The sequence below is a fragment of the Streptococcus oralis genome, assembly GCF_964238205.1.
In the GTDB taxonomy this organism is placed as follows: domain Bacteria; phylum Bacillota; class Bacilli; order Lactobacillales; family Streptococcaceae; genus Streptococcus; species Streptococcus oralis_CZ.
Window position 1 is genome coordinate 57,672 of the sequence record NZ_CAXSLF010000005.1, and the last position, 57,671, is coordinate 115,342.

Genomic DNA, 57,671 nt, shown 5'->3' on the forward strand with positions numbered 1-57,671 from the left:
CTGTTGCATCTGGTCGTGGGCTTTTGTCACTTGAAAAGCATTTTGCGGGTGTCAAAGATGAAATTATTTTTATTGCTGAAAATGGTAGTTTGGTTCGTTTTCATGGAGAGGACCTTTATGAAGCAACCATGCCTCGTGATTTTTACCTATCAACATTTGAAAAGCTAAAGACTTCACCTTATTTTGATGAGAAGAAGATGCTCTTGACTGGTAAAGAGGCTTGCTATGTCTTAGATACAGTAGATGAAATCTATCTTATGTTTAGCCATCATTATAATGAGAATATCCAAAAGGTGGCCAGACTGGAAGATATTACCGATGAGATTTTCAAATTCACAACTAACTTCACTGAAGAAACGGTTGACGCTGGAGAAGCTTGGGTCAATGAACATGTTCCTGGGGTCAAGGCTATGACGACAGGATTTGAATCCATTGACATCGTTTTAGACCATGTTGACAAGGGAGTTGCTATTGTCGAATTGGCTAAGAAATTGAATCTAGATATGGACCAGGTGATGGCCTTTGGTGATAATCTTAATGACCTGCACATGATGCAAGTTGTAGGGCACCCAGTCGCACCTGAAAATGCTCGTCCAGAGATTTTAGAACTAGCTGAAACAGTTATCGGACATCACAAAGACCAAACAGTTATTGCTTATATGGAGGGATTGTAATGGCAGATATTAAATTAATTGCCCTAGACTTAGATGGGACTTTGCTGACGACAGACAAGAAATTGACTGATCGTACTAAGGCGACTTTAAAGGCTGCGCGTGATCAGGGAGTCAAAGTGGTACTGACAACGGGACGTCCTCTCAAGGCTATGGATTTCTTCCTTAAAGAGCTTGGAACAGACGGCCATGATGACGAGTATACTATCACTTTTAATGGTGGATTGGTTCAGAAAAATACGGGTGAAATCCTTGATAAGACAGTATTCTCTATTGATGATGTGACACGTATTTACGAGGAAACTGAAAAACTAGGCATTCCCTTAGACGCCATTTCAGAAGGTACAGTTTACCAAATCCAATCAGATCAAGAGAGTCTGTATGCTAAATTTAATCCTGCTCTGACTTTTGTTCCAATTGACTTTGAAGATTTGTCTAGTCAAATGACTTATAATAAATGTGTGACAGCCTTTGCCCAAGAACCGCTGGATGCAGCAATTGCTAATATTTCACCAGACTTGATTAACAACTACGAAATTTTTAAATCTCGCGACATGCTTTTGGAATGGTCGCCAAAGAACGTTCATAAGGCTACTGGATTAGCTAAATTGATTGACCACCTAGGAATTGACCAAAGTCAGGTGATGGCATGTGGAGATGAGGCCAATGACCTTTCTATGATTGAGTGGGCAGGACTCGGTGTTGCTATGCAAAATGCTGTGCCTGAGGTCAAGGAAGTTGCCAATGTAGTCACCCCTATGACCAATGACGAGGAAGCTGTTGCTTGGGCCATTGAAAAATATGTACTGAAGGAGAACTAAAGCATGGGATTATTTGACCGTTTATTTGGTAGAAAAGAAGAACCAAAAATCGAAGAAGTCGTTAAAGAAGCTTTGGAGAACTTGGATCTGACAGAACCTGGCGAGGAAGTTGAAGCACTTGGAACTGAAGAAGTTGAAGTGGAAAATACTGAAGAAATCGACCAAAGTTCAGAATTTGAGGAGACTTATTCTAAAGAAGCTAGTGAGTCGGAAGAACCAGTAGCAGAAACTACTACAGAAACAGTTGAACCAATAGCAACTCCTCAGGAAGAAATTCAGCTTGAAGAAGAAACTGAATGCCATTGTTGTCAGGAAGAGTCAACAAAAGTTGAAGAAACTGAAGAAAGAGTTCAAGAGGTAGCAGAGTTTGTTGCAGAAGAACCTGAGTCACCAGTTGAAGAAGTACCTTCAAGTGATAGCGACGATGAAGAAGCTGATCAAGTTCAACCAGACGAGATGGAGTCAGATACTTCTGAAGAAGTGGATGAAGATCCAATAATCGAAGAAACTTCTCAAGTCCAAGAGACTGTACAGGAAAAATATGACCGTAGTCTCAAGAAAACTCGTACGGGATTTGGTGCTCGTTTGAATGCCTTCTTTGCTAACTTCCGCTCTGTTGATGAAGAATTCTTCGAAGAACTAGAAGAACTCTTAATCATGAGTGACGTTGGTGTTCAGGTTGCATCTAACTTGACTGAAGAATTGCGTTACGAAGTCAAGCTTGAAAATGCTAAGAAACCTGATGCCCTCCGTCGTGTTATCATCGAAAAATTAGTGGAGCTTTACGAAAAAGATGGACAATACAATGAAAGCATTAACTACCAAGATGGTTTGACAGTTATGCTCTTTGTAGGTGTGAATGGTGTCGGAAAAACAACATCTATTGGTAAGCTTGCTCACCGTTACAAACAAGCTGGCAAGAAAGTCATGCTGGTTGCTGCGGATACCTTCCGTGCTGGTGCGGTTGCCCAGCTAGCTGAATGGGGTCGCCGTGTAGATGTTCCTGTGGTTACTGGGCCTGAAAAAGCTGATCCTGCCAGTGTGGTCTTTGATGGGATGGAACGAGCAGTAGCAGAAGGTGTTGACATTCTCATGATTGATACCGCTGGCCGTTTACAAAACAAGGAAAACTTGATGGCGGAGTTGGAAAAAATTGGTCGTATCATTAAACGTGTCGTGCCAGAAGCTCCGCATGAAACCTTCCTAGCTCTGGATGCCTCAACAGGACAAAACGCTCTTGTACAAGCCAAAGAGTTTTCAAAAATTACGCCTGTTACAGGAATTGTTTTAACCAAAATTGATGGAACTGCCCGAGGTGGTGTCGTTCTTGCTATCCGTGAAGAACTCAATATCCCTGTTAAGTTGATTGGATTTGGTGAAAAAATCGATGATATTGGTGAGTTTAACTCTGAGAACTTTATGAAGGGCCTTCTAGAAGGTTTGATATAAAAGAAAATCCTGCAAGAATTCTTGCAGGATATTTTTTCTATTCTAAGCGACCATCTTTACGATAGGCGATATCTGGTTGCCAAGTCCACTCAGCACCGTATTTTTCAAGGAGTTCAAAGCTAGCTTGAGGCCCCATAGTACCAGCCTTGTAGTCATGGAGTGGAGCACCGTTTTCAGCCCAAAGATTTTCAATACGGTCAATCAATTTCCATGAGGCACTCACTTCGTCCCAGTGGCTAAAGTTGGTTGAATTATTGTTCAAAACATCATAGATGAGTTTTTCATATGGGTCTGGCGAAGCACCTGTAGCAGTCGCATCTGTTCGATAGTCAAGAGAATTTGGCGCAAGGCTAAACTCTTCCCCGACCTTTTTACCGTTAAGACTGAGAGAGAATCCTTCAGTTGGTTGGATATAGATGGTAAGCACGTTTGGTGCTAGAGGCTCTCCGAAAATGGAATCCATTTGCTTGAAGACAATGTTCACGTGTGTTCCTTTTTCAGTGAGGCGTTTCCCTGTACGGAAGAAGAAAGGTACATCACGGAAGCGATCAGTATTTACAAAGAAGGCACCTGAAGCAAAGGTTTCTGTCATAGATTCAGGGTTAACATTTGGTTCACTACGGTAAGAGATGTATTTCATGCCATCAACTTTACCAGAACGATATTGACCACGGATGAATTGCTCTTTAAGTTCCTCATCTGTAGGGTGGTAAAGGTTCTTGAAGACCTTGATTTTCTCTGCGCGAATGTCATCCTTTGTAAAGCTTGCTGGCTTGTCCATAGCAAGGAGTGACAGAAGTTGGAGAGTGTGGTTTTGAACCATGTCTCGAAGGGCACCAGATTCATCATAGTAGCCACCACGCTCTTCAACACCTAGGCGCTCTGCAAAGGTAATTTGTACGTTATCGATGTGCTCACGATTCCAAACATTTTCAAAAATCATATTGGCAAAGCGAATAGCAAAAATACTTTGAATCATTTCTTTACCGAGATAGTGGTCGATACGATAGATTTGCTCTTCGTTAAAAGTAGCTAGGAGTTCTTCGTTTAGTTTGCTTGCAGTCTCATAGTCTGTTCCAAAAGGTTTCTCAACGATCAAACGTTCAAAGCCTTTACCATCAACAATCTGCTCAGATTTGAGGTGTTTAGCAATGGTACCAAAGAATTGAGGTGCCATAGAGAGGAAAAAGAGCTTGTTGTGTTCAGTTTGATACTTTTCATTTAACTCAGCCTGAAGTTTGCGTAATTCGATGTAGTGCTCAGTGTCATTAACATCGTGACTTTGATAGTAAAAATGACTCGCAAATGCTTGAGCTTCTTCCACACTGTCTGCCAAGTCTAAAATAGATTCGACAACGACAGATTCAAAATACTCCTTACTCCAAGGTCTACGAGCAGTTCCAATAACAGCAAAATGATCAGAAAGATTACCTGATTTATAAAGTCTAAAAAGTGAAGGGTAGAGCTTACGTTTGGCCAAATCCCCACTTGCACCGAAAATTGTAACAATAACTTTTGATGACATCTAGCTACCTAATTTCTATTTTGTTTCCTAGTTAAACTAGGCATGAGGAATCCCCATTTTCATATTTTTTATTTTATCATAATTTTCTAAAAAATCCAAAAATCCAATACGTCTATATTAAGAGTCTGGGCATAAACTTAATTTCATACTCTTCGAAAATCTCTTCAAACCACGTCAGCGTCGCCTTACCGTATGTATGTTACTGACTTCGTCAGTTCTATTTACAACCTCAAAACAGTGTTTTGAGCTGACTTCATCAGTTCCATCTACAACCTCAAAACAGTGTTTTGAGCTGACTTCATCAGTTCTATCTACAACCTCAAAGCAGTGCTTTGAGCAACCTGCGGCTAGCTTCCTAGTTTGCTCTTTGATTTTCATTGAGTATTAGGAGCAACCGAAGTAAATCTTCGCACAATAAAACGCATAATATCAAGTTTTTTATACCTGATACAATGCGTTTTTTTGATTATAAAGACTTTTTGCCTAACTTCTTCTAGGCGTTTAGAACCTTGTCTAAAAATTCTTTAAGACGCGGATGTTGTGGGTTATCAAAGATTTGGTCAGGTGTACCGTCCTCAAGGAATTCACCATCTGCAGTAAAGATAACTCGATTGGCAACCTTGCGGGCGAATCCCATTTCGTGGGTTACGATGATCATAGTCATACCTTGTTCAGCCAATTCCTTCATAACGTTAAGAACATCACCGACCATCTCAGGGTCAAGGGCAGAAGTTGGTTCGTCAAAGAGCATAATATCAGGGTTCATGGCTAGACCGCGAGCGATAGCCACACGCTGTTTTTGACCACCTGATAGGCTTTCAGGATTTGCATTAGCTTTATCAGCCAATCCAACTTTTTCAAGGAGTTCCATTCCCAATTTTTCAGCTTCGGCCTTAGTCATCAACTTATGTTCTACTGGAGCGAAAGTGATATTTTCCAATACCGTCATGTGTGGGAAAAGATTGAAGTGCTGGAAAACCATTCCGACATTTTCACGAACGTGGTCCACGTTGGTTGCTTTATCCGTCAAATCATAACCATTAACTGTGATATGACCTTTTGTACCTTCCTCAAGGAGATTCAAGCTACGCAAGAAAGTTGATTTACCTGAACCAGAAGGTCCAATGATACAAACAACATCTCCTTCATAGAATTTTGCTGAGATTCCTTTAAGGACTTTGTTTTTACCATATTGTTTATGTAAATTATCGACATCGATTTTTAATTTAGCCATTATTGAATCCTCTTTTCTAAGCGTTTTGCAAGTCTAGTAAGAAGAGTGATAATCACAAGATAGAAGACTGCGAGAATTGCATACATTTTGAAACTTTGGTAGTTACGAGCAATGATAATCTTACCAGTCTGGAAGAGTTCGACCAAACCGATTGCAGATACGATAGTTGTATCTTTAAGTGCGATAACAAATTGGTTGACGAAGTTTGGAAGCATAAGTTTGGTTGCTTGTGGCAAGACAATCTTACGCATGGTTTTACTGTATGAGATACCAAGGCTTCGACTAGCTTCCATTTGTCCGATAGGAACAGCCTTAATACCACCACGTACAATTTCAGCGATATAAGCCGCTGAGTTTAGGGAGAGGGCGATTGTACCAGCGACAAAGTCATTGATTGGACTCTGTTGGCCTGTAAGAGATTCGATAAAGTTAGGAACTCCCCAGAAGATAAAGGCAGCAAGAATCATCAATGGAATACCACGAATCACATCGACAAAGATTTCTGAAATAAGACGAAGTGATTTATAAGGACTAACGCTAAACATACCAAAGATAATTCCGATAACAATCGCAATTGCAAAGGAAATCAAAGCTAGAGAAAGGGTAATTCCAAGTCCACTTAGGAGTTGTTTGTAGTTGTTTTTCAACAAGCCCAAGATAGTAGTTTCGTCAACAGTTGATGATTCACTTGTTGAATCAGTTGCAAGGTATTTATCAAGAATCTTTTGGAATTCACCACTTGCTTTAAGATTTGCAAGACCATTGTTGAACATTTCAATCAATTCAGGATTGCTTCCCTTTTTAACTGCAAAAGCAGTTTCACCGATTGGAGTACCTTCGATTGGTGTTTTTAATTTTTGTCCTTGGCTGATAGAGTATTTAAGAACTGGTTCGTCATCCATTACGGCGTCAATTGAACCAGTGTTCAAGCTATCATACATAGATGAACCGTCTGCAAAGGTTTTAATTTTATAACCATATTTACTTTGATTTTCAGTTAGGAAGGTTTGAGAAGCAGTACCGTTTTTAACACCAACGGTTTTGCCCTTCAAATCTTCATAAGAAGAAATGGTACTTGATTCCTTAACTCCAAGAATAGTATTAGCTGTATAGTAAGAATCAGAGAAATCAAAGGTTTCTTTACGAGCATCTGTAACAGACATACCAGCAATCATACCATCAGCTTGACCAGATTGGACCGCGTTAATAGCAGCGTCAAAACCTGGGTTGGTGATTTCAATCTCGAAACCTTGGTCTTCGGCAATAGCCTTGATCAAGTCCATATCAATACCAGTGTACTGGTTGCTTGAGTTTTGGAAAACAAATGGTGCAAATGAAGAATCACTTGCGATAACGTATTTTGATTTGACTGGAGTAGCTTTTTGCCCTGCGCTTGTAGTAGAAGTGAGAGAAGTTACTTGTGAACTAGTTTTAGAAGAACTTGTCCATTTATTGATAATTTTGTCCAAGCTACCATCTTTTTTCATCTGAGCTAAAGCTTCGTTAAATTCTGTAACTAGGTATTCGTACTTGCTACCTTTTTTAACTCCAAAAGCAAAGCTTCCAACGGCTTCTCCGTCCATGTTGATACTGAGATCTTGCCCTTGGTTAATAGCGTACTCGATAACTGGTTTGTCATCCATGATGGCATTTACAGCACCTGTACTGAGACTGTTATTCATCAAATCACCAGTATCAAAGGTTTTGATAGTGAAACCATATTTATCTTTGATGCTTTCTAGGAAACGTTGTGCGGCAGTACCGTTTTTAACACCAACAGTTTTACCACTGAGTTCTTCATACTTAGTGATTTTGTTAGACTTAGTCGTTGCGATGACAACTTTTGTATCATAGTATGTATCAGACATGGTAAAGACGTTTTCACGTTCTTTGGTTTTTGTCATACCAGCCATGATCGCATCTGCTTGCCCTGCTTGGACCGCATTGACAGCAGCATCAAAGCCTGGATAAGACATTTGGATATTCCATCCTTTTATCTCAGCTACTTTATTGATGATGTCGACATCAATTCCTTTATAAGTCTGGTCTGTATCTTTAAACTCAAAGGGTGCATAAGCTGTATCACTAACAATCTTGATAGTGTCCGCATTAACATAGCCTAAAGAGAATAAGGGAAATAAAAATAATAAAAATGCAAGGATTTTTTTCTTCATGATTAGTCTCCTTTTTAGAATATTTACCCATTATAGCAGAAAATAAAAAAGTTGGCAAATATTTAGTGTTTTGATGTAAGAAAATATGACATGAAGTGCCAAGTGGCAAGAAGTTGAGAATCAGTAAGTCGATCCTTTTTATGGTAAAATAGAAGGATAGAAAATGTGTATGAGGCAATTATGATCAATAGAATTACAGACAACAAATTTAAACTTGTATCCAAATACCAACCATCTGGGGATCAACCGCAGGCTATTGAGCAGTTGGTAGATAACATCGAGGGTGGTGAAAAAGCTCAAATCTTGATGGGGGCGACTGGTACAGGGAAAACCTATACCATGAGTCAGGTGATTTCCAAAGTTAATAAACCAACTCTAGTCATCGCCCACAATAAGACCCTAGCAGGCCAGCTCTATGGGGAGTTCAAAGAATTTTTCCCAGAGAATGCGGTCGAGTACTTCGTATCCTACTATGATTACTATCAACCTGAAGCTTATGTTCCCTCTAGTGATACTTATATCGAAAAAGATAGTTCAGTCAACGATGAGATTGATAAACTTCGTCACTCCGCTACATCAGCGCTCTTGGAGCGTAACGATGTCATCGTTGTAGCATCTGTATCTTGTATTTATGGCTTGGGTTCTCCTAAGGAATATGCTGATAGTGTAGTAAGTTTGCGCCCAGGACTTGAAATTTCTCGTGATAAACTGCTTAATGAATTGGTCGATATTCAATTTGAGCGTAATGACATTGATTTCCAGCGTGGAAGATTTCGTGTTCGTGGGGATGTGGTGGAGATTTTCCCAGCATCTCGTGATGAGCATGCCTTCCGTGTTGAGTTCTTCGGAGATGAGATTGATCGCATCCGGGAGGTTGAAGCTCTAACTGGTCAAGTCCTCGGTGAAGTGGACCATTTGGCGATTTTCCCAGCCACTCACTTTGTGACCAATGATGACCACATGGAAGTAGCTATTGCTAAGATTCAGGCTGAATTGGAGGAGCAGTTAGCTATCTTTGAAAAAGAAGGCAAACTCCTTGAAGCGCAACGCTTGAAACAACGGACAGAGTACGATATCGAGATGTTACGTGAGATGGGGTATACCAATGGTGTCGAGAACTACTCACGTCACATGGATGGGCGGAGTGAAGGAGAGCCTCCTTATACGCTTCTTGATTTCTTCCCTGATGATTTTTTGATTATGATTGATGAAAGTCACATGACCATGGGACAGATTAAGGGGATGTATAATGGAGACCGTTCACGTAAGGAAATGTTGGTTAATTATGGTTTCCGTTTGCCGTCTGCTTTGGATAACCGTCCTCTTCGTCGTGAAGAATTTGAAAGTCATGTTCATCAGATTGTCTACGTTTCAGCGACGCCAGGTGATTATGAGATGAAACAAACCGATACTGTCATTGAGCAGATTATCCGTCCGACTGGTCTTTTGGATCCAGAGGTGGAAGTGCGTCCAACTATGGGACAGATTGATGACCTCCTAGGTGAAATCAATGCCCGTGTTGAGAAAAATGAACGTACCTTTATCACAACCTTGACCAAGAAAATGGCAGAGGACTTGACCGACTACTTCAAGGAAATGGGTATCAAGGTCAAATACATGCACTCGGATATCAAGACTTTAGAGCGAACAGAGATTATCCGTGACCTGCGCTTGGGTGTCTTTGATGTCTTGGTCGGAATCAACCTCCTTCGTGAAGGAATTGACGTACCTGAAGTGAGTCTCGTAGCCATTCTTGATGCTGACAAGGAAGGCTTCCTCCGAAATGAGCGTGGTCTTATTCAGACCATTGGACGTGCAGCTCGTAATAGTGAAGGTCATGTCATCATGTATGCTGATACTATGACTCAATCTATGCAAAAAGCCATCGATGAAACGGCCCGCCGTCGTCAGATTCAGATAGCTTATAATGAAGAACACGGTATCGTGCCACAAACTATTAAGAAGGAAATCCGTGATCTTATTTCTGTTACCAAAACTGTGGCTAAAGAAGAGGACAAGGAAGTCGATATCAATAGCCTTAACAAACAAGAACGCAAGGAATTGGTTAAGAAACTGGAAAAACAAATGCAAGAAGCCGTCGAAGTGCTTGACTTTGAACTCGCAGCTCAGATTCGTGATATGATGCTGGAAGTCAAGGCTTTGGATTGAGGGATAAATATGCTCGATTTAAGAAAACTAATAGAAGAAGATTTGGTGCCTTTGTGGGAAATTGCTTATTCACAATCTAATCCAATTTGGAAGCAGTATGACGCTCCCTATTATGACGATTATCAGTATTTTCCTAATTTTCAAGAATTTAAACTACAAAAATTAGCATCCACTCTAAACAACTCAAATCGCCTTGGTATTTTTGTTGATGATAAACTAGTTGGGACTGTTTCGCGCTACTGGGTATGTAAAGAAACAAGATGGATGGAATTGGGAATTTGTATTTATGATAACAAATTTTGGAACTCTGGAATTGGAAAAGCTGCTATGCTACAGTGGATAGATCGGACATTTCAGGATTACTTGGAGTTGGAGCATCTTGGTTTGACAACTTGGTCAGGAAATTTTGGTATGATGAAATTGGCTGAAAAACTAAGAATGAAAAAAGAAGCTCATATTCCAAAAGTTCGTTATTATCAAGGTGTTTATTATGATAGTATTAAATACGGCATTTTGAGAGAAGAATGGGAGGAAGCAAATGGTCATCACTATCAAACAGATGGAAACTCCTGAAGAGATAGAAGGGAAATCCCTCGTTCATTGGCAAACGTGGAGAGAGGCTTATGACGATCTTTTACCCGCGGAATTTCAGGAGACGATGACATTAGATAGATGTCGTTTCTTTAGTCAAAAGTATCCAGAAAATACCTTGATTGCTATGGATGGAAAGCAGGTCGTTGGATTTATCAGCTATGGAAATTTTCGTGATGAGGCCATTCAAGCTGGTGAAATCATAGCCTTATATGTTTTAAAAGATTACTATGGAAAAGGTGTGAGTGAACAGCTAATGCATGCTGCATTTGTTGCTCTCGATCATTTCTCTGAAATTTATTTATGGGTATTGAAAGATAATAAGCGAGCCATTGCTTTCTATCAAAAAATAGGTTTTACTTTTGATGGCCAAGAAAAAATACTTAAACTTGGAAAACCTGTTAAGGAATTGCGGATGATGTGTTCTTCAAATAAAAATTCCTAAAGGAAGTATCTATCAATCTTTGAACCATTATCAATTAATCAAGTATAAAAAGTGAAATAGATAGAATGAAACAAAGAGATGAAGGAGAAGATGAATGAAAATTCTGGTCATCAATGGACACCCTGATAAGGAAAGTTACTGTCAAGCAATTTTTCAAACCATTGTAGAAAATATTGATTCAAAGCACCATGAAGTTGAAGTCATCAACCTTAATGAAGAGAACTTTAATCCTGTTCTTCGCTACGGCTATCGAAAACGTATGGAAGAAGATTCTTTTATCCTTCGTTCTCAGGAATTAATCCAATGGGCAGATCATTTCATTTTTATTTATCCTATCTGGTGGAGTAGTATGCCTAGTCTCATGAAAGGCTGGATTGACCGGGTCTTTACACCGGGGATTGCTTACTCTGCTAATGATCAGGGGAGTTTTATCTGGAATTACCTTAGAGGCAAGCAGTTTAAAAAGTTATTAAAAGGGACAACAGCCAGTATTTACGCAACCTCCATGGCGCCCACTTGGTGGTACAAAATCTTTTCGGGTCCTATCAACATTCCAGATAGCTATGGCATCTCTGTTTTGAAAAATGCGGTCTTGAATCACTGTGGGATTAAAACCAAGCGCGTGTGCGTACTAGGTGAAGTTGGACGGGATGTGAATACAGCAAGTATGCGTGAAAAGCATCTCCAAAAGGTAGCGGCAGAAGTGAAGAAACTATCATGAAACAAAAAAGTAAGAGACAGAAAACATTAAAAAAACACCAGAAATCAAAGCGAAAGATTGGTCTACTGGACCGCATGAATCTGTGGTTTGTGCAACATTCAACAATTGCCTGGATCCTTGATGCAAGCATTCTTTTGTTTTCAGCTCTAGGAATATTATTTCTATTGTACGGAACAACCCTTATTCCAAGTCCCTATCGGGAACTGCATTATAGTTTTCCACTTTATTTAAATATCGTTCTTTTGGTGAATGCATCTTATCATTCTTTCCTTCGTACCTTTAGAAAAGACTGGATTTCCTTGCAAAATTTTGCAGAAATGTTTTTATATCTTAACGGAATTGCTTGTGTATTACAGTTAACGATTGGGATGACCTCTAAAAGAGGAAGAAGATTACTTCCGATATGGGCATTAGACTATCGATATATCTGGTTTCCCCTCGTTACTTATTTTATTTTCTTTCTATTGCCTATTGTGACAATTATAATTTCCAAGCATATTGAAAAGAAAAAGGAGGAAGAAAATAATGGGGAAAATACATTCAAATAAAAGTAATTCAAATACAAAAAAGAATTACCCAAGGAAAGAAAGTTTTCGGCTTTGGATGGATTCTCATAAATTATTAGGATTTTTCCTGGTCCTTGGTCTTATCCTAGCAATAGGACTAGGTCTGAATCTAATTTTTGAAAGTCTTCCTATTCCGTCGCCATACAGAGATATCAGCTATAGTTTTCCAATATATATAAATCTTTTTTGTTTGGTGTATCGATTATTTGACTATTGGTTCCTAGACTTGTCTAAGACAAGGATGACAATAAAAAGATATGCAGATTTATTTATCTATCTTAACAGTATCGGTCTAGTGGTTCATCTCTTTATTGGTATTGGCGGGAAAAATAGTAAAGGAATTTTACCTTCTCTCTTATCCCTAGATCACCGCTACATCTGGTTTCCTATTGCAACTTATCTGATCTTTTTCAGTTTGGCATCTATTTTAACTCTAGTAATGAAATATATTGAAAAGAAAAGGAGTCAATCATGATGAAACATCTAACTGTATTTAGGTTTATTTATCTTTTGTGCCTAGTATTTGTACTGATTCATTTTATCTTAGGCCTCTTTGGTTTAGCTTTTACACCAGTCTTGTGGAATCTCTGGTTCTTTGGTCTTTGCTTGACCTTATTTATCCAACCATGGACCATTTTTTATAAAACGAGAATTTTTCAGTGGCATCATCTAATTTTTCAGACTCTCAGCGGTTTCATTGCTCTCTTGATCTGGTTCATGACATTTTTCTTCTTTTCCATGGTTCCAGATTCATCTATGCCTATCAATATAGACTATCAGGTGAATAGTAAAGATAAGGAAATTAGAATTATCAGAGGGGACATGCTCCATGAAATTCATGAATATCATGACTTGATTAATCCTTTGATTATGAAGTCTAAAGTTAAGTATGTAGAAAATTAAACATTAGAAAGTGAGTCTATGTATGTCTCGTGCACAATTAACCATTCTAACTAATATTTGTCTAATAGAAGACCTTGAAAAGCAGCGCGTGGTTATGCAGTATCGATCGCCTGAAACCAATCGCTGGTCTGGCTATGCCTTTCCAGGAGGTCATGTTGAAAATGGAGAAGCTTTTGCAGAATCTGTTATTCGTGAAATTTACGAGGAAACAGGTCTGACTATTAAAAATCCTCAACTGGTCGGTATAAAAAATTGGCCTTTAGATTCGGGTGAACGCTATATTGTTTTTTGTTATAAAGCGACTGAGTTCACCGGTACTCTCCAATCATCTGAAGAAGGAGAAGTGTCCTGGGTACAAAAAGACCAGATTCCCAACTTGGATCTGGCCTATGATATGTTACCTTTGATGGAGATGATGGAAGCTCCTGATAAGTCAGAATTTTTCTATCGTCACCGTACAGAAGATGGATGGGAAAAGAAAACCTTCTAATCCTTTACTAAATAACCTAATTTATCCAAGGCCTTCTCGATATAGAGAAGGTCTTGTTCGTTTTCAGCTTCGACTAGGTGATAATGGACGCCATCTGTTAATTCAGAAAGTGGTCTAAAGTCAGACCTTTCGACTTGCTCTAAAAAATGCTGAACGTCCCGGCGACAAGAGAGTTTGAGCAAGGTTTCAATTTCTCCGTAGACAGGATGATCAATCAAGGTATTCTGAACACGTCCCCCATTATCGACGATAGCTAGAAGTTCTTGACCAATTTCTTCCATCTCGTGCTTAACTTTAAACAGTTTGTGAACATAAGGATTGGTTTTATTCTCTTTATAGATATAGCCACGATTGGTTGATAAGATCGGAGCACCGTCTGCACGAAGAACTGCAATGTCCTGAACGATAATCTGGCGAGTGACATGAAAATGTTCTGCTAAGCTTTTTCCGTTTAGAGGTTTTTGAGCTTTTTCTAAGAGTTGTAGAAGGGCTTCTTTTCGATTTTTTGTCATATTCTTCTCTCTTAACGCTTAACGGCGTTTTCTCAATGCTTTATAAACAGCCAAGGCTAAGTAATAGTCTACCATACTATGGATAATAGTACCAAATCCAACTAATACAAACAAGACATAGAACATATTTTTTAAGTCAGTTCCAGTACTAGCATAAAAGATCATACAAGCCAAAACTTCAGCAATAGCATGAACCAAACCAAGTACAAAGTTAAAAATCAATGAAGATTTCTTATTGTCCAAGGTTTGAGGATGTTTTTGAAGATAGAAAGCACCCAGACTTCCAAAGAATATGTGGGAAAAGGCGCGAAGTACAATGACAATCGGATACCCAGCCATGAGAAATCCTAAACTAGAAGCTATAATAACAAAGATAGCCATCCATGGTGAGAGAAACATGGCGATAAAAATAGCAACGTGACTTCCTAAAGTGTAGGAAGCGGGAGGAATGACAATTTTAAAGGGCATCACCAAAGGAATCAAAATAGCGATAGCTGTTAGCAATGCGGTCAAGGTCATGAATTGTGTTTTCTTTTGTGTATTCATAATAACTCCTTTTAACTGTATATACAGTTGTATAGTACAATAAAAAATCAAACAAGTCAAGAACTAAAATTTATTTTTGATGAGATTATCTGGAAATAAGGTTAAAAAATAAATAAAATTTTTAAAAAATAAGCAAAAAACTCTTGCACTAAACAAAGTAGTATGGTATACTTATATACGGTTTGAAAAAACTGCCTAAGACAGTAGGGGAGCTCGACTCATAAATATCCTACCGAGGACAAAACGTATCATGTAAAAAGAAGCGTATTGTACTTTCGTGTCTAGGTTTGGGCGCGTTTTTCTTTTGGAAAAATTCCCCAAGCAAAATAATTACGGAGGTGAACACACTAATGAGTGAAGCAATTATTGCTAAAAAAGCGGAACTAGTTGACGTAGTAGCTGAAAAAATGAAAGCTGCTGCATCAATCGTCGTTGTAGACGCTCGTGGTTTGACAGTTGAACAAGATACAGTTCTTCGTCGTGAGCTTCGTGGAAGCGAAGTTGAGTATAAAGTTATTAAAAACTCAATCTTACGTCGTGCAGCTGAAAAAGCTGGACTTGCAGAACTTGCATCTGTATTTGTTGGACCATCTGCTGTAGCATTTTCTAACGAAGATGTTATCGCTCCAGCGAAAATCTTGAACGACTTTGCTAAAAACGCTGACGCACTTGAAATCAAAGGTGGTGCAATCGAAGGCGCTGTCGCATCAAAAGAAGAAATCGTTGCTCTTGCAACTCTTCCAAACCGCGAAGGACTTCTTTCTATGCTCCTTTCTGTACTTCAAGCGCCAGTGCGCAACGTTGCTCTTGCAGTCAAAGCGGTTGCAGACAACAAAGAAGACGCAGCTTAATATTAAGCTACGCAGCGTAGCCTAGCTACAAAAATATAAACATAAAATATAAACTTATTTGGAGGAAATAACAATGGCATTGAACATTGAAAACATTATTGCTGAAATTAAAGAAGCTTCAATCCTTGAATTGAACGACCTTGTAAAAGCTATCGAAGAAGAATTTGGTGTAACTGCAGCTGCTCCTGTAGCTGTAGCTGCTGCTGGTGGTGCTGAAGAAGCTGCTAAAGATTCATTTGACGTTGAATTGACAGCTGCAGGCGACAAGAAAGTCGGCGTTATCAAAGTTGTACGTGAAATCACAGGTCTTGGTCTTAAAGAAGCTAAAGAACTTGTTGATGGTGCACCAGGTGTCATCAAAGAAGGCGTTGCAGCTGCAGAAGCTGAAGAAATCAAAGCTAAATTGGAAGAAGCTGGAGCTTCAGTTACTCTTAAATAATAGAGCAACTACATTCGTAGCTTAAAAACATGATTAAACCGCTAGTCTTAGGATTAGTGGTTTTTCTTTTTGTTCAAAAAGGGACATAAAAGGGGCAGTTAAATTAATTTGGCTAAGAAATATATAGGACTAGTGATAAAATAATTTTACTTTTTCATTCCTTTTTGTTATAATAGACGACAAGAAAGAATATCTTATCAGTAAATCCGAAGCGAGCCTGTGGTAGTGGAAGTCAGGTGGTTGAGAGATAAGTGTGGCGCTTTTGGTATATTTTTTATAAATAATGAAGTAATAAATTAGGGTGGAACCGCGTTTCTGACGCCCCTAGGTCACTTGACTTAGGAGCAAAGACACGGTTCTTTTTGTATTCTAGGTCGCAAGAAATTAGATAAAAAAGGAGTTAATAATGTCTAAAAAACTAACCTTCCAAGAGATTATCTTGACTTTGCAACAATACTGGAATGACCAGGGTTGTATGCTTATGCAGGCTTATGATAATGAAAAAGGTGCGGGAACCATGAGTCCTTACACTTTCCTTCGTGCCATTGGTCCTGAACCATGGAACGCAGCTTATGTTGAGCCTTCTCGTCGTCCAGCGGACGGTCGTTACGGGGAAAATCCAAACCGTCTCTATCAACACCACCAATTCCAAGTGGTTATGAAACCATCTCCATCAAATATCCAGGAACTTTACCTTGAGTCTTTGGAAAAATTGGGAATCAATCCTTTGGAACACGATATTCGTTTCGTTGAAGATAACTGGGAAAACCCATCAACTGGTTCAGCTGGTCTTGGATGGGAAGTGTGGCTTGATGGTATGGAAATCACTCAGTTCACTTACTTCCAACAAGTCGGTGGATTGGCAACTGGGCCTGTGACTGCGGAAGTTACTTATGGTTTGGAACGTTTAGCTTCTTACATTCAAGAGGTAGACTCAGTTTACGATATCGAGTGGGCTCCTGGTGTTAAATACGGAGAAATTTTCCTTCAACCTGAATACGAGCATTCAAAATACAGCTTTGAAGTTTCAGATCAAGACATGCTTCTTGAAAACTTCGAAAAATTTGAAAAAGAAGCTGGACGTGCATTAGAACTAGGTCTTGTGCATCCAGCCTACGACTACGTTTTGAAATGTTCACATACCTTCAACTTGCTTGATGCTCGTGGAGCAGTTTCAGTTACAGAACGTGCTGGTTATATCGCTCGTATCCGTAACTTAGCCCGTGTCGTAGCTAAAACATTCGTAGCAGAACGCAAAAAACTTGGATACCCACTTCTTGACGAAGCTACGCGCGCAAAACTTCTAGCAGAAGAGGAAGAATAAAAACAGTTATAAGAATAGAAATAGGGCGAACAAAGTGAGCCCGTATGGCACCCAGAGGCAAGTCGAAGACTTGCTAAAGGGATAGGCACCGCCGTACTGATATCTGGGGATTTTTGAAACGTTGGGTTCAAAAATCAGTTGCCTAAATCCACTTTGATGAGACTGTTGAAAATCTTTGTCAAGAAGACAGAAGATTTCCCCACAGACTTACAAAGTTAGTTAGCAACGTCCCTAGTACCTAAGGTGCCTATCAAAAAGAAGAAATTTTGTAAAGGAAAAAACATGGCAAAAAATTTATTAGTAGAACTAGGACTCGAAGAGTTACCAGCCTACGTTGTCACACCAAGTGAAAAACAACTAGGTGAAAAAATGGCAGCCTTTTTGGATAATAACCGTCTTTCATACGAAGGAATTCAAACTTTTTCAACTCCACGTCGTTTGGCTGTTCGCGTACTTGGTTTAGCAGACCAACAAACGGATTTGACTGAAGATTTTAAAGGACCTTCTAAAAAAATTGCTTTGGATGCAGAAGGAAATTTCTCTAAAGCAGCGCAAGGGTTTGTCCGCGGTAAAGGCTTGACTGTAGATGATATCGAATTCCGTGAAATTAAGGGTGAAGAATATGTCTACGTAACTAAGCATGAAGCTGGAAAACCAGCTGAGGAAGTTTTGGCTGGAATTCCAGAAGTATTGGCTAGCTTAAGCTTCCCAGTAAGTATGCACTGGGCAAACAATACCTTTGAATATATCCGTCCAGTCCATACGTTGACAGTTCTTTTGGATGATGTGGCGCTCGATATGGATTTCTTAGATATTCATTCAGGAAGAGTTAGCCGTGGACATCGTTTCCTTGGTCACGAAGTAGAAATTCAGCATGCTGACAGCTATGAAGAAGACCTGCGCAAAGTTTATGTTATTGCAGATAGCATTGAACGCGAAAATATGATTCGTGAGCAAATTAAGGCTATCGAAGCTGCAGAAGGTGTTCAGGTTCAAATTGATGAAGGACTCTTGAATGAAGTTCTGAATTTGGTTGAATACCCAACTGCCTTTATGGGGAATTTTGATCCTAAGTACCTAGAGGTTCCAGAAGAAGTCTTGGTCACTTCAATGGAAACTCACCAACGCTACTTTGTAGTACGTGACCTTGACGGAAATCTAAAACCAAACTTTATTTCTGTTCGTAACGGAAATGCAGAGTATCTGGATAATGTCATCCGAGGAAATGAGAAAGTCTTGGTGGCACGTCTGGAAGATGGTGAATTCTTCTGGCGTGAAGACCAAAAACTCAAGATTGAAGATCTTGTAGCTAAATTATCACACGTAACCTTCCATGAAAAGATTGGTTCACTTCGTGAGCACATGATTCGTACTGGGCAAATTGCTATCCTTTTGGCAGAAAAAGCAGGTTTATCAGTTGATGAAACTGTTGACCTTGCTCGTGCTGCAGCCATTTATAAGTTTGACCTCTTGACTGGTATGGTTGGTGAATTTGATGAGCTTCAAGGGATCATGGGTGAGAAATATGCTCTTCTCGCTGGTGAGAATGCAGCAGTAGCACAAGCTATTCGTGAACACTACCTTCCAGATTCTGCAGATGGTGCTCTTCCTGAGTCTAAAGTCGGAGCTATCCTTGCACTAGCTGATAAATTGGATACTCTCTTATCTTTCTTCTCTGTTGGCTTGATTCCATCTGGTTCAAATGACCCTTATGCTCTTCGTCGTGCAACACAAGGGATTGTCCGTATCTTGGAAGACTTCGGCTGGAATATTCCAATGGACGAATTGATTGCTAGCCTTTATGCTTTATCATTTGATAGCCTAACTTACGATAATCAAGAAGAAGTGCTTAACTTCATCAAAGCTCGTGTTGATAAGATGATGGGGTCTACTGCAAAAGATATTAAGGAAGCTGTTCTTGCAAGTTCAAACTTTGTTATTGCAGATATGATTGAAGCAGCAGAAGCACTGAAAGAAGCATCTCTAAATAGTGACTACAAACCAGCTGTTGAATCCTTATCTCGTGCCTTTAACCTAGCGGAAAAAGCAGAAGGTTCAGTCAAAGTTGATACTAGTCTCTTTGAAAATGAACAGGAAAAAGAACTAGCTCAAGCAGTAGAAAATCTAGAATTGAAAGGTTCAGCTAGTGATAAATTAACGCAGTTATTTGCTCTTAGTCCTGTTATTGATGCATTCTTTGACAATACAATGGTTATGGCAGAGGATGTTGATGTTAAGAATAATCGTCTAGCTATTCTAACTGAACTTGTGAATAAAGCAAAAACTGTCGCTGCTTTTAATCTTCTTAATACAAAATAGAAATTAAAAAGTAGATTGGAGGTTCAAATATGACACCAGAAAAAATCGCTCGTATTAATGAGCTTGCGAAAAAGAAAAAAACTGAAGGCTTGACTGCAGAAGAAAAAGTAGAACAAGCTAAACTTCGTGAGGAATATATCGAAGGCTATCGTCGTTCTGTTCGTCATCACATTGAAGGAATCAAAATCGTAGATGAAGATGGAAATGATGTGACTCCTGAAAAACTTCGTCAGGTACAACGGGAAAAAGGCTTACATGGTCGAAGTCTTGACGATTCAAATTCATAATTTTGAGATATAGAAAACTCGGTTAGGGAAATCTAACCGAGTTTTTGTTTTAAAAAAAGGAACCTAGAGAGGTTCCTTTAGTATTAAATTTTATACTCTTCGAAAATCTCTTCAAACCACGTCAGCTTCACCATGCCGTACTCAAGTACAGCCTGCGGCTAGCTTCCTAGTTTGCTCTTTGATTTTCATTGAGTATTAGTTACTTGCCCCAGATGTAGCATCCGCGTCACCGTGACCTCCATCACCGTGACCTCCGGCATCAGATGCGCCTGAAGTAGCATCTGCGTCACCGTGGCCTCCAGCAGGAGCAAATGGTCCGCTGCCTCCTACCAAGCGTTGACCTGTTTCTTTCAAGTACCAGTCAAGCCATGGTTGGAAGTTAAAGACAATTTCATTGATACCAGCATATGAACCGTCAGGATAGTACATAGCTTGGTAGTTGTGAGTGTTGATAACACCAGCAGGTGAACCAGGAACGATTGTACGTACGTATTCTTGGTTACCATTGCGAAGTGTTCCAATAACCCACTCAACATTTTTCATACGTGCTGGTGGGAGAGAACCGTGAACGGTTGACATACGGCTACCAGATTGAGATGGTACACGTTTTGCAAACATTGTATCAGGATCTTGGTGAGCATTGTTGTAGTAGAGGAATTGGTTGTTATCGTCAGCGTATGTCAATTCAAAAGGCATAGCTTTCAAGAACATATCGATTTGGTTAACAGTCAAGATACCATGGTCAAGTTTAACATATGTATCACCTGAAACAGCACCTGTGATTTCTGCAACTTTTTCTACCCAGTTTGGATCGTCAGGATCAACTTCTGTAATAGTTGTAGCGATTGGTTTTCCACAATCCAAGTCTTCTGGTTCAATTGGTTTTGGTTTTTTCAATTTAGAAACGACTCCTACGTATTTGACAAAGTTATCTAAACAAGTTTCAAGGAATTTAACAGTTCCTTCGTTGATAATATTTCCGTTAGCATCAAAAGCTTCTTTAGCTTTTCCAAGAAGGAATTCATTCCCTGGAAGAGTATAGGCATTTACACCTGGAGCGTCAAGAATCTTACGAAGGTGAACTTGCGCACGAGAAGTTCCTTGGTCGTAGTAAGAAGCACCCACGATCATCACTGGTTTGTTTTCGAATGGATGTACTTCATATGAAAGCCATTCAAGAACTGACTTGAGTGAAGCAGAAATTGTATGGTTGTGCTCAGGAGTAGCAATAATCACACCATCAGCACGAGTAATTTTGTTGTAAAGAAGGCGCAATTGGAAACTTTCGTCCCATTTTTCGTCTTGGTTAAACATTGGAACTTCATCGATTTCAAGAACTTCTAATTCAAATTTTAGTTTGAAGTTACGACGGATGAATTCCAAGAGTTTGCGGTTATATGATTGGTCGTAGTTTGATCCAACAAGTCCAACAAATTTCATTCTTTCGATCTCCTATCTTACAAATTTTCCCAGTCAAATTCTTCTGCATCTTTACGAAGAAGTTCTTGTGCATTACGTAATTTTTCAGTAATCTTGACAAAAATACGGAAGTCATCAAAGATGGCATCCAATTTCTTGATGACATCAAGATCTACCAAGTCACCATTCTTATCAAAAGCTTGAAGAGAATGAGAAAGCAAGAATTCATCTGGGAGAACATTTGCTTTAATTTCAGGCGCATTTAGGATTTGACGGAGTTGCAATTGAGCACGTGATGAACCGAGTGTACCGTATGAAGCACCTGTGATCATCACTGGTTTGTTAAGAAGTGGAAATACTCCATAAGAAATCCAAGCAAGAGCGCTCATAAGAACAGCAGGAATTGAGTGATCGTATTCAGGAGTACCGATAATCACACCATCAGCTGCTTCAATTTTTGCAACAATTTCTAAGGCTTCTGCAGGAATAAGTTTATCTGCAGGTTTGTTGAAGACTGGTAGGTCTTTAATTTCTACCAATTCGATTTCTGCTTTATCAGCAAAGTGTTTTTGCATATATTGAAGCAGTTGGCGGTTTGTGGAACGTTTAGAGTTAGTTCCTACAATAGCAATAAGTTTTAGCATGAGCTTTCCTTTCTCTTTTTGCATTATTTATTATTTATCTTTGGATACCGGATGAACAAGCGATATGTCCATCTTTATCAATAAGGATGGCTTCGATTCCATCGATATTTTCGATTTGCCACATGATAGAAGCGCTACGTTCACCAAACAATCGTGTGGTCCATATCTCACCATCAACTGAGCGGTCAGATATAATCGTTAAACTAGCCAAATCCGTCTCAATAGGATAGCCAGTTTCGCTGTCGAAAATGTGATGATAATCCTTTCCATCGATTTCAAGATGCCGTTCATAAATTCCGGATGTAACAACTGACTTTCCAGTAATAGATAAGGTCATCAGGTGATTCCCACGTGGATGATTAGGGTCTTGAATACCAATTTGCCAAGGTTGTCCATTTCTGGCTTGGTTATTACCAATGGTAAGGATATTTCCCCCAAGATTGATAAGAGCAGAAGTGACACCATTTTCTTTTAAGAAAGTAGCAACCTTATCTGCGCTATAGCCCTTCGCTAAACAACCTAAATCAATTTTCATTCCTTTCTTTTCTAAGAAAACAGTAGAAGAAATTGAATCAAGTTTGATAAAACGGGGATCTATCAATGGTAAAACCGAAGAAATTTCTTCAGGACTAGCAACTTTGGCATCGGAAAAACCAATACGCCAGGTTTGTACCAAAGGACCAATGCTGATATTGAGATGACTTCCAGGAGCTAGACTGTGTTCTAATCCTAAAGAAATCAGTTCAAACAGATCAGGGTGTACCTTAACTGGGGCAATTCCCGCCTGATAGTTAATTTCCATCAATTCCGATTCGATACTATTTGCATTAAATCGAAATTCAAGTTCTTTTAGCAAATCAAAAGCTTGACGGAGAAGATTATCCGCTTGTTCATGTACCAAGGAAATAGTAATCGTAGTTCCCATTAACCGTTCAGATAATGAACTGAGAGGCAAAGAATCAACTCCCTTCAAATCAATTGGAAATAGTTGTAAATCCAGATATGAAAGCAATCTGAAGATTTAAATTTCATTTCCATATAAATAGAATATCATAAAGTCAGCGTTTTCACAAATTATTTTTTACAAAAAGTCAAGAAATATGCTTGAATAAATAAAAAATGTGCAAAAAACTTTGGAAAGGTTGAAAATAAATTAATATATATTTCAAAAAAATTTCAAAAAAACAGCAAACTAGTCAAAAAGCTTGTAAACGCTCACAGATAATGATATACTAGAAAGGTAAATAAAAAATTAAAGGTAGGAATTATCTTATGAGTAAAATCGTAGTCGTGGGTGCTAACCACGCTGGAACTGCTTGTATCAACACTATGTTGGACAATTTTGGAAGTGAAAATGAAATCGTTGTCTTTGACCAAAACTCAAACATTTCATTCCTAGGATGTGGAATGGCTCTTTGGATTGGTGAGCAAATCGATGGTCCAGAAGGTCTCTTCTACTCAGATAAAGAAAAATTGGAAGCAAAAGGTGCTAAAGTTTATATGAACTCACCAGTTCTTTCAATTGACTATGATAACAAAGTTGTAACTGCTGAAGTTGATGGAAAAGAACACAAAGAATCATACGAAAAATTGATCTTTGCGACTGGTTCAACTCCAATCTTGCCACCAATCGAAGGTGTTGAAATTGTTAAGGGTAACCGCGAATTCAAAGCAACTCTTGAAAATGTACAATTCGTTAAATTGTACCAAAACGCAGAAGAAGTTATCAACAAACTTGCTGACAAGAGCAAACATCTTGAGCGTATCGCTGTTGTCGGTGGTGGATACATCGGTGTTGAGCTTGCTGAAGCATTTGAACGTCTTGGAAAAGAAGTTGTCCTTGTTGATATCGTAGATACAGTCTTGAACGGTTACTACGATAAAGACTTCACGCAATTGATGGCTAAGAACTTGGAAGACCACAATATCCGCTTGGCACTTGGACAAACTGTTAAAGCTATCGAAGGTGACGGTAAAGTTGAACGCTTGATCACTGACAAAGAAACATTCGATGTTGACATGGTTGTTCTTGCAGTTGGTTTCCGTCCTAACACAGCTCTTGCTGATGGCAAGATTGAACTTTTCCGCAACGGTGCCTTCCTTGTAGACAAGAAACAAGAAACATCACTTCCAGGAGTATTCGCTGTGGGTGACTGTGCGACTGTTTATGACAACGCTCGTAAAGACACTAGCTACATCGCTCTTGCATCAAATGCTGTACGTACTGGTATCGTAGGTGCTTACAATGCTTGTGGACATGAACTTGAAGGAATCGGTGTTCAAGGATCAAACGGTATCTCAATCTATGGTCTTCACATGGTTTCAACTGGTTTGACTCTTGAAAAAGCTAAAGCTGCAGGCTACAATGCTGTTGAAACAGGCTTCAACGATCTTCAAAAACCAGAATTTATGAAACATGACAACTATGAAGTAGCAATCAAGATTGTCTTTGATAAAGATAGCCGTGAAATCCTTGGTGCTCAAATGGTATCACGTGATTCAGCAATCAGCATGGGAATTCACATGTTCTCATTGGCTATCCAAGAACATGTTACAATCGACAAGTTGGCATTGACAGACCTATTCTTCTTGCCACACTTCAACAAACCATACAACTACATCACAATGGCTGCACTTACAGCTGAAAAATAATGACTTGTAAAACGGAAGATTTGCTTCTTCCGTTTTTATCATCAAAAAAATAGTAACTTCAAATTCGAAGTTACTATTTTTGTTGTCTATATATTAGGAAGTTTCTTCATTCACAAATGTGAAGCCTTCCCCAAGAATTTCGTGAGCTTCAGTGATGGTGATAAAGGCCTTAGGATCAATCGTATGAATCAATTCTTTCATCTTAATCATTTCATTTCTTGCTACGATACAGTAGATAATTTTTAAATCTTTTTGACTGTAGTAACCTTGTCCAGATATGAAGGTGACACCTCGACCTAACTCTTCATTGATTTTATCTGCCACTTCCATAGGCTTTTGAGTGATAATCATAAAACCTTTTCCAGCATATCCGCCTTCACCAATCAAGTCAATAACTCTAGAAACGATGAAGTCAAATAGAAGTGTATAAGTAACGAGACGAAGGTCTTGGAAGATAATTAAAATGAGCATTAAGATAAGGAAGTCTAATGCAAAGAGTAATTTCCCCACGGAGATATTGGTGTACTTGTTCAGGATTCGAGCGACGATATCTGTTCCTCCAGTGGTACCACCAGCATTGAAGATAATACCCAGACCAAGTCCTAAAAGAACACCCGCAACTAATGCAACAATGACCAGATCTCCTTCAAGATTAAAGTTGAGAGGAATCTTCTCAAAGATTGCTAACCACATGGATAAGGAAATGGTTCCGAGTAGGCTGCTGTATAGGGTCTTTGCACCAAATATTTTCCAGGCTAGAATGAATAATGGGATATTGATGATGAGGTTCATCACGGAGATAGGGATGTTAAAGAGATAATAGGTAATCAAGGTGATTCCCGTTGCTCCACCCTCGAATAAGTGGTGGGGCACAACAAAATACGTGAGTCCGAAGGCATAAATGGCTGCTCCGAATATAATGGTTAAAATAGATTTGATATGCCGTAGCATTGAATGCACCTCCCATTTTTATTTGAGTCTACAGCAGTAACAGCCCACAAGTATACAAGACTTTATTTGATTTTCATGGACTGAATTTTTTCAGGGTCGGGTGTAACACGGAGGGTCTTTTGCCCAGTATAGGTGACAAAACCAGGTTTTCCACCAGTTGGTTTGTTGAGTTTTTTAACTTCAATCATATCTACCTGAACGAGATTTGAGAGACGTCCCTTAGAGAAGTAGGCTGCAAGTTCTGCAGCGTCTGTTTTTACCTCATCAGTCGGATTGAGATTGCCTGAGATAACAACATGACTTCCAGGGATATCCTTAGCGTGGAACCAGAGTTCTTCTTTACGGGCCATTTTAAAGGTCAATTCCTCGTTTTGTAGGTTATTGCGCCCTACATAGATGATCGTTTTTCCATCACTAGCTAGATACTGCTCAGGTTTTTGCCGTTTCTGGATTTTTTCCCTTTGTCTTCTGCGGATAAATCCTGTTTGGATCAATTCTTCGCGAATTTCAGCAATTTCATCGAGTCCGGCTTGATTGAGTACCGTTTCGACACCTTCTAGATAGAGAATGGTTGCCTTGGTTTCTTCAATCAGGTCAGTCAAGTATTTAACAGCTTCTTTTAATTTCTGATAGCGTTTGAAGTAGCGTTGAGCATTTTGGTTTGGAGTTAAAGCTTTATCAAGTGCAATCGTGATAGGCTGGTTGGTGTAGTAGTTTTCTAAAATGACCTGATCTTGGTCATTGGGAACTTGATGAAGGAAAGTGGTTAGTAACTCACCTTTTTGACGAAATTCTTCTGCATTTTCGGTAGCCAGAAGTTCTTTTTCCTGTTTCTTTAGTTTTTGACGATTCTTTTGTAGTTCATTTTCAACTCGACGTATGAGTTCGCTAGCCTGTTGTTTCACACGGTCACGTTCGGCTTTATCCTTATAATAGATATCAAGTAATTGTGAAAGACTGTCAAAATTCTCCGCTGTTTTACTAGAAAAAGGCACACAAGAAAAGGATTTATCTGTTAGGCAAGGTTTGGTTTCTTGTCCAAAGAAGTTCCGGAAAGTGGCTAGTTTATCATTAAGCAGTTGTCTTTCTAACTCGGTTGCTGTATCTCTTCCCAAACCTTGAAAGAGGTTTTGAAGGTTTTTAGCAGTTAACTCTTGGGTTTGTAGAATCTCAAAGAGTTTTTCGTCCTTGACCATAAAAGGATTGAGAGCTTCTGTACTTGGAGGAGCGATATAAGTAGCACCTGGTAATAAGGTACGGTAGCTATTTTGAGAGAAACCGATATGCTTGATAACTTCAAGAATTTTGTGACTAGACTTATCTACAAGGAGAATATTGCTGTGTTTGCCCATAATCTCGATAATAAGCGTGGCTTTGATATGGTCCCCAATCTCGTTTTTATTGGAAACCGTGATTTCCACGATACGATCGTTTTCAATTTGCTCGATTGACTCGATAACTGCTCCTTGAAGGTACTTTCTCAATACCATAATAAAAGTAGATGGCTGAGCAGGGTTTTCAAAGGTGGACTCTGTTAACTGGATGCGTCCAAAAACTGGATGGGCAGACAGGAGCAAACGATGGCTTTGGCGATTGCTACGGATTTGCAGGACCAATTCTTGGTCAAAGGGTTGATTAATCTTTTGGATGCGACCATTTAGTAGTTCAGTTCGCAATTCCTCAACCATGTGGTGTAAAAAAAATCCATCAAATGACATGGTTCTCTCCTCGTGAATGTATTCCATAGTATTATATCAAAAAGGTAGAATAAAATCATAGAAATGTGATATAATAAAGCCAAGTAAAGAGAATCGAGAAGCACATGTATATTGAAATGGTAGATGAAACTGGAAAAGTTTCAAAAGAAATTTTAGAACAAACACAGGAAATTTTAGAATTTGCTGCAAAAAAAATTGGAAAAGAAGACAAGGAAATGGCGGTCACATTTGTGACCAACGAACGAAGCCATGAACTCAATCTAGAGTTTCGTGATACCGATCGTCCAACAGATGTTATCAGTCTTGAATATAAGCCGGAGTTAGAGATTGCCTTTGATGAGGAAGATCTGGAAAATGATCCCGACTTGGCAGATATGATGTCAGAATTTGATGCTTATATCGGTGAGCTTTTCATTTCCATTGATAAGGCACATGAGCAAGCTGAGGAGTACGGTCATAGTTTTGAACGTGAAATGGGCTTCTTGGCAGTGCACGGCTTTTTACACATTAACGGCTATGATCACTACACTCCCGAGGAAGAAGCGGAGATGTTCGGTTTACAAGAAGAAATTTTGACAGCCTATGGACTCACAAGACAATAAACGAAAATGGAAAAATCGTGACCTAATCTCCAGTTTAGAATTTGCCATTACAGGGATTTTTACTGCGATTAAGGAAGAACGTAACATGAGAAAGCATGCAGTGACGGCTCTAATAGTTGTCCTTGCAGGTTTTGTTTTTCAGGTGTCACGAATCGAATGGTTATTTCTACTTTTGAGCATTTTCATGGTAGTAGCTTTTGAGATTATTAATTCAGCTATTGAAAATGTAGTAGATTTGGCTAGTCACTATCACTTTTCTATGTTGGCAAAAAAAGCTAAAGACATGGCAGCTGGTGCCGTGCTTGTGGTCTCTATTTTTGCCGCTTTGACAGGTGCACTTATCTTTCTCCCACGGATTTGGGATTTATTATTTTAAACAGTAAGAGGAAATTATGACATTTAAATCAGGCTTTGTAGCCATTTTAGGACGTCCAAATGTAGGGAAGTCAACTTTTTTGAATCACGTTATGGGGCAAAAGATTGCCATCATGAGTGATAAGGCGCAGACAACGCGCAATAAAATCATGGGGATTTACACCACTGATAAGGAGCAAATCGTCTTTATCGATACTCCTGGAATTCACAAGCCTAAGACAGCACTCGGAGATTTTATGGTAGAGTCAGCCTATAGCACCCTTCGTGAGGTGGATACTGTTTTATTCATGGTGCCTGCTGATGAAGCGCGTGGTAAGGGTGATGATATGATTATCGAGCGTCTTAAAGCTGCTAAAGTTCCTGTAATTTTGGTGGTCAATAAGATTGATAAGGTTCATCCAGACCAGCTCTTGGCTCAAATTGATGATTTCCGTAATCAGATGGATTTCAAGGAAATTGTTCCTATTTCAGCCCTTCAGGGAAATAACGTTTCTCGTCTAGTCGATATTCTCAGTGAAAATCTTGAGGAAGGTTTCCAATATTTCCCTGCGGATCAAATTACTGACCATCCAGAACGATTCTTGGTTTCTGAGATGATTCGTGAAAAGGTCTTACACTTAACTCGTGAAGAAATTCCACACTCAGTTGCAGTAGTGGTGGACTCAATGAAAAGAGACGAGGATACAGACAAGGTTCATATTCGAGCAACTATCATGGTCGAACGTGATAGCCAAAAAGGGATTGTCATCGGTAAAGGTGGTGCCATGCTCAAGAAAATTGGGACTATGGCCCGTCGTGATATCGAGCTTATGCTAGGGGACAAGGTCTTCCTAGAAACTTGGGTCAAGGTTAAGAAAAACTGGCGAGATAAGAAGCTAGATTTGGCTGACTTTGGCTATAACGAAAAAGAATATTAAGAAGAGGTGGGCAGTAGCCTGCTTCTTGTTTTTAGAGAAGGAGGAGTTATGCCTGAATTACCTGAAGTCGAAACGGTTCGACGAGGTCTTGAAAAACTGATTCTAGGGAAGAAGATTTCGAGTATAGAAATTCGCTATCCCAAGATGATTAAGACAGATTTGGACGAGTTTCAAAATGAAGTGCCTGGTCAAGAGATTCAATCGATGGGGCGCCGTGGCAAGTATTTACTTTTCTACTTGACAGATAAGGTTTTGATTTCTCATCTACGGATGGAAGGCAAGTATTTTTATTATCCAACCAATGTTCCTGAACGTAAGCATGATCATATTTTCATCCAGTTTGAAGATGGTGGTACTTTAGTTTATGAGGATCTACGCAAGTTTGGCACTATGGAATTGCTTGCTCCTGAACTCTTAGATGCTTACTTTGCATCTAAAAAGCTTGGACCAGAACCTACTGAGCAAGATTTTGATTTAGGAAGATTTAAACGAGCCTTGAAAAGGTCAAAAAAACCTATTAAATCTCATTTACTTGACCAGACGCTAGTTGCAGGATTGGGAAACATTTATGTAGACGAAGTACTCTGGAGGGCCAAGGTTCACCCTTCTAGACTTTCTAACAGTTTAACTGCTCAAGAGGCCAGAAAAGTCCATGATGAAACGATTAAGGTTTTAGGAAAGGCTGTTGAAAAGGGTGGTTCAACTATTCGCACCTATACCAATGCATTTGGAGAAGATGGCACCATGCAAGAATTTCATCAGGTCTATGATAAAACTGGGCAATCTTGTTCGTGTTGTGGAACCGTAATTGAGAAATTTCAGCTCGGCGGGAGAGGCACTCACTTTTGTCCAAACTGTCAAAGGAGGGACTGATGGGAAAAATAATCGGAATCACAGGCGGTATTGCTTCTGGGAAATCGACCGTTACAGAATTTCTAAGGCAAAATGGGTTTGAAGTAGTGGATGCAGATGCCGTGGTTCACCAACTACAAAAACCCGGTGGACGACTTTATCGGATTTTAGTGGATCATTTTGGGGAGAATATCCTTCTTGAGAATGATGAATTGAATCGACCATTACTTGCCAGTCTTATCTTTTCTAACTCTGAGGAGAGAGAGTGGTCTAAACAAACTCAAGGCCAAATTATCCGTGAAGAATTGTGGGATTTGAGAGACAAGTTAGCTCAGACTGAGGACGTATTTTTCATGGATATTCCATTACTTTTTGAGCAAGACTATGCTTCATGGTTTGATGAAACTTGGCTAGTTTATGTAAGTCGAGATACCCAGCTGGATCGCTTAGTGAAACGAGATTGTTTGACTATAGATGCAGCACAAGCCCGTCTTTCCTCCCAGTGGCCCTTAGAAGAAAAGAAAAAATTGGCTACTTGTGTAATAGATAATAATGGCAGTCGAGAGCAACTTTTGAGTCAGGTAGTGAAATTACTTGAAGGAGGCTATATCCATGCAAGAGATTAGTTGGAAGGATAATCTTCGTATTGCTTGGTTTGGTTGCTTTTTAACGGGGGCCAGCATTTCTCTTGTTGTTCCTTTCATGCCTATTTTTGTGGAACAGTTAGGAGTTAAAGGGGATCAAGTTGCCTTTTATTCAGGTTTAGCTATATCTGTTTCTGCAATTTCTGCAGCCTTTGTATCACCAATTTGGGGAATATTAGCAGACAAGTATGGTCGAAAACCTATGATGATTCGTGCAGGGCTAGCCATGACCATTACCATGGGCGGTTTAGCTTTCGTTCCAAATGTTTTCTGGCTCTTGTTCTTACGATTCCTTAATGGAGTTTTTACAGGATTTGTTCCAAATGCAACAGCCTTGATTGCTAGTCAAGTACCCAAAGATAGGTCTGGATACGCTCTAGGGACTTTATCAACTGGTGTTGTCGCTGGAACTTTGACTGGCCCCTTTGTCGGTGGACTCATTGCCGAAATTTTTGGCATTCGAAATGTCTTTTTATTAGTTGGTAGTTTCCTATTTTTGGCTGCTTTCTTAACCATTCTTTTTATCAAAGAAAAATTCCAACCAGTATCGAAAGAAAAAGCCCTTCCCACAAGAGAACTTTTTACCTCTGTCAAATACCCTTTTATCCTGTTGAATCTATTTCTAACTAGTTTTGTGATCCAATTTGCCGCCCAATCTATCGGTCCCATCCTTGCCCTTTATGTACGAGATTTGGGACAGAAAGAGAATCTTCTTTTTGTCTCTGGTTTGATTGTATCCAGTATGGGATTTTCAAGTATGATGAGTGCAGGTATCATGGGTAAATTAGGTGATAAAGTGGGCAATCATCGACTCCTTGTCGTAGCTCAGGTATATTCAGTTTTCATATATCTATTATGTGCAAATGCGACTAGCCCATTCAAATTAGGCTTCTATCGTTTTCTATTTGGTCTGGGGACGGGAGCTCTGATACCTGGTGTCAATGCTCTCCTAAGCAAAATAACCCCTAAAGTTGGTATTTCAAGGGTATTTGCCTTTAATCAAGTCTTCTTTTATCTAGGAGGAGTGATAGGTCCTTTAGCAGGATCAGCAGTAGCGAGACAATTTGGCTATCACTCAGTATTTTATGCAACAGCTCTTTGTGTAGCTCTTAGTTGTTTATTTAACCTTATCCAATTTAAAACATTATTAAAAGTAAAGGAAATCTAGTGCGAGTAAAAATCAATCTCAAATGCTCCTCTTGTGGCAGCATCAATTATCTAACCAGTAAGAACTCCAAAACCCATCCAGACAAGATTGAGGTCTTAAAGTATTGCCCAAAAGAAAGAAAAGTGACTCTACATCTTGAATCTAAGTAGAAATTATGGTAGAATAATAGGGATTTTAAGGAGTTTGATATGTATAACCTATTATTAACCATTTTATTAGTATTATCTGTTGTGATTGTGATTGCAATTTTCATGCAACCAACTAAAAACCAATCTAGCAATGTATTTGATGCCAGTGCAGGTGATTTGTTTGAACGTAGCAAAGCGCGCGGTTTTGAAGCTGTGATGCAACGTTTGACAGGAATTTTAGTCTTTTTCTGGCTAGCCATTGCCTTAGCATTGACGGTATTATCAAGTAGATAAGAAAATAATGGGCGGGACTAGGTCTTTGCCTATTTTTATTTTTAAAAGAAATAAGGTTTTACACCAAAAAGAAAATATTATAAATCTAGAAAGTAAACATGAAAGATAAAATAAAAGAATATTTACAAGAGAAGGGGAGTGTCACAGTTAATGACTTGGCCAGTGCTCTCGGGAAGGATGGTTCAAAGGACTTCCGTGAGTTAATCAAAACTCTTTCCTTGATGGAACGTAAGCACCAGATTCGCTTTGAAGAAGATGGTAGTTTAACCCTAGACCAGAAGAAAAAACATGAGATTACCCTAAAAGGAATTTTCCATGCCCATAAAAATGGGTTCGGTTTTGTAAGCCTTGAAGGCGAAGAAGACGATCTTTTTGTTGGGAAAAGTGATGTTAACTACGCCATTGATGGTGATACTGTTGAAGTTGTCATTAAGAAAGTTGCTGACCGTAACAAAGGAACTGCTGCAGAAGCAAAGATTATCGACATCCTAGAGCACAGTTTAACGACAGTTGTTGGGCAAATTATTCTCGATGAGGAAAAGCCTAAGTATGCAGGTTATATCCGTTCTAAAAACCAAAAAATAAGTCAACCGATTTATGTGAAAAAGCCATCTCTCAAACTAGAAGGGACAGAAGTACTCAAGGTCTTTATTGACAAGTACCCAAGTAAGAAACATGACTTCTTTGTGGCGAGTGTCCTAGATGTGGTTGGACATTCAACAGATGCAGGAATTGACGTTCTTGAGGTCTTGGAATCAATGGATATTGTCTCAGAGTTTCCGGAGGCAGTTCTCAATGAAGCTGAAAGTGTACCTGATGCTCTATCCGAAAAAGACATGGAAGGCCGTCTGGACCTGAGAGATGAAATTACATTTACCATAGATGGAGCCGATGCCAAGGACTTAGACGATGCAGTTCACATCAAGCTATTGAAGAATGGAAATTTTGAACTTGGAGTTCATATCGCTGATGTCTCTTACTATGTGACAGAGGGTTCTGCTCTTGACAAAGAAGCCCTCAATCGTGCGACCTCTGTATATGTGACAGACCGTGTGGTTCCAATGCTTCCAGAGCGCCTTTCAAATGGTATCTGTTCCCTTAATCCTCAAGTAGACCGCTTGACTCAGTCTGCGATTATGGAAATTAATAAGCAGGGTCGTGTTGTGAATTATACGATTACGCAGACCGTTATCAAAACAAGTTTCCGTATGACCTATAGTGCTGTTAATGATATCCTAGCGGGTGATGGGGAGAAGAGACAAGAGTTTAAGAAAATTGTTCCTAGTATCGAACTTATGGCCAAGCTTCATGAAATTCTTGAAGGTATGCGGATTAAGCGTGGAGCTTTAAATTTTGATACCAATGAAGCTAAGATTTTGGTAGATAAAAAAGGGAAGCCAGTTGATATTGTTCTTCGTCAGCGTGGTGTTGCTGAACGTATGATTGAGTCCTTTATGCTGATTGCCAATGAAACAGTTGCGGAACACTTTAGCAAGCTTGATTTACCTTTTATCTATCGTATTCATGAGGAACCTAAAGCTGAAAAAGTTCAGAAGTTTATTGATTACGCTTCTAGTTTTGGTTTACGAATCTATGGTACTGCGAGTGAGATAAGCCAGGAAGCTCTCCAAGATATTATGCGTGCTGTTGAAGGAGAGCCTTATGCAGATGTATTATCAATGATGCTTCTCCGCTCTATGCAACAAGCTCGTTATTCTGAGCATAATCATGGTCACTATGGACTTGCTGCGGACTATTACACTCACTTTACTAGTCCAATTCGTCGTTATCCGGACCTCTTGGTTCACCGAATGATTCGCGACTATGGACGTTCTAAGGAAGTGGCGGAGCATTTTGAACAAGTGATTCCAGAGATTGCGACTCAATCTTCAAACCGTGAGCGCCGTGCCATCGAGGCAGAGCGTGAAGTTGAAGCCATGAAAAAAGCTGAATTCATGGAAGAGTACGTTGGTGAAGAGTATGATGCAGTTGTTTCAAGTATTGTTAAATTTGGTCTTTTTGTTGAATTGCCAAATACAGTTGAAGGCTTGATTCACATTACCAATCTACCTGAGTTCTACCATTTCAACGAACGTGATTTAACCCTTCGTGGGGAGAAATCAGGAATTACTTTCCGAGTGGGACAACAGATACGCATTCGAGTTGAAAGAGCAGACAAGATGACTGGTGAAATTGATTTCTCCTTTATTCCAAGCGAATTTGATGTCATTGAGAAAGGATTGAAAAAGTCTGGTCGTAAGGATAGAGGTCGTCGTTCAGATAAGAAAGAAGACAAGAGAAAAGCTAGTCGCTCAAGTGATAAGCGCAAGCATTCTTCAAAAGACAAGAAGAAAAAGAGCAAGAAACCTTTTTATAAGGAGGTAGCAAAGAAAGGAGCTAAGCATGGCAAAGGGCGAGGGAAAGGTCGTCGCGCAAAATAAAAAGGCGCATCACGATTATACAATCGTAGATACGCTAGAAGCAGGAATGGTCCTGACAGGAACTGAAATTAAGAGTGTTCGAGCTGCTCGCATCAATCTGAAAGATGGGTTTGCCCAGGTTAAGAATGGGGAAGTTTGGCTTAGTAATGTCCATATCGCTCCTTATGAGGAAGGCAACATCTGGAATCAGGAGCCAGAACGTCGTCGTAAACTTCTCCTTCATAAAAAACAAATCCAAAAGTTGGAGCAAGAAACCAAAGGGACAGGGATGACTCTGGTTCCACTTAAAGTCTACATCAAAGATGGCTACGCCAAGCTACTCTTAGGACTTGCAAAAGGGAAACACGACTATGACAAACGGGAGTCTATCAAACGTCGTGAGCAAGATCGTGATATTGCGCGTGTCATGAAAGCAGTTAACCATCGATAGAAAGAGTGAACTAAATGGAAAAACTAGTTGCCTATAAACGCATGCCTGTCTGGAATAAAGACACCATGCCTGAAGCTGTTCAAAGAAAACACAATACTAAGGTTGGAACCTGGGGCAAAATCACTGTATTAAAAGGAACCCTTAAATTTATTGAATTAACTGAAGAGGGAGAAATTATAGCTGAGCATCTCTTTGAAGCAGGTGCTGATAATCCTATGGCGCAACCTCAAGCCTGGCACCGTGTAGAAGCTGCTACAGATGACGTAGAATGGTACTTGGAATTTTATTGTAAACCTGAGGATTATTTCCCTAAGAAATACAATACTAATCCAGTCCATTCGGAAGTCTTAGAAGCTATGCAGACGGTAAAACCGTGTAAGGCACTAGATTTGGGTTGTGGTCAAGGAAGAAATGCACTCTTTCTCGCTCAACATGGATTTGATGTCACAGCAGTGGACCAAAATGAGCTATCCCTTGAAATGTTACAAAGCATCGTGGAGCAAGAAGACTTAGAAATGCCTGTAGGCCTCTACGATATCAATTCAGCTAGCATAGGCCAAACTTACGATTTTATCGTATCAACGGTTGTGCTCATGTTTTTACAAGCAGAACGTATTCCTGCTATTATCCGAAACATGCAGGAACAAACCTCTATCGGTGGCTACAATTTGATTGTTTGTGCCATGGATACGGAAGATTATCCATGTTCAGTTAATTTTGCCTTTACCTTTAAAGAGGGGGAATTAGCAAATTACTACCAGGACTGGGAATTGGTTAAGTATAATGAAAATCCTGGTCATTTGCACCGTCGTGATGAAAATGGCAATCGTATCCAACTACGATTTGCTACTATGTTGGCTAAAAAGATAAAATAAAATCTTAAAACGAATAGAAAAGCTATCAATTTCTATTCTTTTTTTTATATAAAGACTTGAGGGCCAATCAACTGAATTATGCTATACTAGATGTGTAGAAAATGCTAAAGACAATCTCTTAACCCGTATTTCTATGAAGTTTACAATAAGAAATTTTAAATTTTCCATACTACTAATAAGTCTTTAATAGGGAGGTAGCGACATGGCGAGTCTTTTAGTCGAGCTTTTTGATCATCACACTATCGAGAAAAATGTTTATCAGACTTTTATTTGTGATTGTGACGAGGTTCTATTTCTCTCCTTGAAAAAAATTACAGAAGAAGAAAGGTTGTCCTTGAAGCATTTTTTGCTGGATCAAGTTTCCCATGTAAAACAAGTGCATTTTCGGCAAATAAGTCTAGATAAGATTACGGATGATTTGAATCTTTTCTTGACTAACTATGATTCAGTGACCTTAGATGTTTTTGGAGGAGATTCGATATTAGCTATTTTTCTGTATCAGTATGGTTTGGAAAAGCAATTACCGATTATTGCAATAGATATTGATCAAGGAAAACAATTCAAATGGAAAATGGGTAAAGTGGAGAAGGAAGAGTTAGTGATTCCTAGTCTGACCATTGAACAGTTGATGGCCTTACGGGGTGGTAAACTCATCAAATCGAAACAACCTAAATACAGTCCGAAACAAATTACTACCATCAAAAAACTAGCAAACTATGCAATTTTAAACCCAGAGCAATGGTATCAGATTACTCAATTCTTTGCATTAGCTAAAACAATTGATTTTCATGCTAAAACAGTAAAAGTTTTGGAAAGTAACGGAAAAAGGTACTCTTATCCAGAATCAATGATTCCTCTACTAACAGAAGCTAACTTGATTCATATTGATGCAGAAAGTTCCGAACATATTAGTTACACTTTTTCTAGCTCTGAGGCACAATTGCTCTGTCGCACTAAAGGTCATATTTTAGAATTATATCTCTATCTTTTAGCGATAGAGTCAGAGTATTTTGATGAATGTATGATAGGGGCAGAAATTGACTGGAATGGTATTTTCCCTGAAGTTGATAATGTACAAAATGAAATTGATGTTGTCCTCCGTAAAGGTCAATCCATTATTTTTATATCTTGTAAAATGACAGACTTGTCTGTAGAAGCTATTAATGAACTAGAGGTATATGCCAATCATTTTGCTGGTGAAACTTGTTTGAAATTAATTGTTTGCTCTGGAAAAATCAATCCCGTATATAACCATCGCTGTCAAGAGTACGGTGTATTGGTGATTAAACAAGATCAAATTTCAAATCTGATTCCCATGTTACAAAAACATATCAAAAAGCATAAAATATGAGCTGGATTAAAGGATTATCCTCAAAATATAATGGAAAGGCTGGATTTCTCAGCCTTTTTCATATCCTTTTCGAATAAAGTAGAAAAGGAGGTTTTATGTTTTTAGCTAGAGATGAAAATGGGAGCCTAGTCAATGCCTTGGAGGATGAACTAGTCAAACAAGTTTATTATTGTCCGGCTTGTGGAACGAGTGTCCGCTTGAGGAAAGGAAAAAACGTGCGTTCACATTTCGCTCATGAAAGTCTCAAAAAATGTGATTTTTTTCATGAAAATGAAGGACCAGAACACCTAGAAAATAAGAAAAGTCTTTTTTATTGGGCTAAGAAGAATGCTAAGGTAGAGATGGAATGCCTGATACCTGAACTGAAGCAAATTGCAGATATCTTTATCAATAAACAACTAGCTCTAGAAATTCAATGCAGTCCCATTTCATGTGACCTTTTGAGGAACAGAAGCAATGGTTATCGAAGTTTGGGAATTCAAGTTCTTTGGCTACTGGGAGAAAAACTCTGGCTAAAAGAGCGACTAACTAAACTTCAGAGAGATTTTCTTTACTTCAGTAATAATATGGGCTTTCATATTTGGGAGTTAGACCATAAAAAACAAGTTTTAAGACTTAAGTACCTCCTTCACCAAGATTTGAAAGGGAAACTCCATTATCAGGTCAAGGAATTTTCTTATGACAAAGGAAATCTTCTAGAAATATTACGGACTCCTTATCATCAACAAAATCTTACCACTTTTTCGGTTGAACAAGATAAGAACATTTGTCATTACATTCAAAAACAACTCTACTATCAAAATCCCTATTGGATGAAGCAACAAGCCAAGGCCTACTTGAGAGGGGAGAACCTTTTGAATCTGAAGAATCAAGACTGGTATCCTCAAGTAAGGCCGATAGAACATGATTCTTTTTGTCAAATTAAACAGGATATTAGTGATTATTATCGCAACTTTCGAATTTATTATCAAAAAAATCCTCAAACTGAGTTACAAAAGCTCTATCCACCTGCCTTTTATCAGCAATATTTCTTAAAAAATATGGTAAAATAGAAAGGATGGAGGAAACTTATGGTATTACAACGAAATGAAATCAATGAAAAAGATACATGGGATCTATCAACGATCTTTGAATCTGACCAGAAATGGGAAGAAGAACTCGCCCTTTTAACGGAAGATACAAAACAAGCAGCTAGTCTTGAAGGACATCTCTTGGATAGTGCAGAAAGCCTTCTTGACATTACAGAGCGTTATCTGGACTTGAGTCGTCGTCTTGAAAAACTTTATGTCTATGCACATATGAAAAACGACCAAGATACACGAGTAGCTAAATATCAAGAATACTATGCAAAAGCAATGACTCTTTATAGTCAACTTGATCAAGTCTTCTCTTTCTATGAACCAGAATTTATGGCTATTACAGAAGACCAGTATCAAAACTTTTTAGCAGAAGAACCAAAACTCCAGCCTTATAAACACTTCTTTGATAAACTATTGCAAAATAAGGACCATGTCCTTTCACAACGTGAAGAAGAGTTGCTTGCAGGTGCTGGGGAAATCTTCGGTGCTGCTAGTGAAACCTTTGCTATTTTAGATAATGCAGATATCGTCTTTCCATTTGTTAAAGATGAAGATGGAAATGAAGTTCAATTATCACACGGCGTTTATATGCGCTTGGTAGAATCTAAGAATCGTGAGGTTCGTCGTGGAGCTTATGAAGCCCTCTATGCTACTTATGAGCAATACCAGCACACTTACGCTAAAACCTTGCAGACCAATGTTAAAGTGCAAAACTACCGTGCCAAAGTCCGTAACTACAAGAGTGCGCGTGAAGCAGCTCTTGCGGCAAACTTTGTGCCAGAAAGTGTTTATGATAATCTAGTATCTGCTGTTCGTAAGCATTTGCCACTCTTGCATCGTTATTTGGCTCTTCGTTCAAAAATCTTGGGTATTCCAGACCTCAAGATGTACGATGTCTACACTCCATTGTCTTCAGTGGAATACAGCTTTACTTATGAGGAAGCCTTAAAAAAAGCGGAAGAATCTTTGGCAGTTCTTGGTGAGGATTACTTGAGTCGTGTTAAACGTGCCTTCAGCGAACGCTGGATTGATGTGTATGAAAATCAAGGCAAGCGTTCAGGTGCATACTCTGGTGGTTCTTATGATACCAACGCCTTCATGCTTCTTAACTGGCAGAATAACCTAGATAATCTCTTTACTCTTGTACATGAGACAGGGCACAGTATGCATTCTAGCTATACGCGTGAAACACAACCTTATGTATATGGGGATTACTCAATCTTCTTGGCAGAAATTGCTTCAACTACTAATGAAAACATCCTGACAGAAAAATTATTGCAAGAAGTTCAAGACGATGCAACACGCTTTGCAATTCTCAACAACTTCCTAGATGGTTTCCGTGGAACAGTCTTCCGCCAAACTCAATTTGCTGAATTTGAACATGCTATTCATCAAGCTGACCAAAATGGTGAAGTCTTGACAAGTGAGTTCCTAAACAATCTCTATGCTGACTTGAACCAAGAATATTATGGCTTGAGCAAGGAAGACAATCCTCAAATCCAGTACGAGTGGGCTCGTATCCCGCATTTCTACTATAACTACTATGTCTATCAATATTCAACAGGCTTTGCAGCAGCTTCAGCTTTGGCTGAAAAGATTGTTCATGGTAGCCAAGAGGATCGTGATCGCTATATCGACTATCTCAAAGCAGGGAAGTCAGACTATCCACTCAATATCATGCGTAAAGCTGGTGTTGACATGGAAAAAGAAGATTACCTCAACGATGCCTTTGCAGTCTTTGAACGCCGTTTGGATGAGTTTGAAGCCCTTGTTGAAAAATTAGGATTGGCATAAGGCAGATGGTAAAGTCTTATAGTAAAAATGCCAATCATAACATGCGACGTCCTGTTGTCAAGCATGAGATTGTCGAGTTCATGCGCCACAGACAAAAGCAGGTGACAGGTTCCCTAAAAGAACTAGAAAACTTTGCTCGCAAGGAAAATATTCCCATCATTCCTCATGAAACCGTCGCCTACTTTCGTTTCCTTATGGAAACCATTCAACCAAAAAATATTTTAGAGATTGGTACGGCGATTGGATTTTCAGCACTTTTGATGGCAGAGCATTCACCCAAGTCAAAAATCACCACTATTGACCGAAATCCTGAGATGATTGGTTTTGCCAAGGAAAATTTTGCAAAATTTGATCAACGCAAACAAATCACTCTCTTAGAAGGTGATGCGGTAGATGTCTTGTCAACGTTGACAGAGACCTATGATTTTGTGTTTATGGATTCTGCTAAGTCCAAATACATCATCTTTCTACCAGAAATCCTCAAACACCTAGAAGTAGGTGGAGTGGTTGTCTTAGATGATATTTTCCAAGGAGGAGATATTGCTAGGGATATCATGGAAGTCCGTCGAGGACAAAGAACGATTTATCGTGGCTTGCAACGACTCTTTGATGCGACTTTGGACAATTCAGGATTAACCGCTACTTTAGTTCCTCTTGGAGACGGAATTCTCATGCTGAGAAAAAATCAAGCAGAAGTAGAACTGCCTGATATTGATTGATTTCAGATATTTTTAAGACAATTTGGTAAAATAGGTAAGGTAAACCTTTATTTAGTGAACAAAAGGAGTAAACATGAAGAAAAAACTAATGGCAGGAGCCATCACATTGTTGTCAGTAGCCACTTTGGCTGCTTGTTCAAACAGTTCTGAAGGAACTGACTTGATTAGCATGAAGGGCGATGTTATTACTGAGCATCAATTCTTTGAAGAAGTTAAAAACAATGCGACTGCACAACAAGTCTTGCTAAATATGACCATTCAAAAAGTTTTTGAAAAACAATATGGTTCAGAAGTTAGCGATAAAGAAGTAGAGGATGCCGTTGCAGAAGAACAAAAGAAATACGGTGATAGCTATCAAACGATTCTCGCCCGTTCAGGTATGACTGCTGAAAGCCGTAAAGCACAAATTCGTACAAGTAAATTAGTTGAGTATGCTGTTAAGAAAGCCGCTGAAGCTGAACTAACAGATGAAAACTATAAAAAAGCATTTGAAGAGTATACTCCAGAAGTAACGGCTCAAATTATTAAACTTGACAGTGAAGATAAGGCTAAGGAAGTTCTTGCCAAAGCAAAAGAATCTGGAGCTGACTTTGCACAACTTGCAAAAGACAATTCTACAGACGAAAAGACTAAAGAAAATGGTGGAGAAATTACCTTTGACTCTGCATCAACAGAATTGCCAGACGTGGTTAAAAAAGCTGCTTTTGCGCTTGATGTTAACGGAATTTCAGATGTTATCACTGCTCCAGGAACTCAAGCTTATACAAGTAGTTTCTACATTGTGAAACTAACTAAGAAGTCAGAAAAATCTTCAAACTTGGATGACTACAAAGAAAAACTTAAAACAATCATTTTGACTCAAAAACAAAATGATGCAACCTTTGTTCAAGGTGTTATTAGTAAAGAATTGCAAGATGCCAATATTAAAGTTAAAGATCAGGCCTTCCAAAATATCTTTACACAATACATCAAAGGCGAAACAACTTCTGACAGCAGCAGTAGCGCCTCAAACTAAGATAGTAATGAACTACCTTCCTTTGTCTGGGAGGTAGTTTTTGATTTTCTGAAATAAGAACATTAAAGTTTAACGAATTCAAGTAACTTTCAACTATTTGTAGATTGAGTAAAGATGTTACTCAAGAATTTTTAATCATGAGCCTGTCTTGGGTAAAATTCGAATGTTTATACTGTAAGAGTTTTTTTCTAGGCTAAAAAATGGTATAATAGCTTATAAAACTAGAAATAATATGGGAAAATAAGATAATTTTTCCGATAGATAGGTGACATATGAAAATAAGTAAAAGACACCTGCTGAATTATTCCATTTTGATTCCTTATTTACTGTTATCCGTTCTAGGATTGATAGTAGTTTATTCGACAACTAGTGCAACTCTTATCCAAGAGGGAAAAAGTACCCTGCAACTGGTTCGAAATCAAGGAATTTTCTGGATAGCCAGTTTGTTTTTAATTGCCTTGATTTATAAATTGAAATTAGGATTTCTGCGAAATGAGCGATTAATCTTCATCGTCATGTTTGTTGAGCTGATACTGCTAGCTCTAGCGCGTTTAATTGGGATTCCTGTCAATGGGGCCTATGGCTGGATCAAGGTTGGTCCAATAACGATTCAACCAGCAGAGTATTTAAAAATTATCATTGTCTGGTATCTAGCACAGCGTTTTTCAAAACAACAGGATGAGATAGCTGTTTACGACTTCCAAGTTTTAACCCTTAATCAGTGGATTCCTCGAGCATTTAATGATTGGCGTTTTGTTCTGCTGGTTATGATTGGTAGTTTGGCGATTTTCCCAGACCTAGGAAATGCTACTATCTTGATTTTAGTATCCTTGCTCATGTATACTATCAGTGGAATAGCTTATCGATGGTTCACAACTATTCTGGGCTTACTAGCTGGTGTCTCTATGATTTCCTTAACAGCCATTCGGATAATCGGTGTTGAGAAATTCTCTAAAATTCCTGTATTTGGTTATGTTGCCAAGCGGTTCAGTGCTTTTTTCAACCCCTTTAATGACCTTGCTGGAGCTGGACACCAGTTGGCCAATTCCTACTATGCCATGGTTAATGGAGGATGGTTTGGTCTGGGATTAGGAAATTCTATTGAAAAACGTGGTTATCTACCAGAAGCCCATACAGACTTTGTCTTTTCGATTGTCATCGAAGAGTTTGGATTTGTAGGAGCAAGTCTTATTCTCGCTCTCCTATTCTTCTTAATTCTACGAATCATTTTGGTAGGAATTCGCGCAAGGGATCCTTTCAACTCAATGGTAGCAATAGGTATTGGGGGCATGATCCTGATACAGGTATTTGTTAACATTGGAGGTATATCAGGCTTGATTCCTTCAACAGGAGTAACCTTCCCTTTCCTTTCGCAAGGGGGGAATAGTCTCTTGGTTCTTTCTGTAGCCATAGCATTTGTATTAAATATTGATGCCAGTGAAAAGCGTGCGCGACTTTTTAGCGAATACGACGCACAGCTTTAAGACATAGATAACAAGGAGAAAAAAATGTCTCTTCAAAAGTTAGAAAATTATAGTAACAAAACGGTCGTACAAGAGGAAGTTCAAATCTTGACGGATATGCTGGAAGATATCACGAAAAATATGCTTCCTGCTGAAACCTTTGATAAGATCATGCACTTGAAGGAACTTTCGTCAAAACTTGACTATCAAGGGTTAGATAAAGTAGTAACAAGCCTTTCAAATGATGAGATGGTCTACATTTCTAGATACTTCTCTATCTTGCCACTTTTAATTAACATCTCAGAAGATGTTGACTTGGCTTATGAGATTAACCACCTAAATAATGTCGATCAAGACTATCTGGGTAAATTGTCAACAACGATCAAAATGGTGGCTGAAAAAGAAAACGCTGCTGAGATCCTTGAGCACTTGAACGTGGTGCCAGTTTTGACAGCCCATCCAACTCAGGTTCAACGTAAAAGTATGTTGGATTTGACCACTCACATCCATACCCTTTTGCGTAAATATCGTGATGTGAGAATGGGGCTCATTAACAAGGAAAAATGGCATAATGATCTTCGTCGCTACATTGAGATTATCATGCAGACGGATATGATTCGTGAGAAGAAACTAAAAGTAACCAACGAAATCACCAATGTGATGGAGTACTACAATAGTTCCTTCCTACAGGCTGTCCCTAACTTGATGCTTGAGTACAAACGTCTAGCAAAAGAGCAAGGAATTGATCTTAAACAAGCCAAACCAATTACTATGGGAATGTGGATCGGTGGAGACCGTGATGGAAATCCATTTGTAACAGCTGAGACACTTATGCGTTCTGCTACCATTCAAAGTGAAGTGGTTTTGAACTATTATATCAGTAAGATTTCTAGTCTTTATCGTACCTTCTCTCTTTCAACGAATTTATCAAAAACTAGCAAAGCTGTTGAAGAAATGGCTGCTCAGTCTGGAGATACATCCGTCTTTCGTGAAAAAGAACCCTATCGTCGTGCCTTTCATTTGATTCAGTCCAAATTGATTCAAACTCTCTTGAATTTAAAAGAATGGTCTGTTGTTGGCTCGTCAGCTGATGAACGTCATCCTGTTGAACGTCTTCTTAGTACTCAAGGGCATCAACAAGGAGTGATTACAGACTATATTAGCAGTCGACTTTCAGGAGCTATTCAAGAACTGGCTGAAGATCGTCCACCATTTTACGAAACAGTCGAAGAGTTTAAGCAAGATCTATACATTATTAAGGACTCATTACTTGAAAATAAGGCAGAGGCCTTGCTTACTGGTGAATTTGCAGAACTTTTAGAAGCTGTAGAAGTCTTTGGTTTCTTCCTGGCTTCCATCGACATGCGTCAAGACTCAAGCGTTCATGAAGCCTGTGTAGCTGAATTGTTAGCATCTGCTGGAATCAATGACCACTATAGTGATTTGTCAGAAGATGAAAAGTGTGACTTACTTTTACATGAATTGTTAGAAGATCCTCGCATCTTGTCTGCAACTCATGCTCAGAAGTCTGAACTGCTTGAAAAAGAATTGGCTATTTTCCAAACAGCACGTGAATTAAAAGACCGTTTAGGAGAAGATGTCATTCGTCAAACGATTATCTCTCACGCAACCAGCGTATCTGATATGCTGGAATTAGCAATCATGCTAAAAGAAGTTGGACTGGTGGATGCTGAAAAGGCGCGTGTTCAGATTGTACCACTCTTTGAAACGATCGAAGACTTGGATCATTCTGAAGAAACTATGAGAAAGTATTTCTCTCTACCACTTGCTAAGAAATGGATTGCTTCTAAAAACAATTACCAAGAAATCATGCTAGGCTACTCTGATAGTAACAAGGATGGTGGTTATTTATCATCTTGTTGGACACTCTATAAGGCCCAACAACAATTGACTGCTATTGGTGATGAATTTGGAGTCAAAGTAACCTTCTTCCATGGTCGTGGTGGTACCGTTGGCCGTGGTGGTGGCCCTACTTATGATGCCATTGCTTCTCAACCGCTCAAGTCCATCAAGGATCGTATCCGTTTGACAGAGCAAGGGGAAGTTATCGGCAACAAATATGGAAACAAGGATGCAGCCTACTACAACCTTGAAATGTTGGTATCAGCAGCAATCAACCGTATGATTACTAAGAAGAAGAGTGACACCAATACTTCAAATCGCTATGAAGCAATTATGGATCAGGTTGTAGGTCGTAGCTACGATATTTATCGTGAACTCGTATTTGGAAATGAACATTTCTATGATTATTTCTTTGAATCTAGTCCAATCAAGGCGATCTCAAGTTTCAATATTGGTTCTCGTCCAGCAGCTCGTAAAACGATCACTGAAATTGGTGGTTTACGTGCTATTCCTTGGGTATTCTCATGGTCACAAAGTCGTGTTATGTTCCCAGGCTGGTATGGAGTTGGTTCAAGCTTTAAGGAATTTATCGACCAAGATCCTAAAAATATTGAATATCTTCGTGATATGTATCAAAACTGGCCATTCTTCCAATCACTCCTATCCAACGTCGATATGGTCTTGTCAAAATCAAATATGAACATTGCCTTTGAATACGCTAAACTTTGTGAAAGTGAAGAAGTACAAGCAATTTACTATACGATTTTAGATGAATGGCAGTTGACTAAGGATGTTATCTTGGCTATTGAAGGCCATGAGGAGCTCTTGGCAGAAAATACCTATTTGAAAGACAGTCTCAACTACCGTATGCCTTATTTCAATATTCTTAACTATATTCAGTTAGAATTGATTAAGCGTCAACGTCGTGGTGAGTTATCTTCAGATGAAGAAAGATTAATCCATACAACTATCAACGGAATTGCTACAGGATTACGTAATTCAGGTTGATACAAGCAAGATTTTCCAAAAACGTAGGGATTGGCCAAGTCTCAAGTTCAAGTTGGATAGCAAATAGCAATTTCCAACGTAACTTGTAGCCCAAGTGTATTTTAGGATAGTTATTCATCCGATTAACAATGAAGGCGACTTCTTTAGGAGTCGTTTTCTTTTTTCTTTTAGGGAATCCTATACGAATCAGCCAGTTGTGATTATCATTAGTTCCCCTTTCCCAAGAGGCATAGGGATGATTTAATGTCTACTCTTTCGATCAGCCAAGAGAGGCAAACAGTTTTATTTCACCTTATAACTAGAACTTTATCTATCTCCTAATGACCATTCTCCTAGCTTAAATTATTGATGTTCGAAAAATTTTTTTGGCTTTCTTTTAGTCAACTAAATATATATAAAACGAAATAGAGCATTAAATTCGTTTACAAGACCTAAATATAATGCTATTCTATATATAGAGGAAAAGGCTTACAATTGTAAGTATGAAGATGAATCTAATTAGATTAGGAGAATAGTTATGATAGGTTGTTTAATAACTATTAGGCTGATGACTAGAGTTATGAATAGGAATAAATGAGTATGAATAGGAAACAAAAAGTTGGTCATGTTATTGTTGTAGCCATTATTATTTTATTGGGAGTGTTATTTTTCATCCAAAGATATTCTGCTTCGTCATCAAAACAATTTTCTATACAGTCAAATGTTGATTTTTATTTATTGGGATACCACAGTGTGGAGGGGTATAATTTTAAAGATAATTCATTTGAGAAAGTTTCTGATGAAAAAATAGATATAGTAAAGGGCCAGATTAATCAAGTTGTTAAGCGTGCAGAAATTTCCAATCGTTATTTGCTATTTTCTGAAGAAGGTCCACCCTTAGGTGTAGTAGGTAGAATAATATCAGTTGATTTTGAAACTGGAAAAATTCACTATAATAAGACCACCGATTATGCTTTTTCAACAGCTGGCGTAAATCCAGATTACTATTTTACTTCTGAAGCAAATACATATGATAGTTTTATTGCAGTTTTTGATACAAATTTAAAGGAAGTAGATAAATATATTTTCAAAAATTCTGTTTTTGCTACAGATTTTTCAAACGATGGTGATAATATCTACTTTTTGGGAGTAGATGTTAACAGTAATGATAATTACCCAACCTACTTACATCATTTTTCACTAAAAAACAAAAAATTACAGTTTGAAAATAAAGAAATTCTCTATGATGATCCTAACTTGACTTATTTTTTTGACGATAGCATTGTGAAGGGTAAACAACTCTATTCAGTTTCCGGTGGATATCGAATTAACTCGACCAAGGAAAAAGTACTTTGGGGGAAAGTTTTTCACTATGATATGGAATCAGGACTTAAGGAATTTTTTGATTTAGATGAAATTGGTCCAGTTAACATTATTGAATTAGGAGAAAATTTGTTAGCAATTGAGCATGAGAGTAATGATTCAGGAAAAATTGCTTTCAGTCTATTTGATGTAACTAGTCATAAATCAAGCTTTGTCAATCTATCTCGATTTGGATTTTCAGCTGAAACAGACTACATAAAAGATATTAAGCTTCTCGATGATAATATTTTATTAGTTTTAGCTGGTAATAAATTAATTGCATATGATATAAATGAAAATACTATCATTCTTGAAAAAATTGTTGATGAAGATATGTTTCATATTTGGTTGAAATAATTTGCAAAATTATATAGATTTTTGTAATGTTACATTGTTAAGCCAATCCCCATAGGCATATGATTAACTTACTCTCTCTCTAATTTTACACTTTTTTAAAAATATTTTATGAAAACCCTTGACAAGTTTTAGTAAAATGATATAATTTAACCATTCAGAAAGTAATCATTGAAATTTTTTAGAGAGTCTGTGGTTGGTGAAAACAGATAGGTGGAAGTGATGAAAATTGGGCTGAATGTTATTAAGAATTTGAAATCATAAGAATTCGGTGAGCACACCTTACAGTGCAACTCGTGAAGCGAGTAAGAGCGATAGGACAAGTTCCTATAATTGAGGTGGCACCGCGCATCGACGTCCTCACACAAGTTTTTTGTGTGAGGACTTTTTCTATGAGGAGGAAAAAATGATGGAAATCAAACGATGGCGACGCTTGGTAAAGTTATATTGAAAGTGAAATGAACATTACTAAGTTTAATAAATAAGGAGAAATAGATATGAATAAACGTTTACTAGGTATTATCGCAGCATTAGCAGTTGTTGTTGGAGGAAGCTTGGTCTACTCTAACTTAACAAAACAAGAAACTAAAACAGAGACAGCTAACAAGACAGCTAAAGTTGGTGTTTTACAATTCGTTAGCCATCCATCACTTGATTTGATTTACCAAGGAATTCAAGATGGACTTGCTGAAGAAGGTTATAAAGGCGACAAAGTTAAAATCGACTTTATGAACTCAGAAGGTGACCAAAGTAAGGTTGCTACAATGAGTAAACAATTGGTGGCAAACGGAAATGATGTCGTTGTCGGAATCGCAACACCTGCTGCTCAAGGTCTTGCAAGTGCAACAAAAGATCTTCCTGTTATCATGGCTGCGATCACAGACCCAATTGGTGCTAACCTTGTACAAAACTTGGAAAAACCAGGCGGGAACATCACTGGGGTGTCTGACCACAACCCTGCTGAACAACAGGTTGAATTGATCAAAACATTGACTCCTGATGTGAAGACGGTTGGAGCACTTTATTCAAGTAGTGAAGATAACTCTAAATCACAAGTTGAAGAGTTCAAAGCTTACGCTGAAAAAGCTGGTCTGAAAGTGGAAACTTTTGCAGTACCTTCAACGAACGAAATTGCTTCAACAGTGAACGTTATGACTGGTAAAGTGGACGCAATCTGGGTCCCAATTGATAACACAATCGCATCTGCATTCTCAACGGTAGTATCAAGTAACCAAACAGCTAAAAAACCAATCTACCCAAGTGCGACTGCCATGGTAGAAGCTGGAGGTTTGGCATCAGTCGTTGTGGACCAACATGATCTTGGTGTTGCTACTGGTAAAATGATTGCTAAAGTCTTGAAGGGTGAAAAACCTGCAGATACACCAGTTAATGTCTTCTCAACTGGTAAATCAGTGATCAACAAAAAAGTTGCTCAAGAACTTGGAATCACTATTCCTGAATCAGTTCTCAAAGAAGCTGGTCAAGTAATCGAATAAGAATGAGGGAGGAGTTGGAGACATCTCCTCCAATTTTTAAAATAAAGGAAATGAATCAAACATGCTAATATCTATTATTTCACAGGGATTGGTCTGGGCTATCCTAGGTTTAGGAATCTTTATGACCTTTCGTATCCTCAACTTTCCAGATATGACAACTGAGGGTTCCTTCCCACTTGGAGGAGCAGTAGCAGTTACTCTGATTACGCAAGGAGTTAATCCTTTTCTTGCGACTTTAGCGGCTGTAGGGGCAGGGTGTCTTGCTGGTTTAGCAGCGGGGTTATTATATACCAAAGGGAAAATTCCAACTCTTTTATCAGGAATTTTAGTCATGACTTCTTGTCATTCTATCATGCTCATGATTATGGGACGGGCTAACCTTGGACTCTTAAACACCAAGCAAATCCAAGATGTTCTTCCATTTTCATCAGAGGTTAATCAATTACTGACAGGTTTAATCTTTGTGACTTTGGTTATCCTTCTCATGCTTTTCTTCCTAGATACCAAACTTGGACAGGCCTATATCGCTACAGGGGATAATCCAGACATGGCTCGTAGTTTTGGTATCAATACAGGACGTATGGAGCTTATGGGCTTGGTCTTGTCAAATGGTGTAATCGCACTTGCTGGCGCACTTATCGCTCAACAAGAAGGTTATGCGGATGTCTCTCGTGGTATCGGTGTTATCGTTGTTGGTCTTGCCAGCTTGATTATCGGTGAGGTCCTCTTCAAGAGTCTTACCCTAGCAGAGCGTTTGGTTACTATTGTTGTTGGTTCCATCAGTTATCAATTCTTGGTATGGGGCGTTATTGCTCTCGGCTTTAATACTAGCTACCTCCGTCTATACAGTGCCCTTATCCTAGCCACTTGTCTAGTAATCCCAACCCTTAAGGATAAATATTTGAAAGGAGTCAAGTTAAGCAAATGACAGCAATTGTAGAATTAAAAAATGCCACAAAAATTGTGAAAAATGGCTTTGACGAAGAAAAAATTATTCTAAACGATGTTTCACTTGATATTTATGAACATGACTTTATCACAATTTTGGGTGGAAATGGTGCAGGGAAATCAACCCTCTTTAATAGCATTGCGGGAACTTTACCTTTAACCAGCGGTAGCATTCGTATCATGGGTGAGGATGTGACTCATTTCAGCCCTGAGAAACGTGCCAAGTATCTCTCTCGTGTTTTCCAAGATCCTAAGATGGGAACAGCCCCTCGTATGACCGTTGCAGAAAACCTTTTGATTGCTAAGTTCCGTGGGGAAAAACGTGGACTTTTCCCAAGAAAATTGTCATCCTATAAGGAAGAATTTCAAGCAACCATTGAGAAGGTTGGAAATGGTCTAGAAAAACACTTGGATACACCGATTGAATTCTTGTCAGGTGGACAAAGACAGGCCTTGAGTCTCTTAATGGCAACACTAAAACGTCCAGAACTCCTTTTGTTGGATGAACATACAGCAGCCCTTGACCCTAAAACAAGTGTGGCCTTGATGGAGTTGACAGATGACTTTGTCAGCAAGGACAATCTGACTGCTCTGATGATTACCCACCATATGGAAGATGCTCTCAAGTATGGAAATCGCCTCATTGTCATGAAAGAAGGACGAATCATCCAAGATTTAAACAAGGATGAGAAAGCCAAGATGAAAATTTCTGATTACTATCAACTATTTGAGTAGATGATTTTAAATAATTGATATAAAAACTTGGAAGTGGAAATTTTACTTCTAAGTTTTTTAGTTGTTTTTAAATATTATTTATATTTCTCTTTTCGTCTGTTTTCCTTTATAATATAATCAATCTAAGAATCTTAAACTTTGATAGAGGAGTAAGGAGATAAAAACATGGCATACACACAAGAAGATTTTCAGGAATGGATTTTTCAGATTGGATTTAAGATGGACTATTTCACAAGGGAGTTTGCGGAGAAAGAAGGGCTAAATTTAGACTATAGTATGCAGTCCTTGGATGATTTGGAGGCTTGGATCTTAGCTCACTACGAAGACCACCATGCTTTGATAGCAAACCGCAAGATGTTGGATTATTTGACCGTTTATATCGGTGAAACCTTTCGCAAACACCTAGGAGGTAAATGGTATATTGACCTTAAAAATAAAAAGAACGCCTATTATTCTATGCCTGTATTGACTGATCCATCCTATAGAGGAGTGGTATACAAAGCACCATTGACTTATGCAACAGCTTGTATCAGTAGAAAAGATGGTCAGTATATTAGTAGGATATTGAAAAATAATCTCGAAAATCAGGTGAAATAGTCTTTAATTTTTTCTATTTTTCTTTCAAATATTAGAATGGTTTGCTCAAAAGATTCACTTTTTCATGACTGCTGGAAACTTATGAAATAGTATCATGTAAAGTGTATGAAATGGTTTACTTTTTTTCAGAAATAAGCTATACTAGTTAGAGTAAACTGTGATAAAATGGAGGTATTGTCTATGGTTGACAAGAGACTCATCGAAGAGATCAAAAACAATACCAATATTGTCGAAATCATAGGAGAAGTGATTTCTTTACAAAAATCTGGACGGAACTTTTTAGGGCTCTGTCCTTTTCATGGTGAAAAGACCCCTTCCTTTAACGTGGTCGAAGATAAGCAATTTTACCACTGCTTTGGATGTGGTCGTTCTGGAGATGTTTTTAAGTTTATTGAGGAGTACCAGCAGGTAACCTTTGCGGATGCAGTGAGGATATTAGCTGAGAGACTTGGGATTCAGATGGCAGCGCCTGTTCAAGGTTCTGTACAGCCTAGGTCGCCCCATCAAAATCTCTACGATATGCATGAGAAAGCCGCTCGTTTTTATCATGCCATTCTCATGACGACTAAGATGGGTGAAGAGGCGAGAAACTATCTCTATAAACGTGGCTTAACAGATGATGTTCTCAAGCATTTTATGATTGGTTTAGCTCCAGCAGAACGCTCTTATCTATATCAGCGTTTAGCAGATGATTATAGTGAGAAGGACTTGCTGGATTCAGGTTTGTTTTATCTATCTGAGAGTAACCAATTCTTTGATACCTTTCATAATCGCATTATGTTTCCTCTTTCAAATGATCAAGGAAAGGTGATTGCCTTTTCTGGTCGTGTATGGCAAGAGACTGATTCTCAAACTGGAAAGTATAAAAATAGTCGAGCGACGGCAATTTTTAACAAAAGTTACGAATTATATCATTTGGAGAGGGTAAAAAAAGGATCGGGCAAGGCTCCTGAAATCTACCTTATGGAAGGGTTTATGGATGTCATTGCGGCTTATCGTGCTGGTATTGAAAATGCAGTTGCTTCTATGGGTACCGCACTGACGAGTGAACATGTGGAGCATCTGAAACGCTTTACCAAAAAAGTGATCGTCACCTATGACGGAGATAAGGCTGGACAAGCTGCGACGGCTAAAGCCTTGGATGAGCTTAAAGATTTACCTGTCCAAGTAGTCCAGATTCCTGACGCGATGGATCCGGATGAATATTTGCAGAAAAACTCTCCTCAAGACTTGGCTTATCTCTTAACCAATACACGCATCAGTCCTGTTGAGTTTTACATCCATCATTTCAGACCGGAAAACAGTGAAAATCTACAAGCTCAAATTGAATTTATAGAGAAAATTGCTCCCTTAATCGCCAAGGAACCCTCTATCACAGCTCAGAATTCCTACATTCACATTTTGACGGATCACTTGCCATCTTTTGACTATCAGCAAGTCGAACATATTGTCAATGAAAGTCGTGTTAGACAGAGAAAGGAGAAGGTCAAGGAGACCTATAGTCCGAGTCCTGTCACTATGTCTGTCACTAAGCAACTGACAGCAGTGATGAGAGCGGAGGCTCATATTCTCTACCGAATGATGGAACATCCTTTGGTGCTCAATGACTACCGCTTAAGAGATGACTTTATTTTTGAAACTCCAGAGTTTCAGACCTTGTATGGACTCTTGATTGATAATGGAAGTATCTCGTCTGAGGATTTGGCTCATCAGACCAGAGAAGTGGAGAGTGCTTGGTATCAAGTCCTAGCCTTAGATTTGCCACCTGAGATGTCCCCTCACGAGTTAGCTGAAGTGGAAGAGTCTCGAAAAAGAGCTCTCTTGAATCAGGAAAATCTGCAAATTAAAAAGAAAGTTCAGGAAGCTAGCCATGTCGGTGATACAGACACCGCATTAGAAGAGCTAGAACGCTTAATTGCCCAAAAAAGAAGAATGGAGTAAGAATGGCAACAAAACAAAAAGAAGTAACAACCTTTGACGTCCAAGTAGCGGAATTTATTCGCAATCATAAAAAAACTGGTACAGCAACTGATGATGAAATCAATAACGCCCTAGTAATTCCCTTCACTTTAGACGTGGAAGGTATTGAGAATCTTTTGCAACGCATTCAAGATGCTGGTATCTCAATTACGGACAACGAAGGAAATCCAAGTGCGCGTGTTTTGAGCACTGAGGAAGAACCAGAGTTGACTGATGAAGATTTGATCGGTTCAACCTCTGCTAAGGTCAATGACCCTGTCCGTATGTATTTGAAAGAAATCGGGGTTGTTCCTCTGCTTACAAATGAAGAGGAAAAAGAGTTGGCCCTTGCTGTTGAAGCGGGTGATATCGAAGCTAAACAACGCCTTGCAGAAGCTAACCTTCGTTTGGTAGTATCTATCGCTAAACGTTATGTCGGACGTGGAATGCAGTTCCTTGACTTGATCCAAGAAGGAAACATGGGCTTGATGAAGGCCGTTGATAAATTTGACTACTCTAAAGGGTTCAAATTCTCAACTTATGCGACTTGGTGGATTCGTCAAGCTATTACTCGTGCCATTGCTGACCAAGCTCGTACCATCCGTATCCCAGTTCACATGGTGGAAACCATTAACAAGCTTGTTCGTGAACAACGTAATCTGCTTCAAGAGTTGGGACAAGATCCAACTCCTGAACAAATCGCCGAACGCATGGATATGACACCAGACAAGGTCCGTGAAATCCTCAAGATTGCCCAAGAGCCGGTTTCTCTTGAAACACCAATCGGTGAAGAGGACGATAGCCATCTTGGTGACTTTATCGAGGACGAAGTGATTGAAAATCCAGTTGACTATACAACTCGTATCGTTTTGCGCGAACAATTGGATGAAGTTTTGGATACTCTTACAGATCGTGAAGAAAATGTCTTGCGTCTCCGTTTTGGTCTTGATGATGGGAAAATGCGTACCTTGGAAGATGTTGGTAAAGTCTTCAACGTGACTCGTGAGCGTATCCGTCAGATTGAGGCAAAAGCTTTGAGAAAACTTCGCCAGCCAAGTCGAAGCAAACCACTTCGTGATTTCATTGAAGATTAAGTTGAGGGGGAGTGAAGATGGCTTACACAGAAGAACAAATCGAAAATATCAAAACACGAATTTTGACAGCACTAGAAGAAGTGATTGACCCTGAATTGGGGATTGATATTGTCAATCTAGGCTTGATCTACGAGATTCGTTTTGATGGCGATACAGGTGAGACTGAAATTGATATGACCTTGACAACTATGGGTTGTCCTTTGGCAGATCTTTTAACTGACCAAATCTATGATGCTATGACAGATGTTCCAGAAGTTACTAACGTTGAAGTTAAATTAGTATGGTATCCAGCTTGGACAGTTGAGAAAATGAGCCGTTACGCTCGTATCGCTTTAGGTATCAAGTAAGTATATTATGAAAAGAGAAATAGTGTAGACGCCAGGAATTCCCAGCTTTTATGCTATCTCTCTTTTTATTTGCTGATTTTATTTGAAGAAAATGGTATAATGGTTACTATGGAAAAAGAGAAATTACGCATCAACATGCTAAGTTCAAGTGAAAAAGTGGCAGGCCAAGGTGTGTCTGGCGCTTATCGTGAACTGGTGCAGCTTTTAAAACGAGATGCGAAAGACCAACTGATCGTAACAGAAAATCTTCCAATCGAAGCGGATGTTACTCATTTTCATACGATTGATTTTCCTTATTACCTCTCGACCTTTCAGAAAAAACGTTCTGGACGTAAGATTGGCTATGTTCACTTCTTACCGGATACCTTGGAAGGTAGTTTGAAGATTCCATTCTTCTTAAAGGGGATTGTCAAACGCTATGTATTTTCTTTTTATGACCGTATGGAGCATCTGGTTGTGGTCAATCCTACCTTCATTGAGGATTTGGTTGCTGCTGGAATTCCACGTGAAAAAGTGACCTATATTCCTAACTTTGTCAACAAAGAAAAATGGCATCCACTTCCTATAGAGCAAGTTGAACAACTTCGTAAAGATATGGGGATTGATGAGAATCAGTTTGTAGTCGTTGGTGCAGGTCAGGTTCAGAAGCGTAAAGGAATAGATGACTTTATCACTCTAGCTGAGGAATTACCTGATATCACTTTTATTTGGGCTGGTGGATTCTCTTTTGGGGGAATAACCGATGGTTATGAGCGCTATAAAAAAATTATGGATAATCCTCCTGAAAATCTAATTTTCCCAGGGATTGTTGATCCAGAACGGATGAGAGAACTCTATGCCTTGGCTGATCTTTTCTTGCTTCCAAGTTATAACGAGCTCTTTCCAATGACTATTTTAGAAGCTGCGAGTTGTGAAGCACCCATTATGCTTCGTGATCTAGATCTTTACAAGGTCATTCTTGAAGGAAATTACAGACCAACAAGTGATGTAGAAGAGATGAAAGAGGCTATCTTGGAATATCGAGAGCATCCAGAAGCACTAAAAGAATTAAAAGAAAAGGCTAAGGCCATTTCAAGAGAATATTCAGAAGAGCATCTTCTTGAAATCTGGCTAAAATTCTATCGGGAGCAGGCAGCTTTAGGAAAAAAATGAGGTAGTATATGCGAATTGGTTTATTTACAGATACTTATTTCCCGCAGGTCTCGGGTGTTGCGACCAGTATTCGAACCTTAAAAACAGAACTTGAAAAGCAAGGACATGCCGTCTTTATCTTTACAACAACAGATAAGGATGTTAATCGTTATGAAGACTGGCAGATTATCCGTATCCCTAGTGTTCCTTTCTTTGCCTTTAAGGATCGTCGTTTCGCCTATCGTGGATTTACGAAAGCTCTTGAGATAGCAAAACAATATAAGCTGGATATTATTCATACGCAGACTGAGTTTTCTCTTGGTTTATTAGGGATTTGGATAGCTCGTGAGCTGAAAATCCCTGTTATTCATACCTATCATACCCAGTACGAAGATTATGTTCACTATATCGCTAAAGGGATGTTGATTCGTCCAGGTATGGTCAAGTATCTTGTGAGAGGCTTCCTTCATGATGTTGATGGAGTGATTTGTCCGAGTGAAATTGTGCGCGACCTTCTATCAGATTATAGGGTCAAAGTTGAAAAGCGTGTTATTCCTACAGGGATTGAGCTAGCCAAGTTTGAACGACCAGAGATTGGACCAGAACATATCGCAGACTTACGGGTTAAACTAGGTATTAAGGAAGATGAAAAGATGCTTCTTAGCCTTTCGCGTGTTTCTTACGAGAAGAACATTCAAGCCGTTTTGGCAGCATTTCCAGAAGTTCTAAAAGAAGAGCAAAATGTTAAATTAGTCGTAGCTGGAGATGGTCCTTATCTGGAAAATCTCAAGGAGCAAGCATCAGATTTACAGATTCAAGATTCTGTTATTTTTACTGGGATGATTGCCCCAAGTGAGACCGCACTTTACTATAAGGCTGCTGACTTCTTTATCTCAGCTTCAACTAGTGAGACGCAAGGCTTGACCTATCTTGAAAGTCTTGCAAGTAAGACTCCGGTGATAGCTCACGGAAATCCCTATCTTGATAACCTCATCAATCATAAAATGTTTGGAACTCTTTATTATGAAGAGAGAGATTTAGCAGGGGCTATTTTAGAAGCTTTAATTGCAACTCCAAAGATGGATGAGAAACTTTTGGCTGAAAAATTGTATGAAATTTCGGCTGAGAATTTTGCTAAGAGAGTGCATGAATTCTATCTAGATGTTATTATTTCAAATAATTTTGAAAAAGAATTGACTGCAGATGAACCTGTTACGAAACGCATTTTAA

At 38.9% G+C, this 57,671-nt stretch carries 55 protein-coding genes, 1 pseudogene and 2 other annotated features (2 of these 58 cut by a window edge); of the genes and pseudogenes, 45 read left to right on the forward strand and 11 right to left on the reverse strand.

From position 1 onward, the window contains the following. The 3 genes in view from ACESOD_RS07545 to ftsY are tightly spaced (at most 3 nt apart) and all read left to right on the forward strand, a layout consistent with a single transcriptional unit that may run on beyond the window. Positions 1-674, forward strand: partial view of a Cof-type HAD-IIB family hydrolase gene (locus tag ACESOD_RS07545; protein WP_373094757.1) — the 3' portion only. Its footprint begins 118 nt before the window's first position; 674 of the gene's 792 nt are visible here — the last part of the coding sequence; the start codon falls outside the window, past its left edge; it ends in the stop codon at positions 672-674. Continuing rightward, positions 674-1,492 (forward strand): Cof-type HAD-IIB family hydrolase, encoded by an 819-nt coding sequence (locus ACESOD_RS07550; protein ID WP_373094759.1) that lies wholly within the window; start codon positions 674-676, stop codon positions 1,490-1,492. Before ACESOD_RS07545 ends, ACESOD_RS07550 begins: the two co-directional genes overlap by 1 nt. 3 nt (positions 1,493-1,495) lie before the next feature. Next, positions 1,496-2,941 (forward strand): signal recognition particle-docking protein FtsY, encoded by a 1,446-nt coding sequence (ftsY, locus tag ACESOD_RS07555; protein WP_373094761.1) that lies wholly within the window; start codon positions 1,496-1,498, stop codon positions 2,939-2,941. Positions 2,942-2,978: 37 nt separating this feature from the next. Here the strand turns inward: ftsY and zwf are convergent, their stop codons facing one another. The 3 genes from zwf to ACESOD_RS07570 form a co-directional block, all read right to left on the reverse strand. After that, a complete protein-coding gene (gene zwf, locus ACESOD_RS07560; protein WP_373094763.1) occupies positions 2,979-4,466 on the reverse strand; it encodes a glucose-6-phosphate dehydrogenase in 1,488 nt (495 codons plus the stop codon). Positions 4,467-4,959: 493 nt separating this feature from the next. Then, on the reverse strand, positions 4,960-5,700 hold the full coding sequence (locus tag ACESOD_RS07565; protein ID WP_049503260.1) for an amino acid ABC transporter ATP-binding protein: 741 nt from the start codon (positions 5,698-5,700) through the stop codon (positions 4,960-4,962). Continuing rightward, positions 5,700-7,874 carry an ABC transporter substrate-binding protein/permease gene (locus tag ACESOD_RS07570; RefSeq protein WP_373094765.1) on the reverse strand — a complete coding sequence of 725 codons (2,175 nt, stop codon included), beginning with the start codon at positions 7,872-7,874 and terminating at the stop codon, positions 5,700-5,702. The genes ACESOD_RS07565 and ACESOD_RS07570 overlap by 1 nt, the downstream gene beginning before the upstream one ends. Positions 7,875-8,054: 180 nt before the next feature. On the opposite strand from ACESOD_RS07570, the gene uvrB reads away from it, so the two are divergent. From uvrB to ACESOD_RS07610, 8 genes are all read left to right on the forward strand, one after another. Further along, the gene (uvrB, locus tag ACESOD_RS07575) at positions 8,055-10,043 is read left to right on the forward strand and encodes an excinuclease ABC subunit UvrB (RefSeq protein WP_373094767.1); all 1,989 of its coding nucleotides are present in this window, start codon (positions 8,055-8,057) and stop codon (positions 10,041-10,043) included. A gap of 9 nt (positions 10,044-10,052) precedes the next feature. Beyond that, positions 10,053-10,616, forward strand: a complete 564-nt coding sequence (locus ACESOD_RS07580; protein ID WP_373094769.1) for a GNAT family N-acetyltransferase — start codon at positions 10,053-10,055, stop codon at positions 10,614-10,616. Further along, positions 10,582-11,079: a GNAT family N-acetyltransferase gene (locus ACESOD_RS07585; protein WP_373094771.1), complete on the forward strand. Its 498-nt coding sequence runs from the start codon at positions 10,582-10,584 to the stop codon at positions 11,077-11,079. Before ACESOD_RS07580 ends, ACESOD_RS07585 begins: the two co-directional genes overlap by 35 nt. Positions 11,080-11,173: 94 nt before the next feature. Further along, entirely contained in the window at positions 11,174-11,800 is a 627-nt protein-coding gene (locus tag ACESOD_RS07590; protein ID WP_373094773.1) for an NAD(P)H-dependent oxidoreductase, read from the forward strand. Beyond that, entirely contained in the window at positions 11,797-12,348 is a 552-nt protein-coding gene (locus ACESOD_RS07595; RefSeq protein WP_373094775.1) for a hypothetical protein, read from the forward strand. Before ACESOD_RS07590 ends, ACESOD_RS07595 begins: the two co-directional genes overlap by 4 nt. Continuing rightward, positions 12,326-12,841, forward strand: a complete 516-nt coding sequence (locus ACESOD_RS07600; protein WP_373094777.1) for a hypothetical protein — start codon at positions 12,326-12,328, stop codon at positions 12,839-12,841. Before ACESOD_RS07595 ends, ACESOD_RS07600 begins: the two co-directional genes overlap by 23 nt. Then, positions 12,838-13,269: a hypothetical protein gene (locus ACESOD_RS07605; protein ID WP_373094779.1), complete on the forward strand. Its 432-nt coding sequence runs from the start codon at positions 12,838-12,840 to the stop codon at positions 13,267-13,269. Before ACESOD_RS07600 ends, ACESOD_RS07605 begins: the two co-directional genes overlap by 4 nt. 22 nt (positions 13,270-13,291) lie before the next feature. Beyond that, entirely contained in the window at positions 13,292-13,759 is a 468-nt protein-coding gene (locus ACESOD_RS07610) for an 8-oxo-dGTP diphosphatase (RefSeq protein WP_000085595.1), read from the forward strand. Here ACESOD_RS07610 and ACESOD_RS07615 read toward each other — a convergent pair. Next, positions 13,756-14,271 carry a transcription repressor NadR gene (locus ACESOD_RS07615; RefSeq protein WP_373094781.1) on the reverse strand — a complete coding sequence of 172 codons (516 nt, stop codon included), beginning with the start codon at positions 14,269-14,271 and terminating at the stop codon, positions 13,756-13,758. The genes ACESOD_RS07610 and ACESOD_RS07615 overlap by 4 nt on opposite strands. A gap of 18 nt (positions 14,272-14,289) precedes the next feature. After that, a complete protein-coding gene (locus ACESOD_RS07620; RefSeq protein ID WP_001095969.1) occupies positions 14,290-14,817 on the reverse strand; it encodes an ECF transporter S component in 528 nt (175 codons plus the stop codon). A gap of 176 nt (positions 14,818-14,993) precedes the next feature. After that, positions 14,994-15,129, forward strand: a sequence feature (ribosomal protein L10 leader region). 38 nt (positions 15,130-15,167) lie between these two features. Between ACESOD_RS07620 and rplJ the strand changes: the two genes are divergently transcribed. From rplJ to ACESOD_RS07645, 5 genes are all read left to right on the forward strand, one after another. Continuing rightward, positions 15,168-15,668 carry a 50S ribosomal protein L10 gene (gene rplJ / locus ACESOD_RS07625; RefSeq protein WP_001287269.1) on the forward strand — a complete coding sequence of 167 codons (501 nt, stop codon included), beginning with the start codon at positions 15,168-15,170 and terminating at the stop codon, positions 15,666-15,668. A 73-nt stretch (positions 15,669-15,741) separates the two neighbouring features. Further along, positions 15,742-16,107 carry a 50S ribosomal protein L7/L12 gene (gene rplL, locus ACESOD_RS07630; RefSeq protein WP_001196968.1) on the forward strand — a complete coding sequence of 122 codons (366 nt, stop codon included), beginning with the start codon at positions 15,742-15,744 and terminating at the stop codon, positions 16,105-16,107. Positions 16,108-16,513: 406 nt separating this feature from the next. Further along, positions 16,514-17,431 carry a glycine--tRNA ligase subunit alpha gene (gene glyQ, locus ACESOD_RS07635; protein ID WP_000038760.1) on the forward strand — a complete coding sequence of 306 codons (918 nt, stop codon included), beginning with the start codon at positions 16,514-16,516 and terminating at the stop codon, positions 17,429-17,431. A 282-nt stretch (positions 17,432-17,713) separates the two neighbouring features. Next, entirely contained in the window at positions 17,714-19,750 is a 2,037-nt protein-coding gene (gene glyS, locus ACESOD_RS07640; RefSeq protein WP_373094784.1) for a glycine--tRNA ligase subunit beta, read from the forward strand. Positions 19,751-19,779: 29 nt separating this feature from the next. Beyond that, the gene (locus tag ACESOD_RS07645) at positions 19,780-20,037 is read left to right on the forward strand and encodes a DUF896 family protein (protein ID WP_373094786.1); all 258 of its coding nucleotides are present in this window, start codon (positions 19,780-19,782) and stop codon (positions 20,035-20,037) included. 195 nt (positions 20,038-20,232) lie between these two features. Here the strand turns inward: ACESOD_RS07645 and ACESOD_RS07650 are convergent, their stop codons facing one another. From ACESOD_RS07650 to ACESOD_RS07660, 3 genes are read right to left on the reverse strand one after another with little or no spacing between them, the layout of a single operon-like run. After that, a complete protein-coding gene (locus ACESOD_RS07650) occupies positions 20,233-21,477 on the reverse strand; it encodes an NAD(P)H-dependent oxidoreductase (protein ID WP_223140874.1) in 1,245 nt (414 codons plus the stop codon). Positions 21,478-21,494: 17 nt separating this feature from the next. Next, the gene (locus ACESOD_RS07655; RefSeq protein WP_000915942.1) at positions 21,495-22,100 is read right to left on the reverse strand and encodes an NADPH-dependent FMN reductase; all 606 of its coding nucleotides are present in this window, start codon (positions 22,098-22,100) and stop codon (positions 21,495-21,497) included. 34 nt (positions 22,101-22,134) lie between these two features. Continuing rightward, complete coding sequence (locus ACESOD_RS07660) at positions 22,135-23,055, reverse strand: FAD:protein FMN transferase (RefSeq protein ID WP_025171319.1); 921 nt, start codon at positions 23,053-23,055, stop codon at positions 22,135-22,137. Positions 23,056-23,372: 317 nt separating this feature from the next. On the opposite strand from ACESOD_RS07660, the gene nox reads away from it, so the two are divergent. Further along, positions 23,373-24,752, forward strand: a complete 1,380-nt coding sequence (gene nox / locus ACESOD_RS07665; RefSeq protein ID WP_000036803.1) for a H2O-forming NADH oxidase — start codon at positions 23,373-23,375, stop codon at positions 24,750-24,752. Positions 24,753-24,845: 93 nt separating this feature from the next. Here the strand turns inward: nox and ACESOD_RS07670 are convergent, their stop codons facing one another. Further along, on the reverse strand, positions 24,846-25,703 hold the full coding sequence (locus tag ACESOD_RS07670) for a YitT family protein (protein WP_000943915.1): 858 nt from the start codon (positions 25,701-25,703) through the stop codon (positions 24,846-24,848). A 62-nt stretch (positions 25,704-25,765) separates the two neighbouring features. Continuing rightward, positions 25,766-27,421 (reverse strand): Rqc2 family fibronectin-binding protein, encoded by a 1,656-nt coding sequence (locus tag ACESOD_RS07675; RefSeq protein WP_373094788.1) that lies wholly within the window; start codon positions 27,419-27,421, stop codon positions 25,766-25,768. A 104-nt stretch (positions 27,422-27,525) separates the two neighbouring features. Here ACESOD_RS07675 and ybeY point away from each other — a divergent pair, with 104 nt between their 5' ends. From ybeY to ppc, 18 genes are all read left to right on the forward strand, one after another. After that, the gene (ybeY, locus tag ACESOD_RS07680) at positions 27,526-28,023 is read left to right on the forward strand and encodes an rRNA maturation RNase YbeY (RefSeq protein WP_049509666.1); all 498 of its coding nucleotides are present in this window, start codon (positions 27,526-27,528) and stop codon (positions 28,021-28,023) included. Further along, on the forward strand, positions 28,004-28,399 hold the full coding sequence (locus ACESOD_RS07685; protein ID WP_373094791.1) for a diacylglycerol kinase family protein: 396 nt from the start codon (positions 28,004-28,006) through the stop codon (positions 28,397-28,399). The genes ybeY and ACESOD_RS07685 overlap by 20 nt, the downstream gene beginning before the upstream one ends. 16 nt (positions 28,400-28,415) lie before the next feature. Beyond that, positions 28,416-29,315, forward strand: coding sequence for a GTPase Era (era, locus tag ACESOD_RS07690; RefSeq protein WP_000143255.1), 900 nt, complete (start codon positions 28,416-28,418; stop codon positions 29,313-29,315). Positions 29,316-29,363: 48 nt separating this feature from the next. Next, positions 29,364-30,188, forward strand: coding sequence for a DNA-formamidopyrimidine glycosylase (gene mutM / locus ACESOD_RS07695; RefSeq protein ID WP_001114615.1), 825 nt, complete (start codon positions 29,364-29,366; stop codon positions 30,186-30,188). After that, positions 30,188-30,793: a dephospho-CoA kinase gene (gene coaE / locus ACESOD_RS07700; RefSeq protein WP_000516161.1), complete on the forward strand. Its 606-nt coding sequence runs from the start codon at positions 30,188-30,190 to the stop codon at positions 30,791-30,793. Before mutM ends, coaE begins: the two co-directional genes overlap by 1 nt. Then, positions 30,780-31,979, forward strand: coding sequence for a multidrug efflux MFS transporter (locus tag ACESOD_RS07705; protein WP_373094792.1), 1,200 nt, complete (start codon positions 30,780-30,782; stop codon positions 31,977-31,979). Before coaE ends, ACESOD_RS07705 begins: the two co-directional genes overlap by 14 nt. Continuing rightward, positions 31,979-32,128: a 50S ribosomal protein L33 gene (rpmG, locus tag ACESOD_RS07710; protein ID WP_001809104.1), complete on the forward strand. Its 150-nt coding sequence runs from the start codon at positions 31,979-31,981 to the stop codon at positions 32,126-32,128. Before ACESOD_RS07705 ends, rpmG begins: the two co-directional genes overlap by 1 nt. Before the next feature lie 39 nt (positions 32,129-32,167). Next, positions 32,168-32,401, forward strand: a complete 234-nt coding sequence (gene secG / locus ACESOD_RS07715) for a preprotein translocase subunit SecG (protein ID WP_000282514.1) — start codon at positions 32,168-32,170, stop codon at positions 32,399-32,401. 98 nt (positions 32,402-32,499) lie between these two features. Next, positions 32,500-34,842 carry a ribonuclease R gene (gene rnr, locus ACESOD_RS07720; protein ID WP_373094794.1) on the forward strand — a complete coding sequence of 781 codons (2,343 nt, stop codon included), beginning with the start codon at positions 32,500-32,502 and terminating at the stop codon, positions 34,840-34,842. Further along, positions 34,805-35,272 (forward strand): SsrA-binding protein SmpB, encoded by a 468-nt coding sequence (gene smpB, locus ACESOD_RS07725; RefSeq protein ID WP_001051741.1) that lies wholly within the window; start codon positions 34,805-34,807, stop codon positions 35,270-35,272. Before rnr ends, smpB begins: the two co-directional genes overlap by 38 nt. Before the next feature lie 14 nt (positions 35,273-35,286). Continuing rightward, positions 35,287-36,147 (forward strand): SAM-dependent methyltransferase TehB, encoded by an 861-nt coding sequence (tehB, locus tag ACESOD_RS07730; protein ID WP_373094795.1) that lies wholly within the window; start codon positions 35,287-35,289, stop codon positions 36,145-36,147. Between the two features lie 202 nt (positions 36,148-36,349). Then, positions 36,350-37,498 carry a hypothetical protein gene (locus ACESOD_RS07735; protein ID WP_373094796.1) on the forward strand — a complete coding sequence of 383 codons (1,149 nt, stop codon included), beginning with the start codon at positions 36,350-36,352 and terminating at the stop codon, positions 37,496-37,498. A gap of 95 nt (positions 37,499-37,593) precedes the next feature. Further along, positions 37,594-38,550: a competence protein CoiA gene (locus ACESOD_RS07740; protein ID WP_373094798.1), complete on the forward strand. Its 957-nt coding sequence runs from the start codon at positions 37,594-37,596 to the stop codon at positions 38,548-38,550. A gap of 18 nt (positions 38,551-38,568) precedes the next feature. Continuing rightward, the gene (pepF, locus tag ACESOD_RS07745) at positions 38,569-40,371 is read left to right on the forward strand and encodes an oligoendopeptidase F (RefSeq protein ID WP_320692369.1); all 1,803 of its coding nucleotides are present in this window, start codon (positions 38,569-38,571) and stop codon (positions 40,369-40,371) included. Positions 40,372-40,376: 5 nt separating this feature from the next. Beyond that, positions 40,377-41,090 carry an O-methyltransferase gene (locus ACESOD_RS07750; protein WP_083500989.1) on the forward strand — a complete coding sequence of 238 codons (714 nt, stop codon included), beginning with the start codon at positions 40,377-40,379 and terminating at the stop codon, positions 41,088-41,090. 73 nt (positions 41,091-41,163) lie between these two features. Next, entirely contained in the window at positions 41,164-42,105 is a 942-nt protein-coding gene (prsA, locus tag ACESOD_RS07755; protein WP_075226892.1) for a peptidylprolyl isomerase PrsA, read from the forward strand. A 272-nt stretch (positions 42,106-42,377) separates the two neighbouring features. Beyond that, positions 42,378-43,589: a cell division peptidoglycan polymerase FtsW gene (ftsW, locus tag ACESOD_RS07760; RefSeq protein ID WP_070459442.1), complete on the forward strand. Its 1,212-nt coding sequence runs from the start codon at positions 42,378-42,380 to the stop codon at positions 43,587-43,589. 24 nt (positions 43,590-43,613) lie between these two features. Beyond that, positions 43,614-46,439 (forward strand): phosphoenolpyruvate carboxylase, encoded by a 2,826-nt coding sequence (ppc, locus tag ACESOD_RS07765; RefSeq protein ID WP_373094800.1) that lies wholly within the window; start codon positions 43,614-43,616, stop codon positions 46,437-46,439. On the opposite strand, the pseudogene ACESOD_RS07770 reads toward ppc, so the two are convergent. Beyond that, positions 46,414-46,677, reverse strand: a pseudogene (locus ACESOD_RS07770) (hypothetical protein); the annotation flags it as partial. The gene ppc and the pseudogene ACESOD_RS07770 overlap by 26 nt on opposite strands. A gap of 341 nt (positions 46,678-47,018) precedes the next feature. Here ACESOD_RS07770 and ACESOD_RS07775 point away from each other — a divergent pair. From ACESOD_RS07775 to ACESOD_RS07820, 10 genes are all read left to right on the forward strand, one after another. After that, positions 47,019-48,137 carry a hypothetical protein gene (locus ACESOD_RS07775; protein ID WP_060955637.1) on the forward strand — a complete coding sequence of 373 codons (1,119 nt, stop codon included), beginning with the start codon at positions 47,019-47,021 and terminating at the stop codon, positions 48,135-48,137. A 146-nt stretch (positions 48,138-48,283) separates the two neighbouring features. After that, positions 48,284-48,499: a binding site (T-box leader), on the forward strand. A gap of 132 nt (positions 48,500-48,631) precedes the next feature. After that, on the forward strand, positions 48,632-49,630 hold the full coding sequence (gene trpX, locus ACESOD_RS07780; RefSeq protein WP_373094802.1) for a tryptophan ABC transporter substrate-binding protein: 999 nt from the start codon (positions 48,632-48,634) through the stop codon (positions 49,628-49,630). A gap of 61 nt (positions 49,631-49,691) precedes the next feature. Further along, entirely contained in the window at positions 49,692-50,558 is an 867-nt protein-coding gene (locus ACESOD_RS07785) for an ABC transporter permease (RefSeq protein ID WP_223140889.1), read from the forward strand. Beyond that, a complete protein-coding gene (locus ACESOD_RS07790; protein WP_373094803.1) occupies positions 50,555-51,313 on the forward strand; it encodes an ABC transporter ATP-binding protein in 759 nt (252 codons plus the stop codon). The genes ACESOD_RS07785 and ACESOD_RS07790 overlap by 4 nt, the downstream gene beginning before the upstream one ends. A 165-nt stretch (positions 51,314-51,478) precedes the next feature. Continuing rightward, positions 51,479-51,910 (forward strand): hypothetical protein, encoded by a 432-nt coding sequence (locus ACESOD_RS07795; RefSeq protein ID WP_373094804.1) that lies wholly within the window; start codon positions 51,479-51,481, stop codon positions 51,908-51,910. A 180-nt stretch (positions 51,911-52,090) separates the two neighbouring features. After that, positions 52,091-53,851: a DNA primase gene (dnaG, locus tag ACESOD_RS07800; RefSeq protein WP_373094806.1), complete on the forward strand. Its 1,761-nt coding sequence runs from the start codon at positions 52,091-52,093 to the stop codon at positions 53,849-53,851. A 2-nt stretch (positions 53,852-53,853) separates the two neighbouring features. Next, positions 53,854-54,963, forward strand: a complete 1,110-nt coding sequence (rpoD, locus tag ACESOD_RS07805) for an RNA polymerase sigma factor RpoD (RefSeq protein WP_000201894.1) — start codon at positions 53,854-53,856, stop codon at positions 54,961-54,963. A 17-nt stretch (positions 54,964-54,980) separates the two neighbouring features. Then, positions 54,981-55,310, forward strand: coding sequence for a metal-sulfur cluster assembly factor (locus ACESOD_RS07810; RefSeq protein ID WP_000331926.1), 330 nt, complete (start codon positions 54,981-54,983; stop codon positions 55,308-55,310). 99 nt (positions 55,311-55,409) lie between these two features. Beyond that, positions 55,410-56,462 (forward strand): glycosyltransferase family 4 protein, encoded by a 1,053-nt coding sequence (locus ACESOD_RS07815; protein WP_373094809.1) that lies wholly within the window; start codon positions 55,410-55,412, stop codon positions 56,460-56,462. 8 nt (positions 56,463-56,470) lie between these two features. After that, positions 56,471-57,671, forward strand: the 5' portion of a protein-coding gene (locus tag ACESOD_RS07820; protein ID WP_373094811.1) for a glycosyltransferase family 4 protein. 116 nt of this gene lie beyond the right edge of the window; only the first 1,201 of its 1,317 coding nucleotides appear in the window; its start codon is at positions 56,471-56,473; its stop codon lies beyond the right edge, outside the window.

Bases quoted from the DNA above. Each gene is read 5' to 3' on its own strand.
- ACESOD_RS07550 (WP_373094759.1), top strand. From the start codon at position 674: ATGGCAGATATTAAATTAATTGCCCTAGACTTAGATGGGACTTTGCTG.
- ftsY (WP_373094761.1), top strand. From the start codon at position 1,496: ATGGGATTATTTGACCGTTTATTTGGTAGAAAAGAAGAACCAAAAATC.
- zwf (WP_373094763.1), bottom strand. From the start codon at position 4,466: ATGTCATCAAAAGTTATTGTTACAATTTTCGGTGCAAGTGGGGATTTG.
- ACESOD_RS07565 (WP_049503260.1), bottom strand. From the start codon at position 5,700: ATGGCTAAATTAAAAATCGATGTCGATAATTTACATAAACAATATGGT.
- ACESOD_RS07570 (WP_373094765.1), bottom strand. From the start codon at position 7,874: ATGAAGAAAAAAATCCTTGCATTTTTATTATTTTTATTTCCCTTATTC.
- uvrB (WP_373094767.1), top strand. From the start codon at position 8,055: ATGATCAATAGAATTACAGACAACAAATTTAAACTTGTATCCAAATAC.
- ACESOD_RS07580 (WP_373094769.1), top strand. From the start codon at position 10,053: ATGCTCGATTTAAGAAAACTAATAGAAGAAGATTTGGTGCCTTTGTGG.
- ACESOD_RS07585 (WP_373094771.1), top strand. From the start codon at position 10,582: ATGGTCATCACTATCAAACAGATGGAAACTCCTGAAGAGATAGAAGGG.
- ACESOD_RS07590 (WP_373094773.1), top strand. From the start codon at position 11,174: ATGAAAATTCTGGTCATCAATGGACACCCTGATAAGGAAAGTTACTGT.
- ACESOD_RS07595 (WP_373094775.1), top strand. From the start codon at position 11,797: ATGAAACAAAAAAGTAAGAGACAGAAAACATTAAAAAAACACCAGAAA.
- ACESOD_RS07600 (WP_373094777.1), top strand. From the start codon at position 12,326: ATGGGGAAAATACATTCAAATAAAAGTAATTCAAATACAAAAAAGAAT.
- ACESOD_RS07605 (WP_373094779.1), top strand. From the start codon at position 12,838: ATGATGAAACATCTAACTGTATTTAGGTTTATTTATCTTTTGTGCCTA.
- ACESOD_RS07610 (WP_000085595.1), top strand. From the start codon at position 13,292: ATGTCTCGTGCACAATTAACCATTCTAACTAATATTTGTCTAATAGAA.
- ACESOD_RS07615 (WP_373094781.1), bottom strand. From the start codon at position 14,271: ATGACAAAAAATCGAAAAGAAGCCCTTCTACAACTCTTAGAAAAAGCT.
- ACESOD_RS07620 (WP_001095969.1), bottom strand. From the start codon at position 14,817: ATGAATACACAAAAGAAAACACAATTCATGACCTTGACCGCATTGCTA.
- rplJ (WP_001287269.1), top strand. From the start codon at position 15,168: ATGAGTGAAGCAATTATTGCTAAAAAAGCGGAACTAGTTGACGTAGTA.
- rplL (WP_001196968.1), top strand. From the start codon at position 15,742: ATGGCATTGAACATTGAAAACATTATTGCTGAAATTAAAGAAGCTTCA.
- glyQ (WP_000038760.1), top strand. From the start codon at position 16,514: ATGTCTAAAAAACTAACCTTCCAAGAGATTATCTTGACTTTGCAACAA.
- glyS (WP_373094784.1), top strand. From the start codon at position 17,714: ATGGCAAAAAATTTATTAGTAGAACTAGGACTCGAAGAGTTACCAGCC.
- ACESOD_RS07645 (WP_373094786.1), top strand. From the start codon at position 19,780: ATGACACCAGAAAAAATCGCTCGTATTAATGAGCTTGCGAAAAAGAAA.
- ACESOD_RS07650 (WP_223140874.1), bottom strand. From the start codon at position 21,477: ATGAAATTTGTTGGACTTGTTGGATCAAACTACGACCAATCATATAAC.
- ACESOD_RS07655 (WP_000915942.1), bottom strand. From the start codon at position 22,100: ATGCTAAAACTTATTGCTATTGTAGGAACTAACTCTAAACGTTCCACA.
- nox (WP_000036803.1), top strand. From the start codon at position 23,373: ATGAGTAAAATCGTAGTCGTGGGTGCTAACCACGCTGGAACTGCTTGT.
- ACESOD_RS07670 (WP_000943915.1), bottom strand. From the start codon at position 25,703: ATGCTACGGCATATCAAATCTATTTTAACCATTATATTCGGAGCAGCC.
- ACESOD_RS07675 (WP_373094788.1), bottom strand. From the start codon at position 27,421: ATGTCATTTGATGGATTTTTTTTACACCACATGGTTGAGGAATTGCGA.
- ybeY (WP_049509666.1), top strand. From the start codon at position 27,526: ATGTATATTGAAATGGTAGATGAAACTGGAAAAGTTTCAAAAGAAATT.
- ACESOD_RS07685 (WP_373094791.1), top strand. From the start codon at position 28,004: ATGGACTCACAAGACAATAAACGAAAATGGAAAAATCGTGACCTAATC.
- era (WP_000143255.1), top strand. From the start codon at position 28,416: ATGACATTTAAATCAGGCTTTGTAGCCATTTTAGGACGTCCAAATGTA.
- mutM (WP_001114615.1), top strand. From the start codon at position 29,364: ATGCCTGAATTACCTGAAGTCGAAACGGTTCGACGAGGTCTTGAAAAA.
- coaE (WP_000516161.1), top strand. From the start codon at position 30,188: ATGGGAAAAATAATCGGAATCACAGGCGGTATTGCTTCTGGGAAATCG.
- ACESOD_RS07705 (WP_373094792.1), top strand. From the start codon at position 30,780: ATGCAAGAGATTAGTTGGAAGGATAATCTTCGTATTGCTTGGTTTGGT.
- secG (WP_000282514.1), top strand. From the start codon at position 32,168: ATGTATAACCTATTATTAACCATTTTATTAGTATTATCTGTTGTGATT.
- rnr (WP_373094794.1), top strand. From the start codon at position 32,500: ATGAAAGATAAAATAAAAGAATATTTACAAGAGAAGGGGAGTGTCACA.
- smpB (WP_001051741.1), top strand. From the start codon at position 34,805: ATGGCAAAGGGCGAGGGAAAGGTCGTCGCGCAAAATAAAAAGGCGCAT.
- tehB (WP_373094795.1), top strand. From the start codon at position 35,287: ATGGAAAAACTAGTTGCCTATAAACGCATGCCTGTCTGGAATAAAGAC.
- ACESOD_RS07735 (WP_373094796.1), top strand. From the start codon at position 36,350: ATGGCGAGTCTTTTAGTCGAGCTTTTTGATCATCACACTATCGAGAAA.
- ACESOD_RS07740 (WP_373094798.1), top strand. From the start codon at position 37,594: ATGTTTTTAGCTAGAGATGAAAATGGGAGCCTAGTCAATGCCTTGGAG.
- pepF (WP_320692369.1), top strand. From the start codon at position 38,569: ATGGTATTACAACGAAATGAAATCAATGAAAAAGATACATGGGATCTA.
- ACESOD_RS07750 (WP_083500989.1), top strand. From the start codon at position 40,377: ATGGTAAAGTCTTATAGTAAAAATGCCAATCATAACATGCGACGTCCT.
- prsA (WP_075226892.1), top strand. From the start codon at position 41,164: ATGAAGAAAAAACTAATGGCAGGAGCCATCACATTGTTGTCAGTAGCC.
- ftsW (WP_070459442.1), top strand. From the start codon at position 42,378: ATGAAAATAAGTAAAAGACACCTGCTGAATTATTCCATTTTGATTCCT.
- ppc (WP_373094800.1), top strand. From the start codon at position 43,614: ATGTCTCTTCAAAAGTTAGAAAATTATAGTAACAAAACGGTCGTACAA.
- ACESOD_RS07775 (WP_060955637.1), top strand. From the start codon at position 47,019: ATGAATAGGAAACAAAAAGTTGGTCATGTTATTGTTGTAGCCATTATT.
- trpX (WP_373094802.1), top strand. From the start codon at position 48,632: ATGAATAAACGTTTACTAGGTATTATCGCAGCATTAGCAGTTGTTGTT.
- ACESOD_RS07785 (WP_223140889.1), top strand. From the start codon at position 49,692: ATGCTAATATCTATTATTTCACAGGGATTGGTCTGGGCTATCCTAGGT.
- ACESOD_RS07790 (WP_373094803.1), top strand. From the start codon at position 50,555: ATGACAGCAATTGTAGAATTAAAAAATGCCACAAAAATTGTGAAAAAT.
- ACESOD_RS07795 (WP_373094804.1), top strand. From the start codon at position 51,479: ATGGCATACACACAAGAAGATTTTCAGGAATGGATTTTTCAGATTGGA.
- dnaG (WP_373094806.1), top strand. From the start codon at position 52,091: ATGGTTGACAAGAGACTCATCGAAGAGATCAAAAACAATACCAATATT.
- rpoD (WP_000201894.1), top strand. From the start codon at position 53,854: ATGGCAACAAAACAAAAAGAAGTAACAACCTTTGACGTCCAAGTAGCG.
- ACESOD_RS07810 (WP_000331926.1), top strand. From the start codon at position 54,981: ATGGCTTACACAGAAGAACAAATCGAAAATATCAAAACACGAATTTTG.
- ACESOD_RS07815 (WP_373094809.1), top strand. From the start codon at position 55,410: ATGGTTACTATGGAAAAAGAGAAATTACGCATCAACATGCTAAGTTCA.